Consider the following 56,859-nt stretch of genomic DNA (forward strand, 5'->3'; position numbering starts at 1 on the left):
GAATAAAAACTCAGTACCATCTGACCGAGAAGACAGAACGCCAAAGAAAGAATCGCGACAACTAAGAAGAAGGTTCTTTTCCCGGTTTTTAAAGAGCGCTTGGCCCTTTCCGCAGTGGAGATCATTTCTGCACCTCGTTAAGGTTAAACACGCGAAGCGCTCGAATCTCAAATGGAAGAGGATAGCTTGAGGTCATTACGATCGGATAACCGATCTGTGCAAGTTTTGTGCAGATATACAGAAATTCTTCCTGAGCGTCATTGTCAAGCGCTTCCATCGGAGAATCCGCCAGTATGAGTTCCGGCTGATTCACCAGCGAGCGGGCGATAACCAAACGCTTCTTCAAGCCGACTGAAAGCTCTGAGCCTTTTCTTTTAAGCTCCGGCTCTAAACCGCATAAAGCTGCGCACTCCCTCGCGTTGCTCGCAGCCTCCTGAACGCTCTTCCCCAGAAGCAGCGCAGTCAGCTGAAGGTTTTCTTCAATCGTATAGTCTTCGAGTATGACGGGATCGGACGGAATCATGCCGATACGGGAGCGCCACTGCCGAAGCTGATGCTCGCTCATCCTTGATATCGCATTCCCTTTGATAAAAACCTCTCCGGATTCGGGCAGAGAAAGACCTGAAATAAGATTAAGCAGACTGGATTTTCCGGAGCCGTTATTTCCAAGAAGCAGGACAAATTCTCCCTCTCGGACCTCCATGGTCACAAGAGGAGCTCCGTCACGGTTCCATCCCTGAAGCGGAACCTTCACCATTCTGACGAGTGCTTTCATTTCATACTCAGCTTAACCTGATAACCAACCTTTTCCCACGCCAAAGCTTCCTGCTCAATCATGTACTTCGTCAGCGGATGCTCCCTGCACCAATGCTCGGGAAGATGAATTTCAAAAACTTTCCCCGCTTCACTGAGCGACATCTTCGGCAGCGCTATGTCGTGCCGCGCATGCACAAAAATCGCCGCCAAACGAATAACAAAGACCAATTCACGGAAACTTTTTTCTTCGATCTGCGCTTCAACCTTTCTCAGCTGCCCGCGGTGCGAAAGCACCAGAGCGGCAATTCTCTCCTGCTCGGAGCGGGAAAAGCCCGCCAAATCGCTGTTGCGAATAACGTATTCACTGTGCTTATGATAGTCGCTCCTAGAGAGAAAGAGGCCGACTTCATAAAGCCGAGACGCCCATTCCAAGGCTTGTTTTTGTTCCGCCGAAGCATGCGGCTTTAAAAGGCCCAGCAGCTGCAGCGAAAAGGATGCCATGCGCTCGGACTGCTTTTCATCGGAGTGCGTGCGCTTTAAGAGCGCACTGACTGAACCGGTACGCGGATCAGAATTCAGCTGACGGCCGGCAAGGTTATAAAGTAGCCCGTAACGGAGCGCTCCGCCCGAAACCTTCATTTTGTCAATCCGCAGCTTCTTAAACACCGCAAGCAGAACCGCCACGCCGCCCGCCAGTACCTCTCTGCGGTCCTCGCGCAGCCCGTCGAAATGAAGATTATCAATGCGCCCGGAGGAAATAATCTTCTCTTTCAGCACCTCAAGCGCGTCAAGCGTAATCGTGCCGTCCGTCAGGCCGTTCGAGCGCAGAATCGAAGAAACCGCAGAAACCGTCCCTGATGAACCGTAAGCTTCCGACCAATGTCCCTTCGTAAAGGCCGACACATTGCCGTCCAGCACAAATTCCGCCGCCAATATCGCATGCCTAAAACTCTTGGCGCTGATATTGCCGTCCTTAAAGAACGAGACGGAAGTGTTAACGCAGCCGATATGGAACGACTCTCCGTCTAAAACTTCATGGCCGCGTCCAACCACGCACTCAGTTGACGCGCCGCCGATATCAACAATAAGCCTGATCTCGTCCGAAGCCGGCAGCGCAAAGCTGCAGCCCATGTAAACAAGGCGCGCCTCTTCTTTGCCCCTGAGAATTTCAATCTTATAGCCCAGAACTTTCTCGGCCTTCACTAAAAACTCTGCCGAGTTTTCCGCGGCTCGAAGCGTCTGAGTTCCGACTGCTCGTACTTGGGCGGGCGGAAAACCCTGCACTTTCTCGGCAATTCTGGAAAGCGCCGTCAGCGCTCTTTTCTGCGCAGCTTCAGAAAGATACCCGTTCTCATCAAGCCCTGCAGCCAAACGGACCGTCTCTTTCCATCTGCACTCGCTGAAAATATTTCCGTCTTCTACTCGGGCGATCTCCAGCCTGAAGCTGTTGGACCCTAAATCTATCGCGGCTAATCTCATCTTGCGTTACTTGTCCAATCCGACCAAAGCGGCTGCGAATTCATCTGCGTTAAATGTCTGCAGATCATCAATCGTTTCTCCGACGCCAATGTAGTAAATCGGAATCGGATTTTCTCTGGAACAGGCCAGCGCGACCAGCACTCCGCCCTTTGCCGTACCGTCAAGTTTTGTAATGATCAGCCCGGTCAGTTTGGCCGCTTCGTCAAAAGCTTTCACCTGAGCCAGCGCATTCTGTCCGTTTGTTCCGTCCAAAACCAGAATTGAAGCGTGCGGTGCCCCTTCCATCGCTTTGCCCTGAACGCGCTGAATGCGCGAGAGCTCGTTCATCAGGTTGGTCTGAGTAGGAAGACGCCCTGCGGTGTCCACCATCACAATATCCATTCCTTTCTTTTTGCCGCTGACGATCGACTCGTAAGCAACGGATGCCGGATCCCCCTTGTCCTGAGAGATGACTTCAATTTGGTTTCTCTCGCCCCAAACCGCCAGCTGCTCCCGCGCCGCTGCGCGGAAAGTATCCGCCGCCGCCAAAAGCACTCGCTTGTTCATGAGACTGAAATGCTTGGCAAGTTTACCGATCGTGGTTGTCTTGCCGGCGCCGTTAACACCGCACATCATTATCACCAATGGATTGTGCGCGTCAAAATCTAAAGACGCTTCGCAGGGTTTCAAAAGTTCCGCAATGATCTCTTTCAGCGCGACCTTCACTTCGTCCTGTGTTTTAAGACCTTTGAGTTTGATTCTGTCGCGCAGACTATCCAGAATCTTCGCGCTTGCTTCCACCCCGACGTCTGAAGCAATCAGCTGAAACTCCAGCTCTTCAAGAAATGCTTCGTCAACAACGCCGCCGGTAAAGATGCCGACAAGGTTAACTTGAGTTTTTTTAAGACCTTTCTTCAGTCTGGCAAACCAACCCGTTTTTTCTTTCGTGTCACTCATGTTGAGTATTTTTCATTTAAAGTTCAGGTAATCAATTAATCTGAGAGTTTACCAATGCCTGGAAACTGTAGCGGCAAAGTAAGGATCATTGGGGGAAAATGGAAACGAACCCCGTTGCCCGTTTTGGACGCAAAAGGACTAAGGCCCACCGGGGATCGCCAGAGGGAAACACTCTTTAACTGGCTCGGACACCTGTTCGAAACTTTTGAAGAACGGACAAGCCTCGATATGTTTGGCGGAAGCGGCGCCCTTTCCTTCGAATTCCTCAGCCGAGGCGGAAAAAGCGCGGATGTTTATGAAGTCAACCGCTCCGCCTGTGCGCAAATTAAGAAGAACGCTGAAAAACTCGGCGCGCCTTTACACGTGCACTGCGCCGACAGCCTGACGATAAAATCCGCAGGAAAACAATATGACGTGATCTTTATCGATCCGCCCTTTGCTCTAAAACTACAGATGCATGCGCTTAAAACCGCATCCGGGCTTATTAAACCCGACGGGCTGATTTATGTCGAATCGCCCGAAGAAATCTCAGACGCATCTCTTTCAGAAATCGGACTTCAGGCCGTCAGACGACTTAAGTCCGGCGCCAGCTCATTGCTTCTGGCGCGTCAGACGGAGCAGTAAACATGGTTATCGCAACATACCCGGGTACGTTTGATCCGCTTACGCGCGGACATCTCGATTTAATCCGCCGTGCGGCGAAACTCTTCCCTAAACTTATCGTCGCCTGCGCAGAAAGTAAACGCAAACACACGCTTTTTACGCTTGAGGAACGCCTGGAAATGATCCAAAACGCCACCGCAGAGATGTCCAATGTCGAGGTGTACGGTTTTACGGGGCTTTTAGCGACTTTCGTTCGGGAACATCACTCTCAGTGCATCATCCGGGGCGCGCGCGCTGTCAGCGACTTTGAATACGAGTTCCAAATGGCCGGTATGAACCAGATTTTGATGCCGGAAGTGGACACCCTATTTCTGACGCCTGCCGAACAGTACCAGTTCGTCAGCGGCTCATTCGTGCGCGAAATCGCTTCCATGGGCGGCGACGTAAGCGGCTTTGTCACCGATGACGTCGCTTCGCACCTCAGAAACAAGTTCGTCGCATTTAAGCAAAGCAGCGATTAATGCGCTCTGCGCACCGCAGAGTTTTTTCCCGCCGCTCGACGAGCTTTTCTTCGTCCGTACTGCGTACCTTCGGACTCCAGTAGGAGTCCGGGTAGGAGGCGTCGTCACGATAGCGTGCAATCAGATGCCAATGCAGATGCGGCACCATCGTTCCGAACTCGGCCAAGTTAATTTTGTCCGGAGAAAGCTCTTCATTCATGATCCGCTCAATCTCGCAGAGCGCGCGCCAAAGAATCAGACGATCCTCTTCAGACAGATCACTGTTCTCTTTCACGTGCTCGTTCCAAATTAAGCGAAAGTATCCCGGGAAATCCGGGTCATCGACCCGGATCACACGGAATTTATCGGTCCTTACGACCTCAAGCTCGCCCTGAGGGGCGCATAAAGGACAATCTTTGACCATTACAGCAGTACCTTTTCAATCGCTCCGTCACGGAGCTTATTTAACGTTTCATGCAGCCAGCCGTCTCCGTATCTTGAGCGCATCATCTCCACAATCAGAAACTCCGCCTGTGATTTGATCGCGTCCGAATACCGGCTCATGCCCTGCAGACAGCCGGGACATGTCGTCAGAACCTTGGTGGTTCCGCTGAAGTCGCCCGCCTTGAGCTTCGCGGCCGCGCCTCTCAGGCTTTGTTCTTTCGCAAAACGAACCTGACTGGCGATGTCCGGTCGGGCAATCGCAAACGTTCCGCTTTCGCCGCAGCAGCGCTCAGAGAGCACCACCGAAGAGCCGTCCTTGGGATGAATCAGCGCGTTTACCGTCTCAATTGGCACGCCTTCCTTAAGCGGTGTATGACACGGATCGTGATAGATGTAGCGCGTGTTGTAGGCGCCCTTAACGGACACGCCCTTACTGAGCAGATAGTCATGGATGTCCATGACGCGGCAGCCCGGGAAAATGGACTCAAAGTTGTACTCGCGTAGCTGATGCAGACAGGTTCCGCAGCTGACAAGCACCGTGCTGATCGAGGCATAGTTCATCGTGTTGGCAACACGATGGAAAAGAACCCGATTGCGCGTGATGATTTCATCGCCCTTATCCTTCAGACCGTTCCCTTTCTGCGGATGTCCGCAGCAGCGGTATCCGGGCGGAAGGATAACCTGCACGCCCAGGTCATAGAGCATGCCTAAAACGGCGATAGAAACCTGACTGAAAAGTTTCTCATTGCCGCAGCCCGGGAAGTAGAACACGGACTCTCTCGGCTGATCCGAAGCGGCAAGCTCCTTGTTTTTTATCACCGGAATAAATTTCGCATCCTCAATATCAAGCAGCTTGCGCGCCGTCGTCCCGACATAATCCTTCGGGAGCTTGCGGTTAACGAGATGAATCACCTCTTCCCGAACACTCGGACGCCCCGTGCTGAATCCCGGATGACGCGCACTGCGGGCAGAGGCAATTTTCAGCATGTCCGAAGCCGCCCTTTCTGCCTGGAACCCATATTCAATCAGTCCCTTGCGGGCCGCTCTGACCGCAAGCGGGTTCTCAAGCTCAAGGAATTTAAGTCCGGCAGCCTTGGCCGGATGGAAGCGCTCCTTATGCTTGGCGTGCAGCATATCGCGCATCAGCATAGTGACGCGGCCGAAGTCAATCTTAACCGGACACGGCTTCTGGCATTTCTGACAGATCGTGCAGTGATCTGACACATCCTCAAAGTCGGCGTAGTGCTTAAGAGAAACACCTCGGCGGGTCTGCTCTTCGTAAAGAAACGCCTCCAAAAGCAGCGAGGTCGCAATCACCTTATTTCGAGGAGAGTAGAGCAGATTGGCATTGGGAACATGAGTCGAACAGACCGGTTTGCACTTGCCGCAGCGCAGACAGGTCTTAATCTCCTCGGAAATCAGACGAGCCTCGCTTTTCTGCATAATCAGAGACTCATGTCCGAGCAAATTAAAACTCGGCGTATAGGCAATCGAAAGATTGGCCTGCGGTCTCAGCTTGCCTTTGTTGAACCTTCCGTGCGGATCGGTCTTGTCAAGGTAGTCGTAAAACTCGTCAAATTCTCCTTTGCTCACAAAATCGATCTTTGTCATGCCGATGCCGTGCTCTCCGGAGATCGCTCCGCCAAGCTTCTTTGCGACATCCATGACATACGCGACGCCTTCGTTGGCTTTACGGAGCATTTTCACATTGTCGGAGTTGACCGGAATATTTGTGTGAACATTGCCGTCCCCCGCATGCATATGAAGCGCAATGAATACTCTTTCGCGGAGCACTCTCGCATGAATTCGGAAAATCTCATTTCTGACATTTTCAAAGGAGTCGCCGGCAAAAATGTCATTGAGCTCTTTCAGAACCTCCTGTTTCCACGAGACGCGAATCAAATGATTCTGAACAAGATCGAGAAGCGTCAGGCCGCCAAGATCCTTTGGAAGACGCTCAGAACGCTTTCTGCCAAGCTCTTCCAGCCGCTCAACCGCCTGCTTCGCGTCCTCATCCAGATGATGAAGAATATAAGTCCACTCGGCCTCAACCTTGTCCAAAAGAACAAGTCCGAGCGGAACTTTCTGACTGAGAAGCTCCTTCTCGGTGTAGCCGCCGGAACTCACTGCGAGTTTTCCAAGGCTGAGCGGCCCATCGAGATAGCACTTGGTCTCCCGAATCATATCGAGCTTATTCTCAATCGAGCAGCAAATATTGAAGCGTTCCACCGCGTTTGTATAGTCGCCGATCTTATCCAGAGGAATCACAACGTCTTCGTTCAGCTTAAAGGCGTTGGTATGCTTTGAAATAGCGGAGGTCTTTGAGCGTTCAGCCCAGAACTGATGGCGTGCTTCCGGGGTCTTCGCCACGTACGTGTCACCGTTTCCGGACAGCGCTATCTTGCGGACTTCCTCCACATACTTGGAGATGCTCTCCTCGCTGCTGCCGATAATGTCTCCGACGATGACCATCTTAGGGTAGATCCCTCTTCCGCTCTTTGGTGCATAGTTAATCGCATGAAGATAACGATCATCGAGATGCTCAAGACCGGCAAGCATCACGCCCTCGGGCTGGGGCTCAAAGAGCTGAGAAATCTGATAAATAGCCGGACCCGCGTTGCTTGCCGCTCCGTAGAACTCCAAGCATACGGTCTGAGTGAACGCGGGCATCTTGTGCACGATAAATCGGGCGGATGTGATAATGCCGTCGCAGCCTTCTTTCTGCAGTCCGGGAACTCCGCCAAAGAATTTATTCGTCACGTCCTTGCCCAAGCCCGGCTTACGGATTGTGCTGCCTTTGATCCGATAAGTCCTGCGGCGAATCTCGGCGGCTTTCTCCGGCGCGCTTCCGCCTTTTTTCCAAACAGCCTCGAAAACCACATCTTCCTGTAAGTGGATTTTGCCGAGATTGTGGTTGACGCGCGTCACCTCAATCCAGTCACCGTTGGGATCAACCATTCGGTACCAATACACGTTGTCGGCGGTTGTTCCCCACAGAACCGCCTTCTTGCCGCCGGCGTTTTCGGCGATATTGCCTCCGATCGTGCAGGCGTAGTTGGAGTTGGGATCAACAGAAAACACCCAGCCCTCGGAGGCTGCTTTTTCGGCAACCTGTTTATTGACGGCGCCTGCTCCGGCAAAAATCGTCGCATGCTTTCCTTCAAGGCCGTCGAGCGCACGGAATTCAACATCGGAAATGCGGTTTAGTTTCTCCGTATTGATGATGATTGTGCGCGGATGGAGCGGGACAGCCCCGCCGGTATATCCGGTGCCGCCGCCTCGCGTGATGATGGTGAAGTTCATCTCGATACAGGCCTGCACAATACCTGAGACCTCTTCCTCTCGGTCGGGATAAACAACGGCGAACGGATACTCCACGCGCCAGTCGGTCGCATCCGTCACATGGCTCGCTCTGGAAAAACTGTCAAAGCGAATATTCTGACTCTTCGTGTACTTCTTCAGGCGCTTCAGCACAAGCCTTCTTAAGTCCCAGGACCGCTCAAAAGAACTCTTGAATTTCTCTATAACAATCAGCGCCTTCTGAACCAAAAACTCAACCTTTTCGGCTGACTGAGGATCAAGTTTAGTGATCTGCTGCTGCATCGAACGGATGCGATGATAAAGCGCGCCCACCAAAAGTCCTCTGCGCTTCTGGTTAAAGAGCATATCCTCCTGAAGATAGGGGTTGCGCTGAATAACCCATATGTCGCCCAGCACTTCGTAAAGCATCCGGGCAGACCTTCCGGGACGGCCGTCTCCGCGAAGCTCTTCCAAAACATTCCATGCATCTTCTCCGAGCAGTCTCACAACAATGTCCCGGTCCGAAAAAGACGTGTAGTTATATGGAATTTCACGCAGTCTAAGGTTGTTCAATTTTTCTTTCGACATCTCTTTAATCATCTGGAAATTCTCTGTTCATGCCATCATTGTGCAATATTCTCGAGTAAGAGTCAGAAACTAAAACGCTCTTTTTTATTTTTTGGCCGCCTTAGTGCTATTTTTTTAACTTTACCAATCACAAATCACAAAAAATGCTTGAACAAGAATATCTGCGCCGCATCCTCAAGGCTCATGTCTATGACGTTGCAAAAGAAACTCCGCTCCAAAAAGCCAAACTGCTTTCCGAGCGAATTGGAAACAACGTCATGCTCAAACGAGAAGATTTACAGAGCGTGTTCAGCTTCAAGCTGAGAGGCGCCTACAACAAAATGGCCAACCTGACGCCGGAAGAACGCGCTAAAGGCGTAATCGCCGCAAGCGCAGGCAACCACGCCCAGGGCGTTGCACTCGCCGCAAGCAAACTCAAGTGCCGCGCGGTCATTGTGATGCCGATTACCGCACCGGCGCTGAAAATCAACACGGTTCGCCGACTCGGCGGTGAAGTCGTTCTTTACGGCGACTCTTTTTCCGACGCCGCTGCCTATGCGGCTGAACTTCAGGCCAAAGAAGGCCTGACTCCGGTTCCGCCGTTCGATGATCCGGACATCATCGCCGGTCAGGGTACCGTCGCCATGGAGATCATTCGTCAGGCCCAGAACGCAAACGGCGCCATCGACGCGGTCTTTGTACCCGTCGGAGGCGGCGGCCTTCTCGCCGGCGTTGCCGTCTACGTCAAAGCGCTGTATCCGGAAATCAAAGTGTTCGGCGTGCAGACGGTTGACTCCGATTCTATGAATCAGTCCCTCAAAAACGGCAAACCGACCTTCCTTGCCGATGTCGGACTTTTCTCCGACGGTACCGCCGTTAAACTTGTCGGTGAAGAAACCTATCGTCTGTGCGAAAACTTTGTTGACGGCATCATTCTCGTTGACACGGACGAAGTTTGCGCGGCAATCAAGGATGTGTTCCAAGACACACGCAGCATTCTCGAACCGGCAGGCGCTCTGTCCGTCGCAGGCATCAAGAAATACGTCAAACTGAACAACATCAAAGACCAGAACTTTGTGGGCGTTCTTTCCGGCGCCAACATGAACTTCGACCGTCTTCGCTTCGTCGCTGAACGCGCCGAACTCGGCGAACATCGTGAGGTGCTTTTCTCCGTGACAATTCCCGAACGCCGAGGCGCGTTCAAGCAGCTGATCTCGCTGCTTGGCAACCGCAGCGTTACGGAATTCAATTACCGTATCTCGGATGCGGACAAGGCTCAGATTTATGTCGGCCTGCAGACAGAACACCGCAGCGAAGCTCAAGGCATTAAAAAGCTCTTAGAAGAAAACGGCTTCCCAGCAGTTGACCTGACCGACAACGAACTGGCAAAAACACACCTCCGTTATATGGTCGGCGGCCACTCCAAACTGGCAGTCAACGAACGAGTCTTCCGCTTTGAATTCCCTGAAAGACCCGGCGCCCTCTTCAAATTCCTCTCCTCGAGCGCGCCCGACTGGAACATCTCCCTGTTCCATTATCGGAACCAAGGCGCCGATTACGGCCGTATTCTGGTCGGTCTTCAGGTCCCTCAGGAAGACAGCGAAAAATTCGGCGCATTCCTGCAGAATCTCGGCTACGCCTACGTAGAGGAAACCGATAATCCTGCTTATCAGCAGTTCCTGGGATAATATCGGCACGGCGGTCCGATCGCGGCCGCCCTCCTTGAGGAAAATCCAATGAGTCTGACCATCAAAGAATCGGTTGACAAAGTCATGCAGGGTCTGCCGCCTCAGGCGCGTACCGCCCTTAATGTCATGGCCGAAATGCAGAAGCGGCCGCCCGAAGACGTGCTGCGTGACGAAATTCGCAATTACATCGCGGGACGTCTGCCCGCTATCGATTTAGAGGGTGCGGTCAAAGCTATTCAGGAGCGCTCATATCAAGCCGGATACCTCGTCGGATCACTGCGAAAGTTTGTCAGCAATTGGAACCGTGAGGATTAATTGAAAAAAGCCCGACGCCGGGCTTTTCTCAACTTCCGACTTAGTCGGCGATGCGAATCTCTCCGTTTTCTTCAATCAGCTGAAGATCGTATTTCTTTTTGCCGTTGATCTCTTCAACCCAAGCCGCTGTCGGCACCTCTTCTTCGAGATTGGCGTTGATATATCTCTCGGCTTCCATCTTCGTTGCAAAATTTTCGCATCCGTTCGGATACTGAACGATCACTTCAACCACTACATCCCGTCTCAAAACGTCACTCCTTATAGTTGGCTACGATCCAAACGATCGAAGCTATTAACTTCAGAGCATACTCAATGTGCAGCGACTCGTTCGGACCGTGCGCGTTCGAATTGGGACCTAAGCCGCCGGCCACCATAAACTGCGCCTTAGGCCACGTCTTCGAAAACACATTCAGCAGCGGGATAGAGGCGCCCATTCCAAAGTAACAGGGCGCATTGCCCCAAAAGGCCTGAGAACTCTCCTCGAATGCCTTCTGAAGCCACGGCGCGGTTTGAGGCGCTGTCCAGCCGTCGCTCTCTACCGTGGAGCTGTAGCTGACCTTTGCCTGAAAAGGCGGATTCTCCGTCACAATTTGAGAAAGTGCGCGGGACGCTTTAACCGCATCTACGCCCGGCGGAAGGCGAATGCCGATCTTTGCGGCGGTAAAGACACGCATAACATTGCCTGCGTTTTCGACCTTCGGCACACCGTCAATGCCCGTCACTGTCATTTCCGGACGCCAGCCTCTGTTAAGCAGACAGGTCAGAGCATCCCTGCTCAAAGGCTGAGTGGCCCCCGCAAATGGGAAATGGGACCAGACTTCGTCACCTAAAAGCGCCGCGACCTGCCGGTTTTCTTCCACCGTTTCGTCGGAAATTTCTGTTTTAAAGGCTTGCGGAAGCATCTCTCCGGTAGCAGAATTCTCCAGTCGGTCCAGAAGATTGCGCAGAACCATAAAGGAGCTCGGCGCAATTCCGCTTGCTTCCCCGGAATGCACGCCTTCCGTCAGTGTCTGAACCTTCAGAACTCCGCCGAGCATTCCGCGCAAAGAGCGAACGATCCAAAGTCGATCGTAGTCACCGCAAGTGCTGTCAAGCGCAATGACCAGCCCGATGTCGCCAAGGCGCTGTCTGCATTTGTCCAGATACGCTTCATAGTGACGCGAGCTCGACTCTTCACAGGTTTCAAAAAGCCCGACGCATCTCGGATGCGCAAAACCGAGCTCCTGCATCACTTTAACCGCGCCAAGCAGTGAGTAGAAGGCGTAGCCGTCATCAACAGAACCGCGGCCGTAAAGACGGCCGTTCTGCAGCACCGGAACCCACGGAGATTTGTCGGCGTCCCAGCCCTCGTTTTCCGGCTGTTTGTCCAAATGCCCGTAAAAGAATACCGAACGCTCAAATTTATCAGCAGAACTCGGCTCTATCTCAACAAGAAGACACGGCGTGCAGCCCTCGTCTTTCACGATTTCGCACTTGAGCCCTCGAATCCCCTGTTTCTGCGCCCAAGCCTTCGCCTGCTCTACCGCGAATGCCAAATGACCGGTCTTTTCCCAGCTGTTGTCAAAGTCCGGTGAAAGAGCAGGAATACGAATGAAATCCTCCAGCGCGGCAAGCATCGATGTTTGCCAAAAACGTTCTACGCTTTCATAAATCTTCTGATGCACCTTTTACTCCTTTAAAACGAAAGCCTTGATATTCAGCGCATCTCGAACAATGGCTGTCGCGGCTTTCGCCTGCGCCTCCGTCATGCCGCTGCCGACCACCACTTTATGAAGCCCGTTAACGAGCTCAATGCGCACCTGCGCACCCATTTTATCCCCAAGAACTTCCGTGAACTGCTGCTTGAGTTTTAAGGCGTTCTGCTCGGAACGGAACACGCCGAGCTGCACGGCGTATTGCTTAACCGCAGAAGCCGCGTTTACTGCTTGGCCCAGCTGAGATTCAGACGCGTGTTTTTTCAGTGCGCTGATGACTTCGGCTTTTGCCTCTGTCTCAAACGTGTTCAAGGTGGTTTGATCAGCATTTCCGGCTTTTTCCAAAGCGATCTGCGCCCCGGCTTCCAGTACACGCTCAACCGGATTCTGATTCAGCGGCGGCTGATCCTTTTCTATGATGACGCGATCGGCGGTAATACTCGGTGAACTCGAAGAGGCAAGGGACTCCCCTTCGGCAGCTAAAGTAGCGACCTGAGCAATAAAATCCGACTCTTTGGTTGAGCCGCTCTCGCTTGAAGACAATACTTTCTTCGCCACGGGCGCGGCAATCGAAGCAAGAACACTGCCGTTTGTGGTCGAAGGAATATTCCCTGCCGCGATCTGCGCTCGTGTAATGCGTTCGACCTTCACTTTGGCCGTTCCTTTATTGACATAGCCGAGACGCGAGGCGGCCGCATAAGAGAGATCAATCACACGACTGTGCAGAAACGGTCCGCGGTCATTGACACGAACAATAATGCTTCTGCCGTTTTCCAGATTCGTCACTTTGGCATAGCTCGGAAGCTCCATCGTGGTATGCGCCGCTGTCATCGCGTACATATCGTAAATTTCACCGGTGGAGGTTTTCTTCCCGTGGAACTGTTTGCCGTACCAGGAGCCGTAACCGGTCTGTACCAGAGGCTTGTCTCCTGTCATCGGAACATATGTTTTGCCCATGACCTTGTAAGGACGGTTCGTCGCGGCAATCGGCTTCTCTACCTTCGGCACCGCATTCTTCGTTTCCATACCGATCGTACCTAAGGCAGAAGGCGGTCCGTCGTTATCGTAGTACTTGCCGTCTTTTTGTGAGGTTCCGCAGCCGGCGAGAATCGAGGCCGCGGCCGAAAAAATCAGTATCTGCCAATAACGTCGTTTCATGTTTTTTCTTATTCAGCTAACTTCGGTAAGAATCTCCGTACAAAGATTCTTTTATGCGGCGTCCGGCGGAAATTTTCATCAGCAGTCCGCAGCAGATGCCTAAAATCAGAAGCGCAGTACCGCCGTAACTCATAAAGGGAAGGGGCACGCCGACAACGGGCAGGATCCCGCTGACCATTCCCATATTAACAAAGGAATACATCAAAAAGATCGCTGCAATGGCTCCGGCTGTCAGACGCTCAAACATGGTTGAAGCGACCGAGGCGATATAAAGCGTACGCATAATCAGCAGCGTGTAAAGGAGCAGCAGTCCGACATCTCCGAAAAAACCGAACTCCTCGGAAAATACCGCAAAAAGAAAGTCACTGGTTCGCTCAGGAATAAAATCCAAATGCGCCTGGGTTCCGTTCATCCAGCCCTTTCCGGTCATTCCGCCCGAACCGATCGCAATAATTGACTGCAGCGTATGAAAACCCGCACCCAAAGGATCCGAACTCGGATCCAGCAGAGTCAAAACCCGCTGTCGCTGATAGTCATACATCATGCTCCAGACAACGGGAAGCGCAGCCGCCGCACACGAAATCATCAACAGTAAAAATTTCCAGCTGAGTCCGGCAAAGAAGATCACGGCAAAGCCGGAGGCGCAGACCAAGAGAGATGTGCCAAGGTCAGGCTGCTTCAAAATCAGCGCAACCGGCAGAGCAAGCAGAACAAACGCAACCGCATAGTCCCACCAGCGCAGAACGCCTTCCTGAGCGGTATAGCGAATCTGGAAATACCAGGCGATCAAAAGCGGCGTCGCCAGCTTCATGATCTCCGAGGGCTGAATGCGGACTACGCCAATGTCAAGCCAGCGCGTCGCGCCCTTGGTATTCACGCCGAAAAGCAGCGTTGCGACCAACAGAAGAAGACCGACCGCGTAAAGAGGAATCGCGAGTCCCTTCATCCATTTCATGGGAATATTGGCGAAAACCAGCATCGCCGCTCCGGCGGCCGCTAAATTTCGAATCTGTCCGTCAATACGCCAGGGGAAACTGTAGCCTGCAGAATAAAGCGTCACAAAACCCCAGGCGCTCAGAAGCGTCACAATCGCCAGCAGTGTCCAGTCAATCGAAAAAAACACACTGAGAAACGTTTTCAGCACCTTCACATAGAAGGGTTCTTTGTGCACAGTAATCAACGAGTTCAACGTTTATCTCCCTTCTGTCCGTTTTTCCCGTCCGTCCTCGCCGCGGGCTTCTTCACAGCAGTTTTTGCGGGCGCTTTCCCTGAAGCTGGCTTTGCGCCAGCCTCTTTAGATGAGGCCCCTTCCCGCTTATCTTCGGGAATACGGCTCTGCACCAAGTAATAATCCAAAATTTTCCGAGCAAGCGGCGCTGCCGCGGCAGCGCCGAAGCCGCCGTTTTCCACCATAATGGCAAGCGCAATCTGCGGCTTGTCCACAGGAGCAAACGCTATAAACAGGGAGTGGTCGCGATGACGCTCCTTAATCTTGTTCTTGTCATACGTCGCGCCCTGCTTGATGCCTAAAACCTGAGCGGTTCCGGTTTTTCCGCCGACGGTGTAGGGCGCGTTGGCAAACAGCGCGCGCCCGGTTCCTTTGAGCGTCACATCGTGCATCGCGTTCTTAATAAAATCCACATTCTCTTTTTTGAGCGGAATCACATCCACCGGATCCTTGGCAATAACCTCTTCTTCCCCGGTCTCCGCGTTGATAATCTTCTTCACCAGGTGCGGCTTCATCACAATGCCGTCATTGGCAAGGGTTGCCACCGCGTGCGCCAGCTGCAACATCGTAAAAGAGTTGTAGCCCTGACCGATACCGATGGAAATCGTATCGCCAACCGCCCAGCGCTGTTTAAAGCGCTTCTGCTTCCATTCCTTCGAAGGAAGAATACCGCGTGCTTCGCCGACAAGATCGATCCCGGTAATCTGCCCAAAACCAAAGGGTTTCATGAAATCATGAATTCGATCAATACCCATGTCCTGAGCAAGCGAGTAGTAATACACATCTGAAGAAACAACAATCGAACGATGCATATCTACGGGTCCGTATCCGCGCCCTTTGGTGGAATCGCGAAACACATGATTGCCAAGCTGAAAATGGCCGTTGTCCTGAATGACACGCTTCGGATCGCGAACTTTCATCTCCAGCGCGCCAAGCGCCATAAAGGGCTTAAACGTGGACCCGATAGGATAAGTTCCTCTCAAAGCTCGATTCATGAGCGGCTTGTCTTCGTCCTGGTTCAGCTTGTCCCAGGTCTCCTGATCAATACCGTCAACAAATAGGTTCGGATCAAAACTGGGATTGGAAACAAAGGCGAGCACATCTCCGGTCTTCGGCTCAATGGCAATGACCGTGCCTCTTCTGTCTCCTAGCTCTTTCATGATCATGCGCTGCAGGCCCATATCAAGCGTCAGAACCAAATGATTCCCGGTCTTGGGCTGAGTCATTGACAGCGAACGAATGGGACGGCCTGAGGCGCGGACCTCAATTTCTTCAAAACCGGGTTTGCCGTGAAGTTCGTCCTCGTAAGAGAGTTCAATGCCGGTCTTGCCAATATTGAGCGTACCGGAGTAATCACGACCGCGTCCGCTTTCTTCAAGGCGCGTCTGATCTTTCTGTGAAATTCTTCCGATATAGCCGACGACATGCGCCGCGGCTTCCGCCTGCGGATACCTGCGATGCATGCGGGAACGAACTTCAACGCCGGGGAATCGCCAGGACTGAGCGGTAAACCGAGCAACTTCTTCGTCTGTCAGACCACTCTTAATCGGCACCGGGCTCAAACGAGGAAGCTCATCCTTCAGACGATTAAAACGACGTAGATCGCCTTTGGAAATACTGATGATTTTTCCGAGTTCATCTATGGTTTTTCTAAAATTCGGCGTCTCTGCCGGCGTAATTTCGAGTGTGTAGATCGGATCATTCGTCGCGAGAATTTCGCCGTTTTTATCAACAATAGTCCCGCGCCTCGGAGGATGCGCGGTTTCTGTTTTCCGGTTGGCTTCCGCCTTAACGACAAGTTCGTCGTACTGAATAATCTGCAGCCACACAAAACGAAGCGTCAGTATTCCAAAACACAGAAGCGTAACAAACAGAAAGAACCAGCAGCGATTAATGAACTGCTGCCGGTGTTTGGATTCGAGCTCCTGGACCCTTCGTTTCATAATGCGTCAGGCGGCCTCAGCCGAGATAAAAACGTCTGGATAAAAACCAAACCCACAGCGGCCAGAAGACAATAAACAGCAAAACCTGGAGGAACCATGCCGCATCAAAGCTTTGCTGAGACAAAAGAAAGCTTTCCACGGTTTTCAAAACCGCGGGAAGAAGAAAAACCGGCAGCAGAGATATTGCCTGACTGATCGGAGAGAGCCAAAGCAGCCGAACACTCATCAGTTCAGCACAAAATACCACGACGCAGTAAGTCAGCGCGTGCTGACCGAAAACGGCCCCGGTATCAGCATCCGTGAGAAGACCTAAGCAGAATGCGAGCCAGTAGAAAATTCTGTTGGGCTGATGAATCGCCCAGAAAATCAGCGTCATCACGAGAAAACTCGGAAAAAACGGCCAGTGCGAACTTGGCAGCAGATCAAGTAGCCAGGACAACAGAAGCGAACCGTAGACCCAAAGCGGTCCGGCCAAAGTCGGATCATGAATTGACTTATCCGGACGCTGATAGTTAAAGCCTTTGGAAAAATTACTCATCGCTTGGCCTTTCTTCTCTGCTGCGGATCCGCCGGCTCCTCCTCTTCAACCTGAGGAAGCTTGGATTCGGTATCAACAAACATCACCAGTACGTATTCACTCGTACCGATGGACTTTGGTGCGGCAATGCTCACGTCAACATAAGAACCGGCCTCGCCGGGGCGAACGGAAGTCACGGTCCCTACTGGAATCCCTTTGGGATAAATACCGTCAAGACCGGAAGTCACAACCTTTTCACCAACCCTGATTTTGTCGCTGAACGGTAAATCGCGGCTCTGCAGCGTATCACCGTCTCCGGTACCGCGGACAATGCCTCGAACATGCGATTCTGTAAACAAAACGGGAACTTCCTGATTCTTATCCTGAATCAGCTGCACCTGACTTGAACGCTTGGAAACATGAATGATCTGACCGGCGAGCCCGGTTTCCGTGACAACCGGCATCCCGACCTCAACTCCGTCGTCGCTTCCGCCGTTGATCTGATAACGCTGAGTGAAGCCGTCGGAGAGCGCCCGACGAACTTCAAACATCACTGAATGCACCGGGTAAAGTGCCTTTTGCTGAAGCATCTCCTTCAGAACGCGATTTTCATCGCTCAGAGTCCCGAGGCGAAACCTTTCCATTTCGCTCTCGGCCAGACGCTTCTTCAGCACCTCATTTTCATTAACCAGCTTAGATTTCGACTGAAAATACTCCGCCGCTTCTTCAATACCGCGGGACGGAGCGGTAACACCCGTATGCAGGGCATCCGCAACCCACGCAAAACCGCTTCGGACAGGCTCCATCACCTGCATTTGATGATCAACAACCATCATCAGAATGGCAGCAAACGCGAAGAAACCAAAGCTTGTAAAGGAAGAAGCTCTGGGAGCATTAAACTTCAGGTGCTTTGAAGGCCCGAGCATCTTGTCCTATTTCTAGCCGAAACAGAAGATTGAATCTTCGATCTTACCGATACCTTCGAGCGCAACACCGCAGCCGCGGACAACGCAGGTCAGAGGATCATCAGCGACAACGACAGGAAGACCGGTTTCTTCCATCAGAAGACGATCCAGGTCCTTCAGCAGAGCTCCGCCGCCGGTCAGCATCAGACCGCGTACGGCAATGTCCGCGCCAAGCTCCGGAGGCGTCTGCTCAAGCGCCTTTTTGACCGCTCCGACAACCTGATTCAGCGGTTCGGTAAGCGCTTCAAGCACTTCGTTGCTGGAAATCGTAAATGAACGAGGCACACCTTCCGCAAGATTGCGGCCTTTGACCTCAAACTCGCGCACTTCACTGGAAACGAATGCCGAACCGATTTCTTTTTTGATTCGTTCAGCCGTCGGCTCGCCAATCTGCATGCCGTAGTTGCGGCGGATGTAATCAATGATCGCCTGATCAAACTTATCGCCGCCCACGCGTACGCTGCAGGCGTAAACAATGCCGCCCAGAGAAATCACTCCGACCTCAGTTGTGCCGCCGCCGATATCAATCACCATGGAACCGGCCGCTTCACTAACCGGAAGACCTGCGCCGAGCGCGGCCGCCATCGGTTCTTCAATCAGAAAAACCTGCTTGGCACCGGCTGCTTCAGCACTCTCTTTGATCGCGCGGCGCTCAACCTGGGTAGATCCGTAGGGGACGCAAATGACAATTCTGGGACGAGGCGTGAAAATGCTGGGGGTATGCACTTTCTTGATAAAACTCTTGAGCATCTGCTCAGTAACCGTGAAATTCGCGATAACGCCGTCCTTCATCGGACGAATTGCGTCAATGTTGCCCGGAACGCGGCCAAGCATGTTCTTTGCTTCTTTACCAACCGCTCTGACGTCGAGCTTTCCTGAATTTCCTTTGTCTGTTCGCACGGCCACAACACTCGGTTCATCAAGAACCATTCCTTTGCCGCGACAATAAATAAGCGTATTGGCTGTTCCTAAGTCAATCGCTAAATCATTAGAAAAAAAGTTCCTTAAACCACCGAACATGTAGTCCCCCTGCCACTCCACCTTGGCACATATTTAGTAACCGCCCAATTCGAACGAAGGGCAAACGTAAATGATAGACTAAAAAAGGTATTTTAGGCCCCTGACGGAGGCCGGCTGTTACTTGCAGAAACAACAGTTATTGCAAAAACTCATTCATTTTTTAGGAAGTTCATGTCTTTAACCATCAATGACGTGCGCAGAATTTCTGATCTGGCGCGCATCGACCTTTCGGACGCAAACGCCGAAAAACTTATGGTCGAGCTTAATGACATTCTGTCCATGGTCGAACAGATTCAGTCCATCGACACCACAGGCGTAGAGCCCATGCCGCACCCGTTCGGGGGCGCTCAGAGACTTCGTGAAGACGAAGTCACGGAACATAACCGCAGAGAAGAAAATATGCAGAATGCTCCGGACGTCATGGACGGCTTATTCCTGGTTCCAAAGGTGATTGAATAAAATGACTGATCTCACACATTCCACTGTCGCCGAGCTGAAAAAGCTCCTGACTGCAAAAGAAGTCTCTGCTAAGGAAGTCGCTCAGGCGTACCTCGATAAAATCGAAAAAACAAGCTCTCTCAACGCGTTTCTTGACGTGCGCCCTGAGGTCACACTGAAGGAAGCCGAAGAAGCAGACAAGAAAATCCGCTCAGGCGAGGCATCCCCGCTCACCGGCATCCCGATTGCGCACAAGGATATTTTTGTGACGCGCAAGTGGGCGAGCACCGCTGCCAGCAAAATGCTGGAAAACTACATGAGCCCGTTTGACGCGACCGTCGTCGAACGACTTCAGAACGCCGGCTTTGTCTGTCTGGGCAAAACCAACTGCGATGAATTCGCTATGGGTTCAACAACCGCCAACAGCGCTTACGGCAAAACCTACAATCCCTGGGACGCCAACGCGGTCCCCGGCGGCTCATCAGGCGGTTCTGCCTCCTGCGTCGCCGCGCGCATCGCGCCTGCTGCAACAGCCACCGACACGGGCGGTTCAATCCGTCAGCCCGCGGCTTTCTGCGGCGTCACCGGTATTAAACCGACTTACGGCAGACCGAGCCGCTGGGGCATGATCGCATTTGCCTCCAGTCTGGATACCGCCGGCATCATCGCTCAAAGCGCTGAAGACTGCGCTATTGTTCTTTCTGAAATGATCGGTTTTGACAAGCGCGACTCTACCAGCATTGAACTGCCGCCCGAAGACCTGACAGTCGGTCTGAATGCCGGCGTCAAGGGTCTGCGCATCGGCGTTCCCCGCGCCTGGATCGATAAGGCCGAACCGGGCCTGCGCGACGCCATTTACAAGGCACTTTCCGTTTACGAAAGTCTCGGCGCTGTTCTCGTCGATATCAAACTCGACAAAGCCAACCTCGGCGTTCCTGTCTACTACATCATCGCGCCCGCGGAAGCAAGCTCCAACCTCGGCCGCTTTGACGGCGTCCGCTACGGACATCGTGCGAAAGACTATAACGATCTTCTCGACATGATCAAAAAGAGCCGTGATGAAGGCTTCGGCCCTGAACCGAAACGCCGTATTCTGATCGGCACTTACGTTCTTTCGCACGGCTATTACGACGCCTACTACATCAAGGCTCAGCAGGTACGCCGCCTGATCGCTCAAGAGTTTGATGCGATCTTTAAGAACGAATGCGATGTCATCGCCGCACCGGTCTCCACAGATGCCGCTTTCCGCTTCGATGCTAAAGCCGATCCGCTCTCTTTATACCTGAGCGACTTGTACACCGTCCCGGGATCTCTTGCAGGACTGCCCGGCCTCAGCCTGCCCTGCGGTATGAGCGAAGGCAAACTGCCTTACGGTCTGCAGCTGATCGCGCCCAAGTGCGAAGAAGGCCGCCTGCTCGGTACCGCGCATGCCTATCAGCAGGCGACTGACTGGCATAAACTTGTCCCCGCCGGATACTAGGAAGGAATACAAACATGGAATGGGAAGTAGTTATCGGGCTGGAAACACATGTCCAGCTCTCAACAAAATCTAAGATTTTCTCCGGCGCTTCCGCCTCTTTCGGCGCAGAACCGAACACACATGCCTGCCCGATCGATCTGGCGCTCCCCGGCTGCCTGCCGGTCCTCAATAAGAGCGCTGTGGAAAAGGCGATTCGTTTCGGCCTTGCAATCGACGCAAAAGTCGCAAACCGCTCCGTCTTCGACCGTAAGCATTATTTCTACCCGGATTTACCGAAGGCCTATCAAATCAGCCAGTTCGAACTGCCCGTTGTCATCGGCGGACGAGTCAGCTTCCAGGTCGAAAACCCCGATGGAAGCACCTACCAAAAAACTATTAATCTGACCCGCGCGCACCTTGAAGAAGACGCGGGCAAAAGCGTTCACGGCATTGTGCATGGAAAAACCGGTATCGATTTGAACCGTGCCGGAACGCCGCTTTTGGAAATCGTTACGGAACCGGAACTGAGAAGCTCCGCAGAAGCCGTTGCATACGCAAAAGCGCTGCATGAACTCGTTATGTGGATCGGCGTCAGCGACGGCGATATGCAGAAAGGTAATTTCCGCTGCGACGCCAACGTCTCTGTCCGACCCAAGGGCCAGAAAGAATTCGGAACCCGCTGCGAAATTAAAAACCTGAACAGCTTTAAATTCCTTCAGGCCGCTATCGACTACGAAGTTCGCCGCCAGATTGGACTGATCAGTGAAGGCGGAAAAGTGGTACAGGCCACACGTCTCTATGACCCGGACAATGACGAAACACGCGAAATGAGAACGAAGGAAGACTCGATGGACTACCGGTACTTCCCGGATCCGGATCTTCTCCCGCTTGAAATTTCCGACGAATGGATCGAAGAGGTTCGCGCCTCTATGCCTGAACTTCCTGAAAAGACGCTTGCGCGTCTCATCAACGAATACGGCATCAGCGAAGCCGACGCCCTGCAGCTGATCTCTCACCGTCCGCTCACCGAGTACTTTGAGAAAGCAGCCGCTAAGCTCAAAGACAAGAAGATCGCGGCCAACTGGGTCAAGGGCGAAGTTATGGCTCAGCTCAACGCCGCTGAGCTTTCGATCGAAGAAAGCCCGGTCTCAGCCGAACAGCTCGGCGATATTCTTGTTCGCTACAGCGACGGCACAATCAATCAGAAAGGTGCGCGTACCGTCTTCTCCGCGATTTGGGAAAAGAAGGGCGACAAAGTTGATGAACTGATCGAAACGCTGGGCCTGAAGCAAATCTCGGATACCGGCGCCATCGAGGCGGCTATTGACGCAGTGCTTGCCGCCAACCCGAAGATGGTCGAAGAATTCAAATCGGGCAAGGAAAAGGCTTTCAACGCTCTGGTCGGTCAGACCATGAGAGCGACAAAAGGCAAGGCCAATCCGGCTCAGGTCAATGAAATTCTGAGAGCAAAGCTCGCTCAGTAAACAAGCTCACAAAAAGCCGGTTTTAACGCCGGCTTTCTTGTGTCTTTTGTTTACTTAACGCCGTAACGCGCGCGGTAGTCGGAAATAGCCGAACTATAAGCCGACAGCTCTTTTACATCGGATTCCTTCAGATATTCCATCAGGTCCGCAAGATTGGCGATCGCAACGACCGACATCCCGTATTTGTGTTCGACTTCTTCAACTGCCGAACGCTCTCCGACGTCTTCAGCGGTGCCCGAGCACTCCATCCTGTCAAGCGCCAGCAAAACTCCGGACGGGCAAGCCCCGCTCGCTTCAATAATTCTGACCGACTCATTGACGGAAGTTCCAGCGGAAATAACGTCATCAATGATCACCACGTGCCCTTTTAAAGGAGCGCCGACAACCTTGCCGCCTTCTCCGTGATCTTTGGCTTCTTTGCGGTTGTATGCGAAGGGAATGTCATGACCGAGCTCGGACATGCGGATTGCTGTCGCCGCGGCAAGCGTAATGCCTTTATAAGCAGGTCCGAAGAGCATGTCGCACTGAATGCGTCCCTGTTCAATCGCTTCAATAAGCGTTCTGGCGTAGAAATCCGCAAGCGTACGCAGCGAAGCGCCGGTGTAGAACAAACCGGCATTGAAAAAATAAGGCGAGAGACGCCCTGCCTTGGTTTTGAACTCTCCAAAGCGGAGAACGTCCGAATCAATACAAAACTCAATAAATTTATGTTGAAGTTTGGACATAATGTTGTCAGGAACTTGCTGAGGAAAGAAAGCTTAATTTTAGCGGCTCCGAAGTTATTTTCCCGTTACAAAGACGAGCTCTTTCAGCTCTCACGGCCGTTGTAATATAGACAGCATCTTTATCAACGGGTACCAACGTGCTGAAAATCATTACCGCCAACACAAACGGCATCAGAAGTGCTGTCCAAAAAGGCTTTCAATCCTGGCTCTCTGCGCAGGACGCTGACATCGTTTGTATTCAGGAGCTCAAGTCTCAGGATCACGAGGTCCCCGAAGAACTTACTCTCGGACCCTCCTCCTTTCGATACTTCCACTGTGCGGAAAAAAAAGGCTATTCGGGGTGCGCGGTACTGACCAAAAAAGAACCGGATGAAGTCATTATCGGATTCGGCAGCGAAGAGTTCGATCGTGAAGGAAGGTATGTTGAAGTACGCTTTAAGAACCTGATCGTCGTCTCCATCTATTTCCCTTCAGGAAGTTCTTCAGAGGAACGTCAGCAGGCAAAATTCCGCTTCCTCGATGTCATTTTGGACCGCTTAAACACACTAAAAGCCGACGGACGGGAAGTTGTCCTCTGCGGCGACGTCAATATCGCGCACAAGGAAATCGATATCAAAAACTGGAAAAGAAATCTCAAAAACTCCGGGTTCCTTCCGCAAGAGCGTCAATGGCTCACTGATCTCTTTGCCAACGGCTGGACAGACGTCTTCCGTAAGCTTGATCCCCGGCCTAACCAATACACCTGGTGGAGCAATCGCGGCAGAGCGCGTCAAAACAACGTCGGCTGGCGTATCGATTATCAGATTGCGACACCGCTGATTGCAGCAAAAGCCTCCAAAACCGACGTGTACCGCGATGGACGCTTTTCGGATCACGCGCCTCTCACCGTTGTCTACGATTTCGATATCAAATGAAAGCAGAACAGATTCTCTTCTCTCAAGGCTTCGGCACACGTCATGAATGTCGGGGCCTGATACTGCTCGGCAAGTTCACCGCCGCAGGCATGCCTGTCGAAGACCCTGATGAAGATATTGACACGAAGGATCTCGTCTTTACCGTTGACGGCACCGCTTGGCCTTACTACGAGAAAGCCATCGTGATGATGAACAAGCCTGAGCACTACGAATGCTCACTCAAGCCGCTGCACCATCCTTCCGTGATCAGCCTGCTCCCGCCGCCGCTTAGAACCCGAAAACTGCAGCCGGTGGGACGACTTGACGAAGACACAACCGGACTGCTCCTTTTTACCGACGACGGCAAACTCATTCATCGCCTGACACACCCTAAAAAACATGTTGACAAGGTCTACCGAGTCACACTCAAGCATCCGATTACGGACAACCAGATCAGTACGCTGCTCAAAGGCGTGCTGCTCAAGGATGAAAAAGCGGAAGTCAAAGCCGGCTCCTGCGTAAAGATCACAGACAATGTTATCGAGCTCACGCTCGCGCAGGGCAAATATCATCAGGTAAAACGCATGCTGGCTGCGGTCTCAAACCGAGTCACGGCACTTGAACGCGTACAGTTCGGACGCCTTAAACTCCCGGCAGATCTGGCGGCCGGCCAATGGCGCTGGGTCGCGTCAGCCTCGGAGATCACGGGATGAGCACCCTCGGCTCAAAACTTCAGAATTGGTTCGGCGCGTTCCGCATTTATCTGCAGCCGGTATGTCTGAGAATGTTTTTCCTCGGATTCTCCGCAGGACTTCCTCTGCTGCTTGTCCTCGGTACTCTTGGATTCTGGCTGCGCGAGGCGGGAATCGACCTTAAAACCATCGGCTTCATGTCCTGGATCGGATTGGTCTACGGATGCAAATGGCTGTGGGCGCCCCTCGTCGATAATCTCAAAATTCCCTACTTCTCCGCGAAATTGGGACAGCGGCGCACGTGGCTGATCCTCTCGCAGCTCATGCTGATGCTCTCTCTCTCGGGCATGGCTTTTTCCGACCCTCGCTTCCATCTGCCGCTGCTGACGTTCTTTGCGTTTCTGACCGCCTTTGCGTCTGCGACACAGGATATTTCTCTGGACGCCTACCGTATTGAAAGCGCGGATACCGATCTGCAGGGAGCGCTTGCAGCGACTTATCAAACCGGATATCGAATCGCTATGATTTGGGCCGGAGCCGGCGCCTTCGCGCTCGCGGCGCTCTTCCAAACGACTCCGGACAGCGTCTACGATCAAAAGGGCTGGACCGTCGCTTATCTGATTATGGCCGCCTCCATCGGTGTCGGACTTCTTACCTCGATTCTCTCGCCCGCCCCTAATAAAATCGATGAGGCAGACAAACTCAGGGAGCTGCGGGAGGTCAAAAGCAAGGTCAAAGAATTCGTCAGAACGCACGACGCTCTGCCTCAGCCCGCTGCGAAAGTTATCGGCTGGCTCAAAGTTATCTGCTGGAGTCCGATCGCCGACTTCTTTGATCGCTACAAGTGGCATGCGGCCGCCATTCTGCTGCTCATTGCCACCTATCGAATCAGCGACGTTGTCATGGGCGTTATGAGCAATCCTTTCTATCGAGATCTCGGATTCAGTAAGGAAGAAGTCGCCGCTGTATCGAAAATTTTCGGCGTCGTCATGACTTTGGTCGGTACATTCGTCGGGGGAGTTGTCGTCCTGCGCTTGGGCGTGCTTAAAACGCTTTTTATCGGAGCGCTGCTTGCCTCCGCGACCAACCTGCTTTTCTCCTGCCTCGCAGGCCTCGGCCATGACCTCGCATTCCTCGTCTTTACCGTAAGCGCGGACAACCTCTCCGGAGGTCTCGCAAGCGCCGCCTTTATCGCATACCTCTCAGGGCTCACCAACGTCCGGTATTCGGCGACTCAGTACGCGGTCTTCTCCTCCATCATGCTGATTCTGCCTAAGTTTCTCGCAGGTTTCTCCGGCGTTATGGTCGAAAGCGTCGGATATGCCAATTTCTTTATCATCACTGCGGCGCTTGGCATACCCGTCTTGATCCTCATCCCGGTAATCGGGATGCTGGAGAAATCAAAGCATTAATTTTTGCTCTCTTCCTCCATCGGCTCATTAAGCTCCGGAAATGCGTAGCCCTTTGTCACATTGGCGATCTCCGCGACACAGCTGGCTAAATCGGAGAGCGCCGCGGGCAAGTCCTCAAGCGGCGCTTCCTTATCGAGGATTTGTTTCGTTTCTGCGAAATCCCCCAAGCTCTCCTGCGGCAGATGACGCAGAATTCCGTGCAGCGCCAGGGCAATCTTGGGAGAATCGGATTTCTCCAGGAAATCGGGCCAAATCTGACCGGCTTCTAAAAAGCCCATGGCAAACGGCTCCAGAGCCTTAATCGCTTCCTTTCCTTCCAAAACTCTGCCTCGCTCGTCTTCGGCATCAAAGTAGATCGGATCAAGGGGCTGCGAATTGGCAAGCGTTTCTCCAATTTCACGAAAACGTTTTATGAGCAACTCCCTCAAACGCTTGTCTTCTGAGGCACTGCCTGTAGAAGCCGAGGCTTTGCCGTTCGTGGAAAGAATCCGCCCAAGCCAGCTTCTGGTATCGGGAAGAGTCGGCAGCAGCTGTATCGCGGTCATAAAACCGTCTGCTTCCGACGCGTCCATCGGTTCCGCACTTTCATCCACCGAAGCAAGCAGCTCATCGAGTTCACTAAGCTCATCAACCGTCATTGCGTTACTCTTTTCAGACATTCCTGTTCTCCTCTTTTTCCCAAAACTGATCCAAAATCTCGGCCGCGTGAGGACCGTCATGCGCTTTTGACAGCTGCTGTACCAAACGTACGCAGGCAGAGTGCTTAAGCCCGAGAACCGCTTCCTTCACTTCGGGAATATTCATCGGCGCCATCGACAGCTCCTTGATGCCCAGACCGATAAAAATCGGTACCAGTCTGCTTTTTCCGCCTGCCTCTCCGCAAATCGAAATCGGTTTCTCTGCTTTGGCGGCGGCCTTCGCACTCATCTTCAAAAGCTTCAAAACCGCCGGATGCAGTTCGTCATAAAGCGGGGCCACCGCAGCATTGCCGCGGTCCACACCGAGACAATACTGAATCAGATCATTGGTGCCGATGCAGATAAAATCAGACGCTTCCAAAAATTCCTCAATACAGAGCACCGCCGCCGGAAGCTCTACCATAATGCCGACTTTCACATCGGGATTAAACGGTACCTGCTCTTCACTAAGTTGCGCCTTGGCCAGCGCAATATAGCGCTTTGCTTCTTCAATCTCATGAAGGTTCGACACCAGAGGCAAAAGTATCCGAACATCAAAACCGTGTGCCGCTCTCAAAATCGCACGAAGCTGAATTAAAAAGAGATTCGGATTCACCAGCGAAAAACGAATTGCCCTGAGCCCTAAAGCCGGATTATCTTCCTTCTCCGCCCCGGACGAAACATTCTGATGAAGCGCTTCAGGAGTCAAAATCTTATCGCCGCCGACGTCAATCGTTCGAATCGTGACCGGACGCTTTCCCATCCCCTCGATAAGCGTGCGGTAGCTTTCGTACTGCTCCTGCTCTGTGGGAAGAACCTGCCGCCCCATAAAAAGGTATTCGCTCCTAAAAAGCCCTATTCCCTGCGCGCCGAGATGCAGAATATCGTCAAGTCCGGAAACCATTGCGACATTAGCCTTGAGCGTCATGCGAAAACCGTCTTTGGTCTGCGCCGCCCGTCTTCTTGCCCTGAATCGCTGAGAATAATTTCTTTCCTGATCCTTGACGCGTGAAGCGATCTCTTTGGTTTCCTTCGCATCCGGATTGCAGATAATCGTTCCGCTGTGCGAGTCAACAAATACTCGATCACCGCTCTGGATCAGCCCGACAGCACCGCCTACGCCGACAATGGCCGGGATAAACAGAGTTTGAGAAAGTACCGCGGTATGCGAAGTGGGGCCGCCCTTCTCCGTTACGATGCCGACAAGATCGAGCTCCTCATACTCGGTCAGCCAGATCACATCCGCAAACGAAAGGTCATGCGTCACTAAAATGACAGATTCATCCGCCGCATCCCGAACCTGTTCCCCAAGTCTGCGCCCGCCGGTCAGCTCTTCCTGAAGCCGTGTGACGACATGCTCAATGTCATCGCCGCGTTCAGCCAAATAAGAGTCGGACAGATTCTCAAATACCTTGCGGACCTCTTCGAGATGCTGCTCGAGCGCCCACTCGGCATTAATCAGCTTCTGCTCAATCAGACGCGAAGTTTCCGTAAACAATGTCTCGTCATTCACAAGCATTCGGAAAACTTCAAGGAAGGCTTTCACCTCTTTGGGCGCTTTCTTGGGCGAGCGCCGGATCATCAGATCAAGCTCCTTGTTCACCGCCGTAATCGCGGAGGCAAGACGCGCCACTTCCTGCTGAGACTGAGAAGCCTCAATCTGATACTGAGGAAGCTGCAGAGAGCCGGAATTCATGACTCTGGCCTGGCCAAAGCCGATCCCGCTGGAGACGCCGACTCCTCTTAATTCCTGCCTGGGACGAACCGCTTCGTCAGTCATGGCTATTCCTGCTCTCCGAATTTGCTGTCAAATAATTCTTTTACCGCCGCTAAGGCCGCATCCTCGTCTGTTCCATCCGCTGTGACGGTAAGCTCCGTACCTTTGGAAGCCGCAAGCAGCATGACGCCCATGATCGACTTACCGTTGACCTTTCGGCCGCCTTTCTCAATGCGAATATCACTTAAAAATTCATTGCCCTTCTGAGTGAGCTTAGCAGCCGGACGAGCATGCAGACCAAGACGATTCAATACCGTTACCTGAATGGATTTCATTTTTTTCCTTCAATGAGATACGCGGTGACGCCAATTTCTTTTGCCTTCTGTTCAAGCTCTTTCAAAGAAAGAGAGCGATAGCAAATCATCTTAAAGAGAAGCGGCAGAGAGAGCGGCACAAGAAATAAGCAGGGATGTGTTTCGCAAAATCCGCGCATCACATTGCAGGGCGTCGCACCTTCAATATCAAGAATCACAACACGTTCTTCGGCCTCGATGGAATTCCATGCCTCAGAAAGCTGTTTCTGAAGCGCCTCAGCCGAAGCGTCCGAATCAATATCAACAGCTATGAAATCCGGGACCTCTTTCATAATCTGAAGAGTCGCTTCCCTAAAAGCGCTCGCTATCGGCTTATGCGCCGCGATTATCAAACTCACGCTCATAACTGTCCTTCCAACATGTTTAACTCCTTGAAAGTATATATTTCATCCGGCAGATTTGCCGTACGCCATATTCGCAGACAGAGAACCTTCTTTGCACAGACTCCGTACCAACACAGGCGCAGAAAACAATAAAATATCAAAAACCAACAGAGGAGACGCTTATGGCAATTGTTACCTTTAAAAGCAAAGCCGCCGGTGAAATTTTTATGTTCCGCGAAACCGCAGAAAAAATCTTTAAAGTCATCGGCAAACCTTTAGGCCTGAGAGGCGTACTCACACCCGAAGAGATCCCTGACGCCATCGCCGCACTGAAAGATGCAATGGAAAAGGAAAAAGAATTTCTCAAAGGCCTGCGCGAGCGTGAAGACAAACGCTTCCGCGAGGGCAAAGACCTGGATGAGGAAAAGAAACCCGCTATCGAAGCGCCGGTCTACTTCACTCAGCGCGCTTATCCGCTTCTTGAAATGCTCGAAAGAAGCCTCAAAGAAGATACGCCTGTCGTCTGGGGTGTTTAAGCCCGCCAGAAACCGCGCGTGAAGAGTACGAGCACAGTAAAGAGCTCCAAGCGTCCGATCACCATCAGGAAGCAGCAGAAAGCAATCTGAAAATCGTTGAGGGACGCAAAGTTATAGGCCGGCCCAAGACTTCCAAGGGCCGGTCCGAGATTGTTCAGGCACGCCAGAGCCGCCGAAAAAGCCGTCAGACCGTCCAGCCCTGAAAGCATGAATGTGATTGTGCTGAAAAGCGCAATGATCGTGTACAGCATCAGGAAGGCCAAAACCAAGAAGACTACCTGCTTGTCAATGGTCTGAGACCCAATCTTGAGCGGGCGAACCATCTTCGGATGCAGAATTCTCTTGAACTCCAGATTGCCCTGCTTCACCAAAGCAATCGCTCGGATCATCTTGATGCCGCCGCCGGTTGACCCGGCGCACGTCGCAAAACAGCTTGCCAGCAAAATCAGCAGCTGCGCCACAAGCGACCATTCACCGTAGTTCGTGTTCGCAAAGCCGCCAGTACTAATCACAAAAACTGTATTGGTCACGCCGTAATAAATCGCGTCTGAAACTGTGGCGTACGTTTTGTCATAAACCAGAAGGAACGAAATAAACGCAGAGAGCAGAACAATCGTCAGGATCCATCCGCATGTCTCCGCGTCCTTCAGATAGGTTCTGAACGAGAGCTTCCTCCAGGCGGTAAAGTGCATGGAGAAGTTAATGCCGCCGATAATCAGAAAGATCACGCAGACCCAGTCCACCGTCCGGCTCGACCAATAGGCGAAACTCGCGTCATGCGAGGAATACCCGCCTAAAGAAACCGTCGTAAAGGTATGCATGATCGCATCATCCCAGTCCATGCCGGCAAAGTGATAGCAAACTGCGCAAACGACGGAAATCGCAAAGTAAATGTTGTAGAACGCTTTGGCAGTATCGGCGATCCTCGGCGTTAGGCGCCCTTCTTTGAGCGGCCCTGTAGACTCGGCGCGAAAGATCTGAGCGCCGCCCACGCCCAAGAGCGGTAAAACCGCCACGGCCGTCACCAGGATTCCAATACCGCCCATCCATGCGAGGAAACAGCGCCAGAAATTGACACTGATCGGAAGACGATCCAGCCCCGAGAGAATCGTCGCGCAAGTCGTCGTAATCCCGGATGTCGCTTCAAAAAACGCATGTATGAAGGAAATATTTTCAATATTGACATAGAGCGGGATCGTCGCGGCGAGCGCAAGAAGCACCCATGCCATCGTGACCAGCAGAAAACCGTCTCTTGGAATCAGCTCACGCTTAAACCGGCGCGTGCTCAGCCACAAAAATAGCCCGGTAAAGAAAGTAATGCAGAACGCGATCTCAAAACCGGCCTCAGCTCCGTCGTTTTTCCATAAAGATAATGCAAGCGGGATCAGCATCGATAGAGAAAATCCCACCAAAATCGGCCCAAGCACGTTGAGTACGGGCAGAAGCATGAGTCTGAGTACGGGCGGCAGCATCGTCATGATTAAAAGAAACCTACTGATGGAGCAAATAGTTTCTCAACATCAGAAATCTGCCGCTTGCTGCCCATAAACACAATCACCTGGTCCCCGTCCTGAATAACGAGGTCCTTATCGGCCATAAACACTTCAAAGATGCCGTTCACTTTACGAAGCACACATCCGATCGAAGTGCCGTCTGGCATGGAAATCTGAGCGGCATGCCGTCCTATGATCTTTGAATTCTTCTCATTGCCGTGTGCGACGATTTCCATCACTTCGGCTCCGCCTCTGCGCAGCGTGTGCGCAGACAAAACATCGCCCTGACGAATGTGACGCAGCAAATCCGAAAGCGTCGCTTCCGTTGGAGAAAACGCGATATCAATACTGGTGCCCTCAACCAAATCAATGTAGTCAGCACGGTTGATCAGCGTAATGGCACGATGCGCACCCAATTTCTTCGCAAGCAGACACGACATGATGTTGTCTTCGTCATCACTGCTGACGGCAATAAATAAATCGGTATTCGCAATGCCTTCATTCACAAAAAGACCTTCGTCCGTCATATCTCCGTGAAGCACCAGAACGGAACTTGAAAGGTTCTGCGACAGGAACTGACAGCGCTCCAAGTCCGGCTCAATGATTTTGACGTTGTAGACATCTCCGGAGGCTGTCTCCACATCGTCGAGCGCTTTGGCAAGCTGCAGCCCTAAGCTGTCACCGCCGACAATCATGACGCGATCGGAACGACGTACCCGCTGACGAAGTACTTTGACAACGTCCATCGCGCTGTCCTTGGTTGTGAGGAAGAAAATCTCGTCTCCCGCCTCAATCACAGTGTTGCCGCGGATATCATCCAGACGGTATTTTTGTCGGTAGATGGAAACAATCTGAACTTTTACGCGCGGCAGCAGACTATGAATAGTGTCAACCGTTTGGCCGCACATCTTGGCCTCGCTCACGACTTTAACGGACATCAAAATGACGTCCGCCTCGGAAAACTCAATGACCTGCAGCGCTTCCGGATAGGTAATCAGCTGAACAATATAATTCGTGATCGCCTCTTCCGGCCATATAACGGAAGTCGCACGAAACCCCGCAGTCGACAGAAGCGCCGGATATTCACGAAGCTCATCATTGCGCACACGCGCGATGCGCGACGGAACATTAAAAAGCTGCTCGGCAATCAGAGTTACGGCGAGATTGGTTTCGTCATTAGCGGTCACGGCAATAATCATGTCCGCGTCCACCGCTCCGGCCTCGGCAAGAACAGAGGGAGACGTCGCGTCGCCTACGATGCCCTGAAGGTCGTAATTATTCTGAATGTCTGTTATGCGGTCCTTGTCTGTATCAACAATCGTAATGTCGTTGGACTCAGACACTAAATTCCCTGCAACGGAAGAACCGACTTTCCCCGCTCCAACTATGAGAATCCTCATTTATTGCTCCATTGCCGGAGATCAGGTCTTCGGGAGGCTACTCGCGGGCTCTCACCGTCTTTCCAATCTCAATTCCCAGCTGCTTAAGCTTTCGATACAGATGCGTGCGCTCTAATCCGGCAAATGCGGCAACACGCGAAATACTATTGTTTTCTCTTTTCAGCAGATTCAAGAAGTAAAGCCGCTCAAATTGATCTCTGGCTTCTCTGAGCGGAGCGGAAAAGTCCACCTGACCCAGCAGCGCTTTGGTGTCCTCTGCGCTGGTGCGCGGAGGCTGATCCGAAATTGCCGTCACTCGGGCATCCGCGGAATGAGAACCGGAAGATCGGTAAGAGCTTCCGGAAGCCGGGAACGGATGCGCATAAACCGTCGTATCCCGCAGCGCATCAATACGCGCGGAGGCCTGAGAGTCTCCGATTCTGGGCTCCTTAGAACTCTTCTGCAGAGCTTCCTTCACGGCGCTGATCAGACGAGAAAGCGCAATCGGCTTTTCCAGAAAATCCACAGCGCCGAATTTGGTCGCTTCAACGGCTGTATCCAGAGTGGCATGACCGCTCATCATGATCACAGGCGCTGTCAGCTGTCCGCTCGAACTCCACTCCTTCAGCAGAGAAATCCCATCGTTATCCGGCATCCAGATATCCAAAAGGACCAAATCCGGATGCTGGTTCATCGCAGCTCGTGCCGCACTGGCGTTTTCCGCCAGAAGAACTCCGTAACCCTCATCAGAGAGAATTTCTGACAAAAGTTCGCGAATGCCGATTTCGTCGTCTACAACTAAAACAACTGCCATAAAATCTTTACTTTCTGAATAATTCTTACTTCTCTATGGACTTCTATTCTATCAAGTCCGAATTCTTCCTAAACGGTCCAAAGCCTTCTAAAAACAAAAAACAGAGCGGCTCCGCGAACCTCTCCCTTTTCATCCGTTAAATTCACCGCGGTAACCGACGCTCCGTGCTCATCAACGATCTTCTTGATCATGGCAAGGCCCAGACCTGTGCCGGAAGACTTTGTCGTCACATAGGGCTCAAACGCGTGTTCCAGAATCTGTTTGGTGAACCCCGGACCATTATCGCTTACTTCCAGGCTGACGCCCTCGGCCTCTCCGCTTGTCTCGTTCCTTATCACCGAGGTGCGGATCGAAACCACTAGCTGCTCCTTGGAAGGAAGCGCCTCCATCGCATTGGAGAACAAATTATGAAATACCTGACGAAGCTGATTTGCATCCCCCTCAATCGCGGGCATCGGCTCCTGTAGAGCCAGCTGAACGCGAATCCCGGCCGCCTGATAGAAATGAGCCACTTCCTCAATAAAAACAGTGAGGTCCAGACGGTCATAATGCGGCGCTCCGATCTTTGCATACAGGCGAAAATCATTAACCATCTGCTTCATTGCCGTGACCTGGCTGACAATGGTTTTGGTCGCCCTTTCCAAAATTTCCTGATCCCGTCCCTGAACCTTATCCTTAAGCTTCATCTCCAGTCGCTCGGCGGCAAGCTGGATCGGCGTCAGCGGATTCTTAATCTCGTGGGCAAGACGACGGGCCACCTCGCCCCATGCCTCCGTTCTCTGAGCGGCCGCAAGCGCGGTGACGTCGTCAAAAACCAGCAGATATCCTTTGTCTTCGCCAAGCGTCAGCCGAGTCGCTCTCGCAAAAATATTGAGCTTTTCCTGAAGTTTGTCCGGCCGCTGATATTCACACTGAATCGAAATGTCAGAGTTCTCTTCTGTGCAGAGCGCAAGCTTTTCACTCACCACCGACGCGAAGGCCGGCATGATGTCCTTCAGCAGAGCGCCTAAGCACTCGGTGAGATTGATGCCGAGAATTCTGGAAGCCGCTGAGTTGGCGGAAATCAGCTGGCTGTGGCTGCTGAGCACAATCACACCGGAGGACATCTTTGCCAGAATTCGTTCCAGGTATTCTTTGGCCTGACCCAGTTCTTCACTGCGGCTTTCCAGATCTTCCCGCGCCTGTGCAAGCTGCCCGGTCATTGTGTTGAACGAACGGGCAAGCTCCCCGACTTCATCGTTTGTCCTCACCTCGGGAAGCTGCTCATACTGGCCGGCGCCGACTCGCCGAATACCTTCCAGAAGCAGCATCAGCGGTTTGCTGATGCGGTTGGCCATAATCACCGAAATCGCTATCGCGCCAAACATGGAAAGCAGAAGCACCAGCGTCAGTGAGATGGAGTAAATGTTGCGAAGGCCGCTGCGGGCGAGAACCATTTCCTGATAATCCCGATAACCGTTCATCAGCGTCTCGGCATTGCTTGCAAGCGAGGGCGGGACATTGTCAATCAGTTCGAGAAAAACAGACTCTCTGCCGGAAGAAGGAGCATCCAGCATAAAAATATCCTTCTGCGAACGCAGCGCGAGCGAAATCGAACCGTCAGCCGTCGGGATAGGAATCACGACCTGAGCTCTCTGAAGTCCCGGATTATTGTCATCAATCGTCTGCCAAAAACCATGCGTACGCGCCGCCTGCAGCACTCGATTCGAAGGAACGGTCGGAACCAGTTTGCCAAAGGAGCTGCCGGAAACGGCTAAGAGATTGCCGCTTGAGGTGATCAGCACTGCTTCCTGCACCCCCTCGCGCTCCCGTGCGGCATCCAGCACGGCGAGCCAGCCGGAGGGCGGAGTTTCTGCGATTTCTGCTGAAATTTTACGAGCCTTCACCAGCACATTGGATTGGAAATTCTCAAGCACTTCGCGGCCGAGCGTAAGACCTGAATCCAGAGCGCGTTCCACTCTGACGTCGAACCAGGAATCCACGGAATGGTGAAGAAACTGAACAGAAACAGCAAAAATCAAGATTCCGGGAAGCACACCGGTCAGCCCGAGCGCAAGCGCAAATTTCGAAAGAATTTTGACACCGTATTTTTTTCGCTTCGCATTGCGGTAAAGCTGGTAAAGAAGCGCGCCGACCATGCCCATGAACACGAGCATCACAAAGGTGTTGATATACAGGAGAACGGTATAGTACTTTTCAAAAAATACCGTGTTCTGGCTTGCACTCACCAGAAGAAATAAAAGCACACAGCTAAGCCCTATTAAAGCCAACAGAGCCAATCTGAGATACTTTGACAACTCAGCCCTCCGAACGGGTTATTTTGACAGGGAACCAACCGCTGTCTACATTCCAGCCGTCTTCGCGGCGGAGCGTAACCTGGAAGGGCTTAGGCAGCTTGCTTGTGTCAAGGTAAAATCGTGCTTTTGCGCTGTAGCCCTCCGGATTTAATTCCCGATACGATCCTAAATAGAGGTTGGAGACATTTTTCATCATGGCGAGCGCGGCCGCGGGCGACTCAAAACTTTGCGTCATGCCGCCGATGCTGAGCTTGTATTTGCGTGTGAGCGGATTGAAGCTCAGGCGAATGTGCTCAGATGCGCCGGCAATGTCACGATCAAACCAATACCAGCGCTTTTTTTCAACTTCAACTTCCAGAACAAAGCTGAGCGTAATCCCGCGCAGAAGAACATCCATAAGCTCGTCGGTCAGCTCAAAATTAAACTCGCCATTGAAGAACAGCCCGCTCGACGGAGTCCGCTGCGCAGAAATCTCCGCCGTCACCGGCTCAACCGACGCTGAATACGCCTGACCGACCGCGCTCAGCACAAGCGCGGCAGCCAGAACAACCTTCTTCAATAACATTAAATCTTCTCTATAAGCGCGTAGAAAAATCCATCATGCGTCTTCGGGAAGAATTCCGGCTTATCCTGAACGCCTTCAGCAGGCGGCAGACTCAGGAGAATCTCCTTGTCAGGACCGATAGGAATCAGTTTGGCGTCCGGATGCTTGGAACAAAACGACTCTATCTGTGCAGGACCTTCCTCAGAAAACACTGAACATACAGCATAAAGAATTCTTCCCCCTTTTACCAGAAGAGGCCATAAATTCTCCAAAAGCTTTGCCTGAGTACGAGCCAGCTGAGCAATATCTTCAGGCTTGCGGGACCACGGAATGTCCGGGTGTCTGCGAACAATTCCGGAAGCCGTGCACGGAGCATCCAAAAGAATTCTGTCAAACGGTTTGCCGTCCCACCAGGACTGAATATCCGACGCATCCGCAACTCGGACGTTCGCCTTCAAACCCAGCCGATCCAAATTTTCAGTAATGCGGACGGCCCGCAGAGGATCAATTTCCAATGCGGTTAAGTCCACATCGGCCAGCTCCAAAATATGCGCGGTTTTCCCGCCGGGCGCAGCACAGGCGTCCAGTACGCGCATCCCGTCTTTTGCGCCGAGAATCGGTGCGGCAAGCTGACTGCCCGCATCCTGGACCGACACCAATCCGTCGGCAAAACCGGGAATATCCCGAACCGGACGCGGCTCCTCCAAGCGAAGTCCGTACATACCTTCAGGAACACACACGATTTCCTTAGCACGGTAGTCCGCGAGCACATCTTCAAGAACGGCTTTTCTCTTGTTGACGCGCAGCGTCAGGGGAGGATGCCTTCTTTGCAGCGAAAAAATCTCTCGCGAGGATTTTCCGAAAACGGCCTCATAGCGGCGAATCCACCACATGGGCGCGTTGTAGCGGACCACCGGACTGCGCTCAAGCTCATCGGTCAGCCGGCGTTTTTCACGAAGATAGCGCCGCAGAATCGCATTAACGAAGTTGGCCGCTCTCATGGTCTGCGGATCCGACTTCGCCGCGATAACCGCTTGGTTGCAGACGGTAAATTCCTGCTCCTTGCCTTCCTTTAGAAGACTAATCGAAAGCTCCAGCAGCGCCGCGGTCTTCGCATCGGGCGCCCTGCTGACCAATTTTGCGACAGCGGCTTCAGCAAAAGCCCTGCGCCGACTGACGCAGTAAAGCAGGTTTTGACAGGCGCCCCGATAAGCAGCGTCTCGGGGAATTTCACTAAGCGCCTTATCAAGAGAAACTCCGCCTTTGATACTGATCCAGGGCGCCGCGGATCGAACCAGCGCCTCAGCCAAACTGCCGATTTTCATTTGAAAACCTCTCCCGCTTTAATCGAATGACCGGAAAGAAAGTCCCGCACGTCCAGTTTCTTTCCGCCGGGCCTCTGCAGACGTGTCAGACGCAGCACCGTTCCGCCGCCGCAGGCCACACAGATTCCTTTTGCGTCGCTGCTAATAACAGTTCCCGGCGCCAAGCTCGTTTTACCCGAGTCGGCAGCAGCCATCCAGGCCTTCAATACTTCATCATTTAAACTAAAGAAACAGCCGGGCGCCGGATTGAATGCCCGAATTCTGCATGCGATCTCCTGAGCCGACTGTCCCCAGTCAATCCGACCTTCTTCCTTAGACAATTTATTGGCATATGTCGCGCCTTGCGGCTGCGCTCTCGGCGGATATGCGTTCGGATCATCTAAATACCGGAGCAGCATCTCGGCGCCAAGCTCAGAGAGCTCACGCGTCAGATTCTCAGCCGTATCTTTCTCAGTGATCGGAACCGACTCTTCCATCAGCATCGGCCCGGTATCCAGTCCCGCATCCATCTGCATGAGCGTAATGCCGGTCTCGGCGTCTCCCTTCTCGATCGCGCGTGCAATCGGAGCGGCGCCTCTCCATGCCGGCAGGAGACTGCCGTGAATGTTAACGGCCTTGATTTCCGGATGCTCCGGCGAAACGCCTCTCGGTATATCCAGCACTTCCTGAGGAATAATGAGTCCGTAAGCCGCAACCACAAGAACATCAGCGTCAGCAGCTTTCATTGCTTCAATCGCTTCAGCGGTTTCCTCCAGCCCCTTGGAGCGGCGAAGCGTCAGCGGCGTCAGCACCTTAATTCCGGCGCTCAGAGCGGTCTGCTTGACTTCGCTTGCCTTGAGCTTTCGGCCTCGCCCTGAGGGCCGATCCGGCTGACTCAGCACCAGCACGACCTCATGCTCGCTTTCGATCAGTTTTCTGAGAGCCTCGGCTGCAAAGTCCGGCGTTCCGGCAAAAACAATTCTCATCTTCTCTTTCTCCGGCTATATCCGAATATGACAAAGTCTGATTGTATGACACGTGCGGATGTTTCATAATCCAATCAGTTACTTTCCGAGCATAGATATGCCAATCGTTGATCTGAAAACCGTCAAGCTGAACTACGAAATTCTCGGTGATCCTGCGCTTCCTACCGTGCTGCTGATCATGGGACTGAGCATGCCGGCATCAGCATGGCCGGATAAATTCATTGAGCAGCTGCTTGTCAGAGGCCTGCGCGTCATTACCGTGGATAACCGAGACGCGGGTCTGTCGGAGAAATTCAGCAACAGAAAAATTCAAACCTCGGTGCCGATCGCGATCGGCCGCGCTCTGCTGAGAATGCCTGTACCCGCGCCCTATCGTTTGGAAGATATGGCGCTTGACCTGGCAGCTCTTCTGGATTACTTAAATGTGCCGCGCGTTCACGCGGTGGGCGCCTCTATGGGCGGAATGATCGCACAGATACTTGCAGGCATCCGTCCCTCCCGCGTCTGCTCTCTGACGTCAATCATGTCCGCTTCGGGGAATCCCCGTACGGGTTTTGGCAAACTCAAGGCGATCTACTCTATCCTGAGCCAAAGCTTGGGAGATGACTCCGAACAAGAGAGGAAAAAACGTTTGACTCAGGTCTTCATGACATTGAAAAGTCCGCATTATCAGTATCAGGAAGAAGATCTGGAGCGACAGCTTGCAGACGTCGCAGCTCACCCGCTCGATCCTGCGGCCGGAGAAAGACAGCTGCTTGCAATTCTGGCGAGCGGCGACCGCTCGCAGCAGCTCTCGCGGATTACCGTACCGACTTTAGTCATCCATGGAGAGGACGACCCTCTGCTGCCGCTTTCCGCGGGCAAGGAAGTCGCAGAATTAATTAACGGCGCAAGATTTATGTCCCTTCCGAAAATGGGACACGATCTTACGCCGATACATTTGGAGACGATCGCTGACGCAATCGCCGACCTTGTCTGGTCTTCGGAGTGTTAGGCGCGGGCGGCCTGCTTGGCCGCTTTCGCCTCTTCAAGACGCTGCTTTTGAATCTTGTGACGAATACGCTGCTTTTTCAGCATGCTCAGATGATCAACAAAAACAACTCCGTCAAGATGGTCCATTTCATGCTGAACACAAACCGCGAGCAAGCCGTCACAGTCCATTTCATAACTGTTGCCTTTAAGATCCTGAGCGCGCACTCGGACATTGGCCGGACGCGTCACCTTATCGTAAATACCGGGTACGGAAAGACAGCCTTCTTCCCAAGGCTTGGTCTCTTCGCTTGAAGAAACAATCTCCGGATTAATGAGAATCTTTAAATCATTCTTTTCTTCCGTGACGTCAATCACAATTAGGCGGATGTGACGATCAACCTGCGTCGCGGCAAGTCCCACGCCAGGCGCTTTATACATCGTCTCAGCCATATCGGAAGCCAGCTTTTCAAGCTCTTCGTTAAACTCTGTCACTTTTGCGGCTTTCGTCTTCAACCGCGGATCCGGATATTTCAAAATAGGAAGAATGGCCAAAGTAATCCTCTCAACTAAATCTGAATCATCAGCGCTCTCTCAGAGCCGCAGCATTTTAAACGAGCTGCGTCTCGAACGCTTACAGAAGATTGTAAATCTCCCAAAAGTCAATTGGTTGCAGTCATCCCAAAAAGTGCTAATTTAAAAAAAGAATGTTTTAAGTTTTCATCATGGGTAAATCGTTAGTTATTGCTGAAAAACCTTCAGTCGCCGCAGACATTGCCAGAGCTATCGGCGGGCTTAAAAAAGAAGGCGATCATTATGTGGGCGAACACTATATCGTGGCGTCCGCCGTCGGCCACCTGCTCGAGCTGAAAGAGCCGCCGGAATATGAAGTCAAAAGAGGCAAATGGAGCTTTGCGCATCTGCCGGTCATTCCCTCGCACTTCGATCTCTCGCCGATTAAAAAATCCGAAGCAAAACTCAACTCACTTAAGAAACTGATCAAGAGCCGGGAAGTAGACAAACTCATCAACGCATGCGATGCGGGACGAGAGGGCGAGCTAATTTTCCGCTATATCGTCGAAGCGGTTAAATCCAAAAAACCGATCGAACGGCTGTGGCTGCAGTCAATGACGAAACACGCCATTGTTGAAGCGTTCAAACACCTGAGAAGCGACGAAGAAATGCAGTCTCTTGCCGATGCGGCGCGAAGCAGATCGGAGGCGGACTGGCTTGTCGGAATTAACGGCACAAGAGCGCTTACAGCCTTCAACAGCAAGGATGGCGGCTTCTTTCTGACGACCGTCGGCCGCGTGCAGACGCCTACACTTGCACTGGTCGTTAAGCGCGAAGAACAGATTCGCGCCTTTGTGCCGACCCCGTATTGGGAGGTACACGCCGAATTCAAGGTGGCCGAGGGAAACTACAGCGGAAAATTCTTCGACCCTAAATTCAAAAAGAGCAGCGATCCGGTCAAAAAGGCCGAACGATTATTCAGCGCCGAAGAGGCCGCTAAAATCGCAGACGCCTGCCGCGGAAAAACCGGCACCGCGGTCGATACCTCTAAACCGTCAACTTCTAACTGCCCCGCTCTGTACGATTTGACAACACTGCAGAGGGATGCGAACTCCAGATTCGGATTCTCAGCGAAGACCACCTTGGCAATCGCTCAGGCACTCTACGAGAAACACAAACTGCTGACCTACCCGAGAACCGACGCGCGAGCGCTTCCGGAGGACTATCTTCCGACGGTGAAGAGTACGCTGCAGCTGCTCGCAGAACACAGTCCTCTGGGCAAATACGCGGCTAAGGCGCTCAAAAATGACTATGTTGTGTTCAGCAAAAAAGTCTTTAACAACGCCAAAATCAGTGACCACTTCGCGATTATTCCGACCACTCAGGAGCCTAAGACCACCTTGTCCGAAGCTGAACAGAAGGTCTATGAACTGGTAGTCAAGCGTTTTATCGCAATCTTTTATCCGCCCGCCCAGTTCAATAACACGACACGCGTCACCGAAGTCGAAAACTACAGCTTTATTACCGAAGGCAAAGTTCTTGTCAGCCCCGGCTGGCTTGAAGTTTACGGCCGCTCCGCCGGTGAAGACGGTGCTGAGCTGGTGCCGATTAAACCGAAAGAATCAGCCCTCACGCTGAAAGCTGAACCTACTGCTCTTGCAACCAAGCCGCCTGCTCGCTACACAGAAGCCTCGCTGCTGAGCGCGATGGAAGGCGCGGGCAAAACACTCGAAGAAGCTGAACTGCGGGATGCGATGTCTGAAAAAGGCATCGGAACGCCGGCGACACGAGCCGCAATCATCGAAGGACTCATTCAGCAGAACTACATGATCCGGGAAAACCGAGAATTGGTCCCAACCGCAAAAGCGACTCAGCTCCTGACCCTGCTCAAGGGGCTGAAAATTCAAACACTCTCGGAGGCCGAACTGACCGGTGAGTGGGAATACAAGCTCTCGCAAATCGAAAAAGGCAAGCTCTCACGCAAGGACTTTATGACTGAAATCGGCGGCCTCACTAAGGAGATTGTCGACGCCGCAAAAAGCTACGGCGCTGACACGGTCCCCTTAGATAACCCCGCTATGCTTAAAACGCCCTGTCCGAAATGCGGCGGTCCTATCGTAGAAAACTACCGCAGATTCGCGTGCACAAAATGCGGCTACAGCATTCCGAAACATCCGGGAGGACGCACCTTCGCTCCCGATGAAGTTGACGAGCTGCTGACTAAGGGCAAAATCGGACCGCTCGACGGATTTATCAGCAAACTCGGACGCCCCTTCTCCGCCGAACTGAAACTTGGTCCTGCGCCCGATTACAAGATTGATTTTGACTTCGGAGAAAACACTTCACAAGTCACCGTCAGCGTCGATGAACTGCGCAAGCAGGAACCCGTCGGCGTCTGTCCGGTCTGCGGCGCAAACGTGTATGAAACGGAAAACGCTTACGCCTGCGAAAATCATGTCGACCCGAAGGCTAAGAAGAAATGCGCTTTCAGAAGTTCCAAGGTTATTCTGCAGCAGCCGATTGCGCGTGAACAAATGGAAAAACTTCTGAAAACCGGCTCCACAGATCTGCTGACCAACTTTGTCTCCAACCGAACCAAACGGAAATTCTCCGCTTTCCTGGTTCTGGAAAAGGGCGGAAAAATCGGCTTCAAATTTGAAGAAAAGCCCGCAGGAGAACAAAAGAAAATCGCCGGACGGCGCACCACGAAAAAAGCAGCCGAGTAATGCGTAAAAACGGCGGGCTTAAAGCCCGCCGTTTATTACTTCTGCTCTTCCTGTTCAGAGTCCTCCGATGCAGAGGTCTGCTCTTTCTTATCATCAACCTTCGTGACAAGTATCTGATCGATTCTGTGCCGCTCAACGTCGATCACTTCAAAACGATAACCTTCGTAGACAAATCGGTCCGTCAGCTTCGGAATTTTTCTCAGCATATACATCATAAAACCCGCAACCGTTTCGTAGGTTTCATCCTCCGGCAGGGGACCAAAATCGAACACACGCTCTAAATCGTCAATCGGAGTCGCGCCGTCAATCAGCCAAGAGCCGTCATCGCGCTGCACAATCTGCGCCTCATCCGGCGTCAGAACAAATTCGCCCATCACAGTACTCATGATGTCATTGAGCGTAATCACACCAACAGTCAGCGCATATTCATTCAGCACCACCGCAAAGTCGGAGCGCTGATTTTTGAACAATTCCAGAACCTCTGAAAGAGTGAGCGAATCGGGAACCGCAGGGATTGAAGAAATGCAGTTCTGATCTTTAAGAGAGAAGGTCTTGCCTTCAATGACGCGGCGAAGCAGGTCTTTTGCGTCGACATAGCCGATAACATGGTCAATGTCGCGGTCGCAGACCGGGAATTTATTGTGCGGGCTTTCCGCAATCTTCTTTGTGATGCTTTCGTAGCTCTCGTCAAGCGTGAAGTAAACCACATATTCACGCGCCGTCATCGCACTCGGAACAAGCCTGCTTTCCAAATCCATCACGTTTTCAATTGCTGCCTGCTCCGTCGGAGCGATAAGCCCCGCTGCCGCCCCTGCATCTACCGTCGCAACAATATCCTCACTCGTCAGACGGGTTTTATTCTGAGTCGGCAGCCCGAGCATCTTCATAATGGAATTGGAAATAATTGTGAGAACCCACACAAAAGGCTTGAGCAGGCGAATCAGCACCTGCATGGAACCGATGAGGCGGACGGATATCTCCTCAGGCTTTGACATCCCGATGCGTTTTGGGATGAGGTCGGCAAAAATAATGAAAAGAATCGTCACTACAACAAATGAACAGACAAACGACGTCGTGTCCAGATACTGCTGAGGAAGAATCGGCTCAAGAAGTGTGTTGAAAATTCCCTTAAACGCAGGCTCACCTACGATACCGCCGAGAATGGCGACCGCATTAATGCCGATTTGAATCACGGAAAAGAAGGGACCCGGCTTTTCCTGCAGATTCAGCACTTCCTGCGCTCGGCTGTCTCCGGCTTCCGCCATTTGCGTCAAACGAACACGACGCGAGCCGGCCAGTGAAATTTCAGAGATAGCAAAGTACGCCGCCGCAAGAATCAGCAGAAAAATAGCAAAAATTTTCAGTGTTAAATCCATAAAGTCCCCTCAAATTGATACACATAGGTACAAGCCTACCAAATAGAAAGGACCTGCGGCGGATACCAGACTATAGATAGGGGTTAATATTGCACAGACGAGCCTTCCTTAAATCATCTCTTAAGGTTTCGGCTTCGCCCATAAAATGAAGAATCAGTGCCAGAGAGTTGGCGTCCAGCTCAAACACCCGGCGCAGGTTTTCCGCCCGATGCGTTATACGAAACGTCGCGGAGCGGAATCGTCCGTTGCTTAAAAATTCATCAAAGGCACCCAGCTCCTGCAGTTCGTCAAAAACCTTCAGCGGAAAACCGCTCATTTCTCGGAACTCCTCGGGGCTCAGCGTCGTACGAATCTCAGTCACAATCGCAGTGCTCATAGCCGTTCCTCCTACAAATTCTCTCTAGGGTTAAACGTTGAAACCTCTGAGAGCCTCTTATAAAGCTCTTTCTCCTCTTCGGTGGGAGCGGGAGGAACAACAATAGAAATCACGAGATACATGTCTCCGGCAGCACCCTTCTTGTTCGGGAACCCCTTTCCCGCGATACGGATCTTTTGACCGGCTTTAGCACCGGCCGGCACCTTAACGGAAATCTTGCCGCCTGAAAGCGTCGGTATCACAGCTTCTGTGCCAAGCACCGCCTCATACGGTGCAAGCGGAACGGTCAGATAAACATCGCGCCCGTCAACACGGAAACGTCCGCCTTCACTGATGTTGATCGTAATGTAGAGATTGCCGTTCGGACCGCCGTTATAGCCCGGGCCGCCCTTGCCTGCCAAACGCATTCTCTGGCCGCTGATCGTTCCTGCGGGAACCTTGACCTCCAGAGTCTTGGTGACGTGACGCACCCTGCCGTCGGCTCCGGCCTCTGGTTCACGAAGCGAGAGACTGACTGTGGTGCCGTTAAAGGCCTGTTCCGGCGTAATCTGAACTTCCGCATTCAGATCCTCGCCCGCCTCTGGCTGACGAGCGCGAGAGGCGCCCATATGCGAGAACAGATCGGAAAAATCAAACCCGCTGTCGCCGAAATCAAATCCGCCAAAGCCGGAAGCACCGGCTCCGCCGAAACCGCCCCATCCCGGAGGCGGCTCAAAATTGCTTCCGTCGCGGCGCTGACCGAGCTGGTCATATGCGGCGCGTTTTTCAGGATCCGACAGCGTCTGATAGGCCTCATTGACGTCCTTGAATTTCACCTCCGCGTCCTTCTCTTTAGAAACGTCGGGATGGTATTTGTGCGCAAGCTTTCGGAAGGCTTTCTTGATATCTGTCTCAGAAGCTCCGCGTTCCACTCCTAAAATTTTGTAGTAATCCTTGTATTCCATAACAAGTCCTCTTTAGAGATTTGATTAGTCTCTACTGTTTGTCCCGAATATGTTGAAGCCCAGACTAAAAATGGGCAGATGCGGACATTGAATTTAGTCCCTGAAAAACATTTTCCGGCGTGCTGCTTATGGTAAAAAATAATTACGTTGTTAATTCCATTTGGAGAAATCAAAATGAAAAAAACACTGACTGCCGCGGGCCTTGTCGCGGCTTCGTTCGCCTTTGCCGCAGCCGCCTCCGCGGGCACCGTTCTGGACAAAGTTAAATCCAGCGGAGTCGTCGTCTGCGGCGTGAACACTGCTGCGCCCGGCTTCTCAAACGCTGACAGCCAGGGAAACTGGACCGGTCTGGATGTTGATTACTGCCGCGCTCTGGCCGCCGCGGTCCTGGGCGATGCAACCAAAGTTAAGTTCGTTCCCCTCAACTCTCCACAGCGCTTCTCTGCGCTTCAGGCCGGAGAAATCGACGTGCTCGCCCGCAACACTACCTGGAACCTGACTCGTGACGCCTCCTTAGGCGCAGTCTTCGTCGGCACTAACTACTATGACGGACAGGGCTTCCTGGTTCCGAAGAAACTGAACGTCAAGTCTGCCAAACAGCTTAACGGCGCCACTATCTGCGTACAGTCCGGAACCAGCAGCGAACCGAGCGTCGCCGACTATTTCAAGTCCAACAACATGAAATACAAGGCTGTAGTCTTTGATACCACTGAAGCAACTCAGGGCGCTTTCCTCTCCGGACGCTGCCAGGTTTACACCACTGACATGAGCGACCTCGCCGGCGCCAGAACAAAGGCCGCCAACCCTGATGACTACATTATTCTTCCTGAAGTCATCTCCAAAGAACCGCTCGGACCTGCCGTTCGCCGCGGTGATAATGAATGGTTCCAGATCGCCCGCTGGGTGCTGAACGCCATGATTGAGGCCGAAGAAAAAGGCATTACATCCGCTAATGTCGACGAGCTACGTAAAACCAGCACCGACCCCAATGTGAAGCGTCTGACCGGTGCAGGCGACGATACCGGCAAACTTCTCGGTCTGGACAAGGATTGGTCCTATCGCATCGTCAAACAGGTCGGCAATTACGGTGAGAGCTTCGAAAAAAATCTCGGACCGAAGACTCCGCTTGCTCTGCCCCGCGGTATCAACAACCAGTGGACTAACGGCGGCATCCTGTATGCGCCTCCTGTCCGCTAAAATCTAGTTTCGACTAATAACAGCTATCACTGAGGCAGGTCTGTCCGACCTGTCTCATCATTATTATTAAAACTATGAATCGGCACGGCGACGAGGCTTTCCACAGGCGGGAGAAATCAAGAAAAAAGAAAGCGTTTATCTGGCAGTTCATTCTGCTTGCTGCGCTTTTAGTAATTTTCGGAAGCTTCGCATTTAACATCTCATCCAACCTCGCAGCAAGAAATATTCATTCCGGCTTCGGTTTCCTAAGCGAGAGCGCGGGTTTTGAACTGGGAGAATCGCTCATCAGCTTCAGCTCGACAGAATCGTACGGACGAGCGTTTTTGGCCGGCCTGCTCAATACCATTCGTGTTGCGGCAGTTTCCATTATTACCGCCACAGTCCTCGGCATCATCGTCGGCTTAATGAGACTGTCCAAACATCCGCTGCTGAAGTTTCTGGGGGCGGCGCATGTCGAGTTCTATCGAAACATCCCTCTTATCGTTCAGTTGCTGCTGATCTATCTGCTGATCACGGAACTGCTTCCCGATTCAACGGAAGCGCTGCATTTCGGCTCTTGGGCCCTGCTTTCCAAAGCCGGACTGCAGTACGCAGTCCCGACAGATTTTCATGCAGCCGCCGCAGCCTCAGCCGTTTCAGCGATCCTGTGTTTTATTTTCTGCAGAAGAACTTTTATTAAAACTTATACCGGCCTGATCTCCAGTACATTAGCGCTCGGCTGCGCCTTATTGGCGGGCGGCGCGGTCTGGTTCGCCGCGGGCATTATTTTCGGCTGGTCCAAACCTGAACTTCAGGGTTTTGCGATCGAAGGCGGCAGCTCCCTTTCTCCGGAATTCCTTGCTCTTTGGATCGGTCTGACACTGTTCACCTCCTCAGCAATTGCAGAGATTATTCGTGCCGGCGTACTCGCAGTCCCTAAGGGACAATGGAACGCGGCTCTTTCACTCGGCATGACGCAGATGGAAACCGTCAGCTACGTTATCTTTCCTCAGGCCCTCAAACTCGCTGTACCTCCGCTTGCCAGTCAGTATATGAATCTGACAAAGAACTCTTCCTTGGCGGTGGTGGTCGGCTATCCGGATCTTGTGTCGATCGGCAATTCAACGATCAACTTAAACGGACAGGCACTGGAAGTCATCGTCATCATCATGTCGGTATATCTGGTCCTGAACCTCATTATTTCCGTCCTGATGAATAAAGTTAATGCTTTGGTGACCAGGGGGGCGCGATGAAACATCATCAAAACCGCGGACTGGCATACTCTCTGCGCTCTTCGCTCTTTTATTCTCCAATCGCTTCCGTAATCACGCTCGGGCTATTTCTATTCGTGGGTGCCGCAGGCTGGTACGCTTGGAAATGGGGTGTTTCCGACGCTATTTTCAGAGCTGACTTTCAGGCCTGTCTGAAAAATCATGACGGAGCCTGCTGGGGATTTGTCGCGGAAAAGTGGCGTCTGATCATTTTCGGCCGCTTCCCCTACGATGAACAATGGCGGTCCGCCGTCGGCACCAGCTCAGTCCTTCTTATGCTGTTTGTCTCCGCATTCCCTCAAACCTGGACCAAGACCGGTATAAAGATCCTCGGTGCACTCTGGCTCGCCGCTCTGGCAGCGTTTTTCATCTTCATGAGAGGAGGTATTTTCGGCCTGAGCTCCATCGACCCGGACTATTGGGGCGGCCTGCCTCTGACAATCATTCTGACGCTTTTCGGCATGACGGCTTCAGCTCCGATCGGCATTCTTCTTGCGATCGGTCGCACTTCCAAACTAACCGCCATCCGTAATATCTGCATCGGTTATATCGAATTGGTCCGCGGCGTGCCGCTGATTACAGTTCTCTTCGTGGCCTCTTTCATCTTCCCGCTCATTCTCCCGCCGGGCTGGAGAATCGATGCGTTCTGGCGAATCGTCATCGGTATCGTGCTGTTTCAGGCCGCTTATATGGCTGAAACCGTCCGAGGCGGTCTGCAGACCATACCGAAGGGGCAGTTTGAGGCCGCGGCCGCACTCGGACTGAATAAGTTTCAGACTTATGTTTCAGCGATCCTGCCGCAGGCGCTCGCCGCGATTATCCCGGCTTTTGTCAATAATCTGCTTTCAACCTTCATGGACACTTCCCTTGTCACGATCGTCTCCATGTATGACCTCACCGGAAGCCTTCGTCTCGCTTTGGGTGATCCCAATTGGCGCAACTTCTTCCTTGAAGGGTATTTGTTCATCGCCATAATCTACCTTGTATTCAGCTTTATTATGTCCCGCTACAGTGTTTGGCTGGAACAGCGAATTCTAAAAAAGAAACAAATGGCGGCTCAGGAAGGACAAAAAAATGACGATGCAGATCGTGTTGGAACATGAAGTAAAAATCGGAAGTGAAGAAAACCGCTTCGAGCGTGAGCAGGTATGGCAGGCGCTGACTTACGTCTTACTGAATCGACATAAATTCAGTGACCTCTTTACCGAAATCGAGGCGATCGAACGCAAAGAAGAACCTGGGAAAATAACCCAGAAACTGCGCGTGCAGATGCACAGCGGCCACTGCATTGAAGAAGTGCTCGAATTTTTCCCTGAGGATCACGTTCTTACGACAATTGACTCGGCTGCGCATAATCCGAGATCCACACTCGAAATCAGAATCGTGCGCAATGACAACGGTCAGTACGCGCTGCACTTCACGTATAAAGAAGATTTAAAGGAAAAGGCAGAAAGAAAATTGGAACACCCGCGCGAAATACAAGGGCTCATCCATAACGCGTGGAAATTAAAAGATGAAGAGCTGACCGCAGGGGTACTCGGACTGCTACTGAAAGGGAATGTAAAGTAACTGCGCTAAGGCCGCCTGCGCAGACCGTCTGAAGCAAACAAGAAACCCTCCGAAGGAGATTCCGACGGAGGGTTTGGAAACTATGAATCAGACAAAATCGCTTTGTATAAGCGAGACTCTGTCTTAGATCGCACCGACGAGGTCGATAGACGGCTTCAGAGTGTCTTTACCGGGTTTCCATTTGGCCGGGCAGACCATGCCGGGGTTGGCTTCAATGAACTGAGCAGCCTGAACCTTGCGCAGAAGTTCCTTAGCGTCACGACCGATGCCTTCGTCATGGATTTCGCAGGCAACGATACGGCCGTTCGGATTGATCACGAAAGTGCCGCGCTGAGCAAGACCGGCAGACTCAATCATCACGCCGAAATTGCGAGAGAGCTGACCTGTCGGATCGCCAAGCATCGGGAACTGAACCTTTTTAATGGCTTCAGAAGAGTCGTGCCAAGCTTTGTGAGCAAAATGCGTATCTGTGGAAACAGAGTAAATTTCGCAGCCGATCTTCTGGAATTCAGCATAGTTGTCAGCGAGATCTTCAAGCTCTGTCGGGCAGACAAATGTGAAGTCAGCCGGGTAGAAGAAAACAACAGACCACTTACCTTTCAGATCGGCGTCAGTGATGGTCTTGAATTCGAATTTTTCAAAAGCCTCAGCTGTGAACGGCTGAAGCTGTGTTCCGATAAGGGACATTCATTTCTCCTTTAATAAAAGTGCGACAACAATATCGGACAACTTCCGGCAAATCAAACCCCTTACTGGCCATTATGGGGTTTCTTTTAATAACAACTTATATATTCTATTTATATTCAATAAGTTAAATATCATTTATTTCAATTTTTTCTTTGTAACTCCATATTTCTTGCTTATTCGAACAAATCTTCATAAGATAGGCGCTTTTAGAGGAGTTACCCACCAATGACTGCATCTGCATCACCTCAGGCTGCCGCGCTCGCGCCGGTCCCTTCCATTGTCACTGATACACTTGATCGGCTCTCCCTGATACCGATCATTAAAAGCGCTCTGGAACAAATTAAAAAAGATGAAACTCTGACGATTGAGGATCAGATCAGTCTGACTGAAGTTGAAGCGCCCCCATTCCATGAAGAAGCTCGCGCTGAATACTTTGCGCGTCAATTGAAGGAACTTGGCCTTAAGAATGTCCGAATTGACGGCATCGGTAATGTTATCGGCGTTCGTCCCGGAAACGGAAACGGCCCCCGCCTGGTGCTGGGTGCGCACCTTGACACCGTTTTTCCAAAGGGCACAAACGTTAAAGTCCGTCGGGAAAACGGCATTCTCTATGCCCCCGGTATTTCCGACGATGCCAGAGGTCTTGCGGTTCTTTTAGAAGTTCTGCGAACACTTAACGCTTTTGACATTAAAACCGAAGGCGACCTTCTTTTTATTGCCACCGTCGGTGAAGAGGGAAACGGCGACTTACGCGGCTCCAAACACCTTTTTGCTGCCGGAGAAGAACATATCGACGGTTTTATTTCCGTTGACGGTGCCGATGTCGGCGTACTGCTTCACGGCTCCACCGGCTCCCGCCGATTCCGCGTCACATTCAGCGGCCCCGGAGGACACAGCTGGAGCAATTTCGGTATTCCGAATGCCAACCATGCGCTCGGCCGCGCAATCGCGAAAATCGCTGACCTTCAGGTTTCCGAGTCGCCAAAAACGACCTTCTCCGTCGGTACTGTTCAGGGCGGAAGTTCAATCAATGCGATCCCCGCAAAGGCTCAGCTGGAACTCGATACCCGCTCAATCAACAACGATGAGCTGAACAAACTTGTTGAACGTATTCTCCCGATCTTCGAAGAAGCTTGCGAAGCCGAAAACAAGCGCTGGAACGCGACAGAAGAGACGAAAATAAAACTGAGCATTGAACCTATCGGACACCGTCCTGCCGGAGATCAGCAAAACGACAGCCCGATCCTCCTTGCGGCTCGTGCCTCTATGAACCATCTCGGAATTGCTCTCACCACATACGGCTGTGCAAGTACCGACCAAAACGTTGCATTGAGCCTTGGTATTCCAGCTACTACGCTTGGAGGCGGTGGAAAAGAGGGCTATAACCACTCCCTAAAAGAATGGTATGACCCGACAGATTCCTACCTCGGCCCTCAGCTCACATTCCTGAGCGCACTTGCTCTTGTCGGTCTCGAGGCTGAAACTCTGCCTCTTTTACCAAAAAGAAAGTAATCTAAACGGGTAACTTAATACGCCCTTCATGCTTGGGCCGAACTAATTGGGCTAAACTTTCTCCGTCTAGTTCTATTTAATTCCATTCGGATGAAGGGCGTGTTAATAAAAATAAAGATTGCGGCGGCTATGCTCGCGCTGATCGGCCTCGGGATTCAGACCGGTTATGCTCAGGAAACCGGAGTAAAAGAGGCTAATAAGGCTGAAAAACAACTCAGCAGTGATAGTGAAATACCAAAAGTTCACCTCAACAGCCGACTGCTTTTTCAAATCATAGCCAGTGAAGTCGCCCTTCAGCGCGGACAGGCGGGCGCTGCTTTCCGCACTTATCTCGCGATAGCTGACGAAACCAAAGACCCCAGATTAGCCGAACGAGCCGTTCAAATTGCAGTCGCGGCTAACGCGCTGAAAGAATTCCGACAGGCAACAGCAACTTGGCTCAAGCTCGCACCTTCCAACCGGGATGCCCAGCGTCATTATTTGTCTGCAAACATTCTCTCCGGCAACTACGCTGTCGCGTTGCCGATTGAGTCCGCCTACCTGGAGAATTCTCCGGAAAGAGGAAAAAACATCCTCGAACTTCAGGCTCAGCTCGCCCTGGCGAAAGACCGCAAACAAGCCCTGCAGTTTTTCCAGTCGGCTACCGTCAAATACCGGGATCTCTATGAAACCCAGCTGGGACTTGCGCGTCTCGAGCTGCTGAACGGCAACATGAATACTGCCCTCGAATACGCGAAAAAAGCGTACTCGATCAATGCCAACGAGGAGACCGTTTCGGTCCTTGCGGGAATGCTTGCCGGAGTACAGCCCGAAGAAGCGATGAAGCTTCTCACTAATTTTCTTCAGAAAAAGCCTGGCAGCAAGGCTGCCAGAAACGCTTACACGCAGCTTCTGCTTAAAAAAGGAGATTACAAATCCTTTGACAAACTGGTTTCGCAATACACCAATGACCCGGAATTCGTTCTCTCTGCAAGCGCCAGTCTGCTTGAACTAAGACGCTTTGAGTCCGCAAAGGAGCTGCTGGAAGGTTTTGTGAAGCAAAATCAGAACAAGTCGGATCAGAATGAGAATCTCTCCAGAGCCTATCTAATGCTCAGCGATGCAGCGATTCAGGATAAAGATTTTCCTAAAGCTGTCCAATACTGCTCCAAAGTAACAGGAAAGCTGGCCTCCGCAGCTTTTCTCCAAATGGCAAATATCTATGCTCGCCAAAATGATTTCCCTGCAGCCCTAAAAAGCCTGTCTCAAATCGGTACGGAGAATGACGCAATTTCAGAGGAGAGGTATCTCCTGGAGGCACGAATCTATCTGGAGATGAATAATCGCGCAAAGGCTAAAGCGGCGCTGAATGAAGGACTGAAAAAGCTCGCTTACTCAAAAAGCATGTACTACGAAGCCGCAATGCTTGCCGAGCAGGACGGCGATCTGAAGACTGCAGAAAAACACCTGAAGAAAGCGATTGAAATCGACCCTGATTTCTCGGGTGCATATAACTCGCTTGGCTATTCACTGCTTGAATCTGCTCCGAGAAGAATTAAGGAGGCTGAGCGCTATATCAATCGAGCCTATGAGTTAGACCCGACGGATCCGTTTATTCTTGATTCAAAGGGCTGGCTGGCTTTTAAACAGAAGAAGTATGCCGAAGCTGAAAAATATCTGAACGAAGCACTCGATAAATTACCTGAACTCGATGTGTACCTCCATTTAACAGAACTTTATTGGACAACCGGGAAAAAGAGTCGGGCTTTGGAATTACTGAAGAAGGCTGAAAAAGAGTGGCCGGACAGCATTGAAACCAAACTTCTCAAGTCAAGACTGAAAATAAAAGATGCGGCAGCTAAGTAAAATCTTTTTTCTTTTCCTGACTGCACTTCTGAGTGCATGCAGCACCCTGTCTGTCCCTGAAAATACAGAAGTATGGACAGGGCGATTTTCCGTCCTCAGCCAATCTGCCTCATCCGCGGAACGACACAGCGGAAATTTCCGTTTTACGGTCAGTCCTGAAAAAAAGACGCTTTTGATCACCGGACCGCTTGGAGCATCCGTCGCCAAGATAGAAGAAAACAGCACCGTTTCAACGATGGAAACAAGAGAGGGAATCCGTCGTGCGCGCAGCACCTCTGAACTTCTGAACCAAGCGGTAGGCGTTCCGGTCAATTTTGAAGAGCTTCAGAGCTGGTTAGAAGGCTCTTCGAAAGCCTCCGCAGCTGCGCAGGGATGGAAAGTTGAAATTTCGCGAGCTCCGAACGGCGATGTTCAAAGAATTTTCGGCAAAGGAAAAGCACCCGCTTCTGACATGAATATCACGATTACGCTTCTGCCTAAAAAAGAAAAGTGAACACTTACTTAAACCTTCCCGCCCCGGCTAAACTGAACCTGTTCCTGCACGTCACCGGAAGAAAGTCTGACGGCATGCATCTGCTGGAATCGATTTTCGTTCTAATTGACTTACGCGATCAGATCGACCTTGAGGAGCTTCCCTCGGGCGCAATTGAACGCGTCGGAGATATCGAGTGGGACGTGGAGAAAGATCTCTGCTGGCGTGCAGCAAAACTTCTTCAAAGACTTGCTCCTCAAAAAGGCTGTCGAATTACAGTTCGTAAACAAATTCCTCACGGTGCCGGCATGGGTGGAGGATCTTCCGACGCCGCGACCTGTCTGATCGGTCTAAATCGCCTTTGGGGACTGAATTTAAGCAGAACCGAGCTCATGCGTTTGGGATTGGAACTTGGTGCAGATGTCCCCTTTTTCATATTTGGCCAAGATGCATTTGCGGAGGGAGTCGGTGAAGTACTGACCCCCTGTCCGATCCCTGACTTTAAGGCCCTAGTCGTTTTCCCGAATGTTTCTGTGCCTACTGCCAAGGTGTTCGGAAGCCCTGATTTGACAAGAAATACTAAATCTATCAGAATGTTGCACTTTCCAGGACTGGTCTCCGCCTTTCCGCTTGCGCTCATCGGGCGCAACGATTTAGAGCCCGTAACGCGCAGTTTATGTCCTGCCGTAGAGGACGCTTTCAGACTAATGAAGCCGATAAGCCGTCCTCGAATGACAGGATCAGGATCGGCAGTTTTTTCCGCTGTAGAATTAGGTTCGGAAGTCTGTCCGCTTGCTCCTCTGCCTTCGGGCTGGAAGCAGTGGATAGTCAAGAGTTTAAAGATTCATCCGCTCAGTGGGTGGATTGAGTCGTAGTACGTTGGAAACACAGGGGAGTCGCCAAGTGGTTAAGGCACCGGGTTTTGATCCCGGCATACGAAGGTTCGAATCCTTCCTCCCCTGCCATACCGACGTCTGTGAGTTCTTTTAACGCTGTTATCTTTCCCGATAGAGCAAACATCATGGTCCAAATGGTTCCAGACAGCCTGATGGTCTTCTCAGGCAATGCTAATCCGAAATTAGCGCAAGCTGTTGTTCAGCATCTCAACATTCCTCTGGGAAGAGCCACTGTAAGTCGCTTCTCAGACGGCGAAGTTCAGGTAGAACTGAATGAGAATGTCCGCGGCAGAGACGTATTTATCGTTCAGCCGACTTGTGTTCCCACCAATGACAATTTGATGGAACTTGTCATTATGGTTGACGCTCTCAGAAGAGCTTCTGCTGCCCGAATCACTGCTGTTATTCCTTACTACGGTTATGCACGTCAGGACCGCAGACCGCGCTCCACTCGTGTTGCCATCAGCGCGAAAGTGGTTGCCAATATGCTTCAGGCAGCCGGAATCGACCGCGTTCTGACAATGGATCTTCACGCTGACCAGATCCAGGGCTTTTTCGATGTTCCTGTCGATAACATTTACGCCAGCCCGATCCTTTTAGGTGACCTCTGGAAGCACAACTATTCCGATCTTGTTGTCGTTTCTCCGGACGTTGGCGGAGTGGTTCGCGCAAGAGCTGTGGCAAAACGCATGGAATGCGATCTTGCCATTATCGATAAGCGTCGTCCCAGAGCGAACGTCTCCGAAGTAATGAATATCATCGGAGAAATTGAAGGAAGAACCTGCGTCATTGTTGATGACATTGTTGATACCGCCGGAACTCTTTGTCATGCCGCCGATGCTCTGAAAGAGCGCGGCGCCAAGAAAGTTCTCGCCTATGCAACACATCCGGTTTTCTCCGGCAACGCCGTAGAAAAAATTACAAATTCTGCTCTTGATGAGGTCGTTGTTACTGATACAATCCCGCTTCGTCAAGACGCTCTTGCCTGTCAGAAGATTAGACAGCTGAGCTGCTCTTCTCTTCTGGGCGAGACGATCTCTCGCATTGCTTGCGAGTCCTCAGTAAGCAGTCTGTTTGCTGAGTAGTTATGTCCCCTCTGCCGGCTGGTCGCGGCCGGCAGTATTATTTTTGGAGATTTTTAAATGAAATTCACTGCTGTCACACGTAAAGCGCAAGGTACGGGTGCGAGCCGCCGCCTTCGCCGTGCGGATAAGCTTCCCGGAATCGTCTATGGTGGTAAAGTCGCTGCGACTCCCATCGAGTTAGATCACAACGAAATTTTCCATGCTCTTCGCAAGGAAAAATTCCATGCATCTATTCTTGAGATGGTTCTTGACGGAAAGAGCGAACGTGTTCTGCTCCGTTCTTTCCAGATGCATCCTTACAAGCCTCAGGTTCTCCACATCGACTTCCAGAGAGTCGCTGCTGATGAACCGATCCGCATGAACGTGCCTCTGCACTTTGTCGGCGAAGAAACCAGCCCGGCCGTTGTTGCTGAAAAAGCCAACATCAACCACGCTATCTCCGAGCTTCTCGTTTCCTGCCTGCCGGATCAGCTGCCTGAACACATCACTGTTGACCTCTCCGGTCTTACAGTTGAAAAACCGATCCACGTTTCCGACATTACTCTTCCTGAAGGCGTTACAGCCATCCTCAAACCGAACGAGGATCCGACTGTTGCTTCTGCTGTCATCATGGCTGAGGAAGTTGACGAAGCTCCTGCTGAGGAAGTTCCAGCTGACGCCGTTCCTGCTACAGCAGAGAAGTCTGAGGAAGCACCGGCTCAGTAATCATCTGAGTACTCAAAATGCTTTGCCGCGGCTAAGCCGCGGCTTTTTTTATTCATAATTAAAAGATTAACTAATGA

The 56,859-nt window shown here is 52.1% G+C and carries 52 protein-coding genes, 1 tRNA gene and 3 pseudogenes (1 of these 56 running past the window's edge); 24 read left to right on the forward strand and 32 right to left on the reverse strand.

The genetic code is table 11. The features are described from left to right. The 4 genes in view from E5987_RS00955 to ftsY are tightly spaced (at most 6 nt apart) and all read right to left on the reverse strand, a layout consistent with a single transcriptional unit that may run on beyond the window. Positions 1–125: the 5' portion of a cell division protein FtsX gene (locus E5987_RS00955; protein WP_160334209.1), read on the reverse strand. The gene continues 730 nt to the left of window position 1, outside the view; only the first 125 of its 855 coding nucleotides appear in the window; the start codon lies at positions 123–125; the stop codon falls past the left edge of the window. Then, positions 122–775: an ATP-binding cassette domain-containing protein gene (locus E5987_RS00960; RefSeq protein ID WP_160334210.1), complete on the reverse strand. Its 654-nt coding sequence runs from the start codon at positions 773–775 to the stop codon at positions 122–124. Before E5987_RS00960 ends, E5987_RS00955 begins: the two co-directional genes overlap by 4 nt. Beyond that, positions 772–2,235: a Ppx/GppA phosphatase family protein gene (locus E5987_RS00965; RefSeq protein WP_160334211.1), complete on the reverse strand. Its 1,464-nt coding sequence runs from the start codon at positions 2,233–2,235 to the stop codon at positions 772–774. The genes E5987_RS00960 and E5987_RS00965 overlap by 4 nt, the downstream gene beginning before the upstream one ends. Before the next feature lie 6 nt (positions 2,236–2,241). Next, positions 2,242–3,171 carry a signal recognition particle-docking protein FtsY gene (gene ftsY / locus E5987_RS00970; RefSeq protein WP_160334212.1) on the reverse strand — a complete coding sequence of 310 codons (930 nt, stop codon included), beginning with the start codon at positions 3,169–3,171 and terminating at the stop codon, positions 2,242–2,244. Between the two features lie 54 nt (positions 3,172–3,225). Here ftsY and rsmD point away from each other — a divergent pair, with 54 nt between their 5' ends. After that, positions 3,226–3,795, forward strand: a complete 570-nt coding sequence (gene rsmD, locus E5987_RS00975) for a 16S rRNA (guanine(966)-N(2))-methyltransferase RsmD (RefSeq protein WP_160334213.1) — start codon at positions 3,226–3,228, stop codon at positions 3,793–3,795. Between the two features lie 2 nt (positions 3,796–3,797). Beyond that, entirely contained in the window at positions 3,798–4,295 is a 498-nt protein-coding gene (gene coaD, locus E5987_RS00980; protein WP_160334214.1) for a pantetheine-phosphate adenylyltransferase, read from the forward strand. Here the strand turns inward: coaD and E5987_RS00985 are convergent. Both E5987_RS00985 and E5987_RS00990 read right to left on the reverse strand, forming a co-directional pair. Further along, complete coding sequence (locus E5987_RS00985) at positions 4,276–4,698, reverse strand: HIT family protein (protein ID WP_160334215.1); 423 nt, start codon at positions 4,696–4,698, stop codon at positions 4,276–4,278. The two genes, coaD and E5987_RS00985, sit on opposite strands and share 20 nt — an antisense overlap. Further along, complete coding sequence (locus E5987_RS00990; protein ID WP_202074506.1) at positions 4,698–8,618, reverse strand: DUF3683 domain-containing protein; 3,921 nt, start codon at positions 8,616–8,618, stop codon at positions 4,698–4,700. Before E5987_RS00990 ends, E5987_RS00985 begins: the two co-directional genes overlap by 1 nt. A gap of 125 nt (positions 8,619–8,743) precedes the next feature. Here E5987_RS00990 and ilvA point away from each other — a divergent pair. Then, a pseudogene (gene ilvA / locus E5987_RS00995) lies at positions 8,744–10,273 on the forward strand (threonine ammonia-lyase, biosynthetic); the annotation flags it as partial. A 48-nt stretch (positions 10,274–10,321) separates the two neighbouring features. After that, positions 10,322–10,588 carry a hypothetical protein gene (locus E5987_RS01000; protein ID WP_160334217.1) on the forward strand — a complete coding sequence of 89 codons (267 nt, stop codon included), beginning with the start codon at positions 10,322–10,324 and terminating at the stop codon, positions 10,586–10,588. A gap of 40 nt (positions 10,589–10,628) precedes the next feature. Here E5987_RS01000 and E5987_RS01005 read toward each other — a convergent pair whose 3' ends face one another. Genes E5987_RS01005 through E5987_RS01040 form a run of 8 tightly spaced genes read right to left on the reverse strand, consistent with a single transcriptional unit; the run spans position 10,629 to position 19,113 of the window. Continuing rightward, positions 10,629–10,835, reverse strand: coding sequence for a hypothetical protein (locus E5987_RS01005; RefSeq protein ID WP_202074507.1), 207 nt, complete (start codon positions 10,833–10,835; stop codon positions 10,629–10,631). A 4-nt stretch (positions 10,836–10,839) separates the two neighbouring features. Further along, positions 10,840–12,252 (reverse strand): M20/M25/M40 family metallo-hydrolase, encoded by a 1,413-nt coding sequence (locus E5987_RS01010; protein WP_160334218.1) that lies wholly within the window; start codon positions 12,250–12,252, stop codon positions 10,840–10,842. Between the two features lie 3 nt (positions 12,253–12,255). Beyond that, positions 12,256–13,440 (reverse strand): septal ring lytic transglycosylase RlpA family protein, encoded by a 1,185-nt coding sequence (locus E5987_RS01015; RefSeq protein ID WP_160334219.1) that lies wholly within the window; start codon positions 13,438–13,440, stop codon positions 12,256–12,258. A 16-nt stretch (positions 13,441–13,456) separates the two neighbouring features. Continuing rightward, positions 13,457–14,617: a rod shape-determining protein RodA gene (gene rodA / locus E5987_RS01020; RefSeq protein ID WP_160334269.1), complete on the reverse strand. Its 1,161-nt coding sequence runs from the start codon at positions 14,615–14,617 to the stop codon at positions 13,457–13,459. Between the two features lie 8 nt (positions 14,618–14,625). Next, the gene (mrdA, locus tag E5987_RS01025) at positions 14,626–16,611 is read right to left on the reverse strand and encodes a penicillin-binding protein 2 (protein ID WP_160334220.1); all 1,986 of its coding nucleotides are present in this window, start codon (positions 16,609–16,611) and stop codon (positions 14,626–14,628) included. A 16-nt stretch (positions 16,612–16,627) separates the two neighbouring features. Continuing rightward, positions 16,628–17,149 (reverse strand): rod shape-determining protein MreD, encoded by a 522-nt coding sequence (mreD, locus tag E5987_RS01030; protein ID WP_160334221.1) that lies wholly within the window; start codon positions 17,147–17,149, stop codon positions 16,628–16,630. Then, the gene (gene mreC, locus E5987_RS01035; RefSeq protein WP_160334222.1) at positions 17,146–18,054 is read right to left on the reverse strand and encodes a rod shape-determining protein MreC; all 909 of its coding nucleotides are present in this window, start codon (positions 18,052–18,054) and stop codon (positions 17,146–17,148) included. Before mreC ends, mreD begins: the two co-directional genes overlap by 4 nt. 12 nt (positions 18,055–18,066) lie before the next feature. After that, positions 18,067–19,113: a rod shape-determining protein gene (locus E5987_RS01040; protein ID WP_160334223.1), complete on the reverse strand. Its 1,047-nt coding sequence runs from the start codon at positions 19,111–19,113 to the stop codon at positions 18,067–18,069. A gap of 171 nt (positions 19,114–19,284) precedes the next feature. On the opposite strand from E5987_RS01040, the gene gatC reads away from it, so the two are divergent. From gatC to gatB, 3 genes are read left to right on the forward strand one after another with little or no spacing between them, the layout of a single operon-like run. Beyond that, complete coding sequence (gatC, locus tag E5987_RS01045) at positions 19,285–19,572, forward strand: Asp-tRNA(Asn)/Glu-tRNA(Gln) amidotransferase subunit GatC (protein WP_160334224.1); 288 nt, start codon at positions 19,285–19,287, stop codon at positions 19,570–19,572. A 1-nt stretch (position 19,573) separates the two neighbouring features. Next, the gene (gene gatA, locus E5987_RS01050) at positions 19,574–21,031 is read left to right on the forward strand and encodes an Asp-tRNA(Asn)/Glu-tRNA(Gln) amidotransferase subunit GatA (RefSeq protein ID WP_160334225.1); all 1,458 of its coding nucleotides are present in this window, start codon (positions 19,574–19,576) and stop codon (positions 21,029–21,031) included. A 14-nt stretch (positions 21,032–21,045) separates the two neighbouring features. Then, complete coding sequence (gene gatB / locus E5987_RS01055; RefSeq protein WP_160334226.1) at positions 21,046–22,494, forward strand: Asp-tRNA(Asn)/Glu-tRNA(Gln) amidotransferase subunit GatB; 1,449 nt, start codon at positions 21,046–21,048, stop codon at positions 22,492–22,494. Positions 22,495–22,544: 50 nt separating this feature from the next. On the opposite strand, the gene pyrE is transcribed toward gatB, so the two are convergent. Then, positions 22,545–23,219 (reverse strand): orotate phosphoribosyltransferase, encoded by a 675-nt coding sequence (pyrE, locus tag E5987_RS01060; RefSeq protein ID WP_160334227.1) that lies wholly within the window; start codon positions 23,217–23,219, stop codon positions 22,545–22,547. 137 nt (positions 23,220–23,356) lie between these two features. Between pyrE and E5987_RS01065 the strand changes: the two genes are divergently transcribed. From E5987_RS01065 to E5987_RS01075, 3 genes are read left to right on the forward strand one after another with little or no spacing between them, the layout of a single operon-like run. Next, a complete protein-coding gene (locus tag E5987_RS01065; protein WP_160334228.1) occupies positions 23,357–24,133 on the forward strand; it encodes an exodeoxyribonuclease III in 777 nt (258 codons plus the stop codon). Then, positions 24,130–24,825: a pseudouridine synthase gene (locus E5987_RS01070; RefSeq protein ID WP_160334229.1), complete on the forward strand. Its 696-nt coding sequence runs from the start codon at positions 24,130–24,132 to the stop codon at positions 24,823–24,825. Before E5987_RS01065 ends, E5987_RS01070 begins: the two co-directional genes overlap by 4 nt. After that, entirely contained in the window at positions 24,822–26,216 is a 1,395-nt protein-coding gene (locus tag E5987_RS01075) for an AmpG family muropeptide MFS transporter (protein WP_237178674.1), read from the forward strand. The genes E5987_RS01070 and E5987_RS01075 overlap by 4 nt, the downstream gene beginning before the upstream one ends. Here E5987_RS01075 and E5987_RS01080 read toward each other — a convergent pair. Genes E5987_RS01080 through E5987_RS01095 form a run of 4 tightly spaced genes read right to left on the reverse strand, consistent with a single transcriptional unit; the run spans position 26,213 to position 29,328 of the window. Next, positions 26,213–26,875, reverse strand: coding sequence for a YecA/YgfB family protein (locus E5987_RS01080; RefSeq protein ID WP_160334231.1), 663 nt, complete (start codon positions 26,873–26,875; stop codon positions 26,213–26,215). The genes E5987_RS01075 and E5987_RS01080 overlap by 4 nt on opposite strands. Then, positions 26,868–28,673: a phosphoenolpyruvate--protein phosphotransferase gene (gene ptsP, locus E5987_RS01085; RefSeq protein ID WP_160334232.1), complete on the reverse strand. Its 1,806-nt coding sequence runs from the start codon at positions 28,671–28,673 to the stop codon at positions 26,868–26,870. Before ptsP ends, E5987_RS01080 begins: the two co-directional genes overlap by 8 nt. Positions 28,674–28,675: 2 nt before the next feature. After that, positions 28,676–28,945 (reverse strand): HPr family phosphocarrier protein, encoded by a 270-nt coding sequence (locus tag E5987_RS01090; protein WP_160334233.1) that lies wholly within the window; start codon positions 28,943–28,945, stop codon positions 28,676–28,678. Continuing rightward, positions 28,942–29,328 carry a PTS sugar transporter subunit IIA gene (locus E5987_RS01095; protein WP_160334234.1) on the reverse strand — a complete coding sequence of 129 codons (387 nt, stop codon included), beginning with the start codon at positions 29,326–29,328 and terminating at the stop codon, positions 28,942–28,944. Before E5987_RS01095 ends, E5987_RS01090 begins: the two co-directional genes overlap by 4 nt. Before the next feature lie 161 nt (positions 29,329–29,489). Here E5987_RS01095 and E5987_RS01100 point away from each other — a divergent pair, with 161 nt between their 5' ends. Continuing rightward, positions 29,490–29,843 carry a DUF1840 domain-containing protein gene (locus E5987_RS01100; protein ID WP_160334235.1) on the forward strand — a complete coding sequence of 118 codons (354 nt, stop codon included), beginning with the start codon at positions 29,490–29,492 and terminating at the stop codon, positions 29,841–29,843. Here E5987_RS01100 and E5987_RS01105 read toward each other — a convergent pair. From E5987_RS01105 to fmt, 8 genes and pseudogenes are all read right to left on the reverse strand, one after another. Next, a complete protein-coding gene (locus E5987_RS01105) occupies positions 29,840–31,321 on the reverse strand; it encodes a TrkH family potassium uptake protein (protein ID WP_160334236.1) in 1,482 nt (493 codons plus the stop codon). The two genes, E5987_RS01100 and E5987_RS01105, sit on opposite strands and share 4 nt — an antisense overlap. 2 nt (positions 31,322–31,323) lie before the next feature. Continuing rightward, on the reverse strand, positions 31,324–32,736 hold the full coding sequence (gene trkA, locus E5987_RS01110; RefSeq protein ID WP_160334237.1) for a Trk system potassium transporter TrkA: 1,413 nt from the start codon (positions 32,734–32,736) through the stop codon (positions 31,324–31,326). A 37-nt stretch (positions 32,737–32,773) separates the two neighbouring features. After that, positions 32,774–32,959: pseudogene (locus E5987_RS13410) on the reverse strand (helix-turn-helix domain-containing protein); the annotation flags it as partial. A 242-nt stretch (positions 32,960–33,201) separates the two neighbouring features. Then, positions 33,202–33,529 (reverse strand): annotated as a pseudogene (locus E5987_RS13415) (response regulator); the annotation flags it as partial. Between the two features lie 68 nt (positions 33,530–33,597). Then, complete coding sequence (locus E5987_RS01120) at positions 33,598–35,826, reverse strand: sensor histidine kinase (protein WP_160334239.1); 2,229 nt, start codon at positions 35,824–35,826, stop codon at positions 33,598–33,600. A 1-nt stretch (position 35,827) separates the two neighbouring features. After that, entirely contained in the window at positions 35,828–36,391 is a 564-nt protein-coding gene (locus E5987_RS01125; protein WP_160334240.1) for a DUF4390 domain-containing protein, read from the reverse strand. Next, positions 36,391–37,695: a 16S rRNA (cytosine(967)-C(5))-methyltransferase RsmB gene (gene rsmB / locus E5987_RS01130; RefSeq protein WP_160334241.1), complete on the reverse strand. Its 1,305-nt coding sequence runs from the start codon at positions 37,693–37,695 to the stop codon at positions 36,391–36,393. The genes E5987_RS01125 and rsmB overlap by 1 nt, the downstream gene beginning before the upstream one ends. Further along, the gene (gene fmt, locus E5987_RS01135; protein WP_160334242.1) at positions 37,692–38,660 is read right to left on the reverse strand and encodes a methionyl-tRNA formyltransferase; all 969 of its coding nucleotides are present in this window, start codon (positions 38,658–38,660) and stop codon (positions 37,692–37,694) included. The genes rsmB and fmt overlap by 4 nt, the downstream gene beginning before the upstream one ends. Positions 38,661–38,757: 97 nt before the next feature. Between fmt and E5987_RS01140 the strand changes: the two genes are divergently transcribed. Continuing rightward, positions 38,758–39,654: an alpha/beta fold hydrolase gene (locus tag E5987_RS01140; protein WP_160334243.1), complete on the forward strand. Its 897-nt coding sequence runs from the start codon at positions 38,758–38,760 to the stop codon at positions 39,652–39,654. Here E5987_RS01140 and def read toward each other — a convergent pair. Continuing rightward, the gene (gene def, locus E5987_RS01145; protein ID WP_202074508.1) at positions 39,651–40,184 is read right to left on the reverse strand and encodes a peptide deformylase; all 534 of its coding nucleotides are present in this window, start codon (positions 40,182–40,184) and stop codon (positions 39,651–39,653) included. The genes E5987_RS01140 and def overlap by 4 nt on opposite strands. A gap of 170 nt (positions 40,185–40,354) precedes the next feature. Here def and E5987_RS01150 point away from each other — a divergent pair, with 170 nt between their 5' ends. Beyond that, the gene (locus E5987_RS01150) at positions 40,355–42,868 is read left to right on the forward strand and encodes a DNA topoisomerase III (RefSeq protein WP_160334244.1); all 2,514 of its coding nucleotides are present in this window, start codon (positions 40,355–40,357) and stop codon (positions 42,866–42,868) included. A gap of 35 nt (positions 42,869–42,903) precedes the next feature. Here E5987_RS01150 and paeA read toward each other — a convergent pair whose 3' ends face one another. From paeA to E5987_RS01165, 3 genes are all read right to left on the reverse strand, one after another. Next, positions 42,904–44,244, reverse strand: a complete 1,341-nt coding sequence (gene paeA / locus E5987_RS01155) for a polyamine export protein PaeA (protein WP_160334245.1) — start codon at positions 44,242–44,244, stop codon at positions 42,904–42,906. A gap of 70 nt (positions 44,245–44,314) precedes the next feature. Further along, positions 44,315–44,620: a hypothetical protein gene (locus E5987_RS01160; protein WP_160334246.1), complete on the reverse strand. Its 306-nt coding sequence runs from the start codon at positions 44,618–44,620 to the stop codon at positions 44,315–44,317. An 11-nt stretch (positions 44,621–44,631) separates the two neighbouring features. After that, positions 44,632–45,564: a DnaJ C-terminal domain-containing protein gene (locus tag E5987_RS01165; RefSeq protein WP_160334247.1), complete on the reverse strand. Its 933-nt coding sequence runs from the start codon at positions 45,562–45,564 to the stop codon at positions 44,632–44,634. A 174-nt stretch (positions 45,565–45,738) separates the two neighbouring features. On the opposite strand from E5987_RS01165, the gene E5987_RS01170 reads away from it, so the two are divergent. From E5987_RS01170 to E5987_RS01185, 4 genes are all read left to right on the forward strand, one after another. After that, positions 45,739–46,761, forward strand: coding sequence for an amino acid ABC transporter substrate-binding protein (locus tag E5987_RS01170; RefSeq protein WP_160334248.1), 1,023 nt, complete (start codon positions 45,739–45,741; stop codon positions 46,759–46,761). Positions 46,762–46,835: 74 nt separating this feature from the next. Further along, positions 46,836–47,993 carry an amino acid ABC transporter permease gene (locus E5987_RS01175; protein ID WP_160334249.1) on the forward strand — a complete coding sequence of 386 codons (1,158 nt, stop codon included), beginning with the start codon at positions 46,836–46,838 and terminating at the stop codon, positions 47,991–47,993. After that, positions 47,990–49,114 (forward strand): amino acid ABC transporter permease, encoded by a 1,125-nt coding sequence (locus tag E5987_RS01180; RefSeq protein ID WP_160334250.1) that lies wholly within the window; start codon positions 47,990–47,992, stop codon positions 49,112–49,114. Before E5987_RS01175 ends, E5987_RS01180 begins: the two co-directional genes overlap by 4 nt. Next, positions 49,086–49,580, forward strand: a complete 495-nt coding sequence (locus E5987_RS01185) for an AtaL-like protein (protein WP_160334251.1) — start codon at positions 49,086–49,088, stop codon at positions 49,578–49,580. The genes E5987_RS01180 and E5987_RS01185 overlap by 29 nt, the downstream gene beginning before the upstream one ends. A gap of 123 nt (positions 49,581–49,703) precedes the next feature. Here E5987_RS01185 and ahpC read toward each other — a convergent pair whose 3' ends face one another. Then, entirely contained in the window at positions 49,704–50,267 is a 564-nt protein-coding gene (ahpC, locus tag E5987_RS01190) for an alkyl hydroperoxide reductase subunit C (protein WP_160334252.1), read from the reverse strand. Positions 50,268–50,492: 225 nt separating this feature from the next. Here ahpC and E5987_RS01195 point away from each other — a divergent pair, with 225 nt between their 5' ends. From E5987_RS01195 to E5987_RS01225, 7 genes are all read left to right on the forward strand, one after another. Beyond that, a complete protein-coding gene (locus E5987_RS01195; RefSeq protein ID WP_160334253.1) occupies positions 50,493–51,779 on the forward strand; it encodes a M20/M25/M40 family metallo-hydrolase in 1,287 nt (428 codons plus the stop codon). Positions 51,780–51,878: 99 nt separating this feature from the next. After that, on the forward strand, positions 51,879–53,624 hold the full coding sequence (locus E5987_RS13365; protein WP_160334254.1) for a tetratricopeptide repeat protein: 1,746 nt from the start codon (positions 51,879–51,881) through the stop codon (positions 53,622–53,624). Beyond that, positions 53,608–54,117 carry a lipoprotein insertase outer membrane protein LolB gene (locus E5987_RS01205; protein ID WP_160334255.1) on the forward strand — a complete coding sequence of 170 codons (510 nt, stop codon included), beginning with the start codon at positions 53,608–53,610 and terminating at the stop codon, positions 54,115–54,117. The genes E5987_RS13365 and E5987_RS01205 overlap by 17 nt, the downstream gene beginning before the upstream one ends. Continuing rightward, positions 54,114–54,971: a 4-(cytidine 5'-diphospho)-2-C-methyl-D-erythritol kinase gene (gene ispE, locus E5987_RS01210; RefSeq protein ID WP_160334256.1), complete on the forward strand. Its 858-nt coding sequence runs from the start codon at positions 54,114–54,116 to the stop codon at positions 54,969–54,971. The genes E5987_RS01205 and ispE overlap by 4 nt, the downstream gene beginning before the upstream one ends. Before the next feature lie 14 nt (positions 54,972–54,985). Then, a tRNA-Gln gene (locus E5987_RS01215) sits at positions 54,986–55,061 on the forward strand. Between the two features lie 65 nt (positions 55,062–55,126). After that, positions 55,127–56,077: a ribose-phosphate pyrophosphokinase gene (locus E5987_RS01220; RefSeq protein WP_202074516.1), complete on the forward strand. Its 951-nt coding sequence runs from the start codon at positions 55,127–55,129 to the stop codon at positions 56,075–56,077. Between the two features lie 57 nt (positions 56,078–56,134). Beyond that, positions 56,135–56,782 carry a 50S ribosomal protein L25/general stress protein Ctc gene (locus tag E5987_RS01225; RefSeq protein ID WP_160334258.1) on the forward strand — a complete coding sequence of 216 codons (648 nt, stop codon included), beginning with the start codon at positions 56,135–56,137 and terminating at the stop codon, positions 56,780–56,782. Positions 56,783–56,859 lie beyond the last annotated feature (77 nt).

Source organism: Parasutterella muris, assembly GCF_009767915.1.
In the GTDB taxonomy this organism is placed as follows: Bacteria; Pseudomonadota; Gammaproteobacteria; order Burkholderiales; family Burkholderiaceae_F; genus Parasutterella; species Parasutterella muris.

What these genes read in the sequence shown, in the direction of transcription:
- E5987_RS01150 (WP_160334244.1), top strand. Translation starts at nt 40,355, where the DNA reads ATGGGTAAATCGTTAGTTATTGCTGAAAAACCTTCAGTCGCCGCAGAC.
- E5987_RS00960 (WP_160334210.1), bottom strand. Translation starts at nt 775, where the DNA reads ATGAAAGCACTCGTCAGAATGGTGAAGGTTCCGCTTCAGGGATGGAAC.
- rsmD (WP_160334213.1), top strand. Translation starts at nt 3,226, where the DNA reads ATGCCTGGAAACTGTAGCGGCAAAGTAAGGATCATTGGGGGAAAATGG.
- ahpC (WP_160334252.1), bottom strand. Translation starts at nt 50,267, where the DNA reads ATGTCCCTTATCGGAACACAGCTTCAGCCGTTCACAGCTGAGGCTTTT.
- E5987_RS01195 (WP_160334253.1), top strand. Translation starts at nt 50,493, where the DNA reads ATGACTGCATCTGCATCACCTCAGGCTGCCGCGCTCGCGCCGGTCCCT.
- E5987_RS01040 (WP_160334223.1), bottom strand. Translation starts at nt 19,113, where the DNA reads ATGTTCGGTGGTTTAAGGAACTTTTTTTCTAATGATTTAGCGATTGAC.
- E5987_RS01105 (WP_160334236.1), bottom strand. Translation starts at nt 31,321, where the DNA reads ATGACGATGCTGCCGCCCGTACTCAGACTCATGCTTCTGCCCGTACTC.
- E5987_RS01165 (WP_160334247.1), bottom strand. Translation starts at nt 45,564, where the DNA reads ATGGAATACAAGGATTACTACAAAATTTTAGGAGTGGAACGCGGAGCT.
- E5987_RS01015 (WP_160334219.1), bottom strand. Translation starts at nt 13,440, where the DNA reads ATGAAACGACGTTATTGGCAGATACTGATTTTTTCGGCCGCGGCCTCG.
- E5987_RS01180 (WP_160334250.1), top strand. Translation starts at nt 47,990, where the DNA reads ATGAAACATCATCAAAACCGCGGACTGGCATACTCTCTGCGCTCTTCG.
- E5987_RS01170 (WP_160334248.1), top strand. Translation starts at nt 45,739, where the DNA reads ATGAAAAAAACACTGACTGCCGCGGGCCTTGTCGCGGCTTCGTTCGCC.
- fmt (WP_160334242.1), bottom strand. Translation starts at nt 38,660, where the DNA reads ATGAGAATTGTTTTTGCCGGAACGCCGGACTTTGCAGCCGAGGCTCTC.
- E5987_RS00990 (WP_202074506.1), bottom strand. Translation starts at nt 8,618, where the DNA reads ATGATTAAAGAGATGTCGAAAGAAAAATTGAACAACCTTAGACTGCGT.
- E5987_RS01070 (WP_160334229.1), top strand. Translation starts at nt 24,130, where the DNA reads ATGAAAGCAGAACAGATTCTCTTCTCTCAAGGCTTCGGCACACGTCAT.
- mrdA (WP_160334220.1), bottom strand. Translation starts at nt 16,611, where the DNA reads ATGAAACGAAGGGTCCAGGAGCTCGAATCCAAACACCGGCAGCAGTTC.
- E5987_RS01140 (WP_160334243.1), top strand. Translation starts at nt 38,758, where the DNA reads ATGCCAATCGTTGATCTGAAAACCGTCAAGCTGAACTACGAAATTCTC.
- E5987_RS01125 (WP_160334240.1), bottom strand. Translation starts at nt 36,391, where the DNA reads ATGTTATTGAAGAAGGTTGTTCTGGCTGCCGCGCTTGTGCTGAGCGCG.
- E5987_RS01220 (WP_202074516.1), top strand. Translation starts at nt 55,127, where the DNA reads ATGGTTCCAGACAGCCTGATGGTCTTCTCAGGCAATGCTAATCCGAAA.
- E5987_RS01075 (WP_237178674.1), top strand. Translation starts at nt 24,822, where the DNA reads ATGAGCACCCTCGGCTCAAAACTTCAGAATTGGTTCGGCGCGTTCCGC.
- E5987_RS01225 (WP_160334258.1), top strand. Translation starts at nt 56,135, where the DNA reads ATGAAATTCACTGCTGTCACACGTAAAGCGCAAGGTACGGGTGCGAGC.
- gatC (WP_160334224.1), top strand. Translation starts at nt 19,285, where the DNA reads ATGTCTTTAACCATCAATGACGTGCGCAGAATTTCTGATCTGGCGCGC.
- mreC (WP_160334222.1), bottom strand. Translation starts at nt 18,054, where the DNA reads ATGCTCGGGCCTTCAAAGCACCTGAAGTTTAATGCTCCCAGAGCTTCT.
- trkA (WP_160334237.1), bottom strand. Translation starts at nt 32,736, where the DNA reads ATGAGGATTCTCATAGTTGGAGCGGGGAAAGTCGGTTCTTCCGTTGCA.
- E5987_RS01100 (WP_160334235.1), top strand. Translation starts at nt 29,490, where the DNA reads ATGGCAATTGTTACCTTTAAAAGCAAAGCCGCCGGTGAAATTTTTATG.
- E5987_RS00965 (WP_160334211.1), bottom strand. Translation starts at nt 2,235, where the DNA reads ATGAGATTAGCCGCGATAGATTTAGGGTCCAACAGCTTCAGGCTGGAG.
- E5987_RS01160 (WP_160334246.1), bottom strand. Translation starts at nt 44,620, where the DNA reads ATGAGCACTGCGATTGTGACTGAGATTCGTACGACGCTGAGCCCCGAG.
- pyrE (WP_160334227.1), bottom strand. Translation starts at nt 23,219, where the DNA reads ATGTCCAAACTTCAACATAAATTTATTGAGTTTTGTATTGATTCGGAC.
- E5987_RS01205 (WP_160334255.1), top strand. Translation starts at nt 53,608, where the DNA reads ATGCGGCAGCTAAGTAAAATCTTTTTTCTTTTCCTGACTGCACTTCTG.
- E5987_RS01000 (WP_160334217.1), top strand. Translation starts at nt 10,322, where the DNA reads ATGAGTCTGACCATCAAAGAATCGGTTGACAAAGTCATGCAGGGTCTG.
- mreD (WP_160334221.1), bottom strand. Translation starts at nt 17,149, where the DNA reads ATGAGTAATTTTTCCAAAGGCTTTAACTATCAGCGTCCGGATAAGTCA.
- E5987_RS00985 (WP_160334215.1), bottom strand. Translation starts at nt 4,698, where the DNA reads ATGGTCAAAGATTGTCCTTTATGCGCCCCTCAGGGCGAGCTTGAGGTC.
- gatB (WP_160334226.1), top strand. Translation starts at nt 21,046, where the DNA reads ATGGAATGGGAAGTAGTTATCGGGCTGGAAACACATGTCCAGCTCTCA.
- paeA (WP_160334245.1), bottom strand. Translation starts at nt 44,244, where the DNA reads ATGGATTTAACACTGAAAATTTTTGCTATTTTTCTGCTGATTCTTGCG.
- E5987_RS01090 (WP_160334233.1), bottom strand. Translation starts at nt 28,945, where the DNA reads ATGAAATCCATTCAGGTAACGGTATTGAATCGTCTTGGTCTGCATGCT.
- E5987_RS01080 (WP_160334231.1), bottom strand. Translation starts at nt 26,875, where the DNA reads ATGTCTGAAAAGAGTAACGCAATGACGGTTGATGAGCTTAGTGAACTC.
- ftsY (WP_160334212.1), bottom strand. Translation starts at nt 3,171, where the DNA reads ATGAGTGACACGAAAGAAAAAACGGGTTGGTTTGCCAGACTGAAGAAA.
- coaD (WP_160334214.1), top strand. Translation starts at nt 3,798, where the DNA reads ATGGTTATCGCAACATACCCGGGTACGTTTGATCCGCTTACGCGCGGA.
- gatA (WP_160334225.1), top strand. Translation starts at nt 19,574, where the DNA reads ATGACTGATCTCACACATTCCACTGTCGCCGAGCTGAAAAAGCTCCTG.
- E5987_RS01095 (WP_160334234.1), bottom strand. Translation starts at nt 29,328, where the DNA reads ATGAGCGTGAGTTTGATAATCGCGGCGCATAAGCCGATAGCGAGCGCT.
- ptsP (WP_160334232.1), bottom strand. Translation starts at nt 28,673, where the DNA reads ATGACTGACGAAGCGGTTCGTCCCAGGCAGGAATTAAGAGGAGTCGGC.
- rsmB (WP_160334241.1), bottom strand. Translation starts at nt 37,695, where the DNA reads ATGAAAATCGGCAGTTTGGCTGAGGCGCTGGTTCGATCCGCGGCGCCC.
- E5987_RS01175 (WP_160334249.1), top strand. Translation starts at nt 46,836, where the DNA reads ATGAATCGGCACGGCGACGAGGCTTTCCACAGGCGGGAGAAATCAAGA.
- E5987_RS01185 (WP_160334251.1), top strand. Translation starts at nt 49,086, where the DNA reads ATGACGATGCAGATCGTGTTGGAACATGAAGTAAAAATCGGAAGTGAA.